Source organism: Ruegeria sp. BJ6 (assembly GCF_056537885.1).
On the sequence record NZ_JBQFSG010000011.1, the window covers coordinates 1 to 55,735 of the forward strand.

Genomic DNA, 55,735 nt, shown 5'->3' on the forward strand with positions numbered 1-55,735 from the left:
AGGTAGAGATCTTTATTCTCGGCAAACCTCACAAGGCCAAAATCCTCGAAAAACCGCCGTTCGACCCAAAAGGCCAAAGATTGCGGGATGTTAAGCAAGAGATGGAGAGTTTCAGCTAAGCTGAAACTCATTTGTGCAGATACGCAGAAGCCAATTTCGGAACTGTGTAACCGCGCGAGTTCCGTCGGCACGGTGGGATGTCAAAAGGTAATATGCGTTGCCCGTCGGCAAGCTAAACTCAAGCGGCGCAACAAGATGACCTTTGCGCCGACCTTCCTCGCCAAATGGGCGCCGATCCATCGCCCAGCCCAAACCTATCTGGGCCGCTTGTAAGGCGTTGGAACGATTATCCATCTCGGCGACAGGTTTCCACGAGGATTCACTCAGACCGATGGCTGAAAACCAGAGATCCCACTCATTGACGTGATGGCGGCTTCGGATCAGGGGTTCCGACGGCATTTCCTCGGGTTGCGGAACCGAACCGCGCGCTTCCAGATATTCTGATGCACAGACCGGTTGAATCACTTCATCGAACAGTTTGATGCAACGCGGCTCTTGTGGCGGTTTATCTGAAAAAACAATGGCCATGTCGATATCACTGCCGCTGAGCGAGATTTCTTCGGGCATGGTGACGATTTTGACTGTGAGGTTGGGGGCAACTTCTCGCAGTTGCGGCAGTTTTGGGATAAGCCACATGTTAGCCAGCGACTGGTACATATGCACCGATACCACTTGCTTGGTCTTGTCATCGGTATGACGGGCAAAAGCAGCGTCAAGAGTATCAAGCGCCTGACGAACGGGTTCGTAGATCGCTTTGCCTTCTTCGGTCAATTCCGCTGTATGATTGGCACCCCGATGCAAAAGCGTTGCACCAACAAATGCTTCAAGCGATCGTATCTGGTGACTCACGGCAGAAGCCGTGATGTTCAGCTCCTGCGCGGCCTCAACGTTGCGGCCCAAGCGAACGACGGCCTCGAAGGCGCGGACAGCTGCAAATGGCGGAATTTTGCGTGACATCTGTCTCTCCGGAGCCGGTTATTGCGCAGAGATTAATGCAATCTTGCCGCCTGTCCCAGACCTTTCCTTTCAAGGGCTTGCCGTACACAAATCGAAAAGGTGCCGTAACTCGGACGCGCTCAACTGGTCGAAGCCAGACGACAGGTCACCGATTTCCTTGGCCCGCGCGGAACCCAAAACGGGGTCGGCCAGCATATGGAACTTTTCGGTGATCTGGCTGTCGGTCAGTGCCATATCCGCGTCTCCGCGGGGAGTGCGGGGCTTATCTTCGATCCGCTGACCGTCCTTCAGGATGATCGTCACCTGCGCCCAGCGTTTGTCGGTGCTGATGCGGGTCATTTCCGGATCATCAATCAGCCTGATGGAACGGCTTACCCGCAGGATGTCGGGATCTCGCAACGCCTCGGTGCTCAGTTCGTTGACCCCAACTTGGCCGCGCACGATCATCGCCGCCACGGGGAATGCGATGGCATAGGCGAACTCGTCCTGATTTTGCGGCTCGTGCCCGGCAAGCCGGGTTGCATAGTGGAAGGTGCGGATTTCGATGCTGTCCACCTGCTCGTGGGTGAACCCATGTTTCTGCATCATGTCATGCACGGAATCGAGTGACGGGTGCGCCCAACGGCAACAGGGGTACGCCTTGTAATGCGTGTGATCGACCAGCCGCCACCCAGTGCCCAGATCGGACCAGAATTCTGTGCCTTCTTCCCCTTCACATGTCAGGGCCGGGGCACCGGTGAACCCTTCGATTGCCAGATAGGCGGCCGTCACCCCGGACGGAGCGCCCCAGCCGACACCGTCACGCACCATGGTGGGGTGGTCGATGCAGCGCATCATCTGGCTGCGGGGGCCATGATACTCACCGATCCCGGCAGCCTGCCGGATTTTTTCCGCATCACCGCCCAGCAATTTTGCCCCTGCGGCGGCAACACCCACGGCAGTCCAGGCTCCGGATGTGTGATAGTCGGCGCAGGTTGCGTGTTGGACCAGCCCGGCGCGATACGAGATTTCGTAGGCGGCGGCGAGGATTTCTGCAAAACGCCTGCCGTCCAACCCATCTGCGCTGGCCTGCGCCATTGCGATCATGGCGGGGAAAATGGCCGAACCAGCATGACCCTTGCAGGGCGTTGTGCCGTCATGGGCGTCGATGCTGTCTACGGTGAATGCTCCGGCCATGGCCGCGCCGACAGGGCTGACTGCACGGCCATCCATTAGCATCTTCGCCGATCCGGTTGTTCCGGCTCCGAACACCATCGGCGCGACCCGGCGGGCGATACCTGACAATTCTGTGGTGGCCCCGACAGCGGCAACGCCCATCGTGTCAACGAAGGATCGGCGAAGGGTCCACAGGGCGGCCTCGGGCAGATCGTCATAGGTCAGGTCTGCTGCGAAGCGATCAAATCTCTGTACCATCAGTTCAACATCTCCACGGCGGATTTCATGCGGTTCAGGCCTTCTGTTATGTTCTGCTCGGACGTCGCGACGGACATGCGAAAGAACGGATCGCATGAAAAGCCGGGTCCGGGCACCACAACGGCCCCGTGTTCCAGGAAATAGGCCGCCAGGTCGGTCGAGCTTGTCAATACCTTGCCCTCAGGCGTCTTGCGGCCAAGCAAGGCACCGCAATCCGGCATCAGATAGAACGCGCCACCCGGGGATTGCGTTCGTAACCCATTGATCTTGGCCAGCCCCTCCAGCGCAAGATCGCGGCGGCGCTGATAGGTGGCGCACCAATCCTTCAGAAAGTCCTGCGGGCCGGTAAGTGCCGCCACAGTGGCCGCTTGACTGATCGAGCATGGCCCGCCATTGGTCTGGCTGAACAGGCTGCGGATACCGCTGGTCCACCAATCTGGCCCGCCTGTAAAACCTATGCGCCAGCCGGTCATCGCATAGGATTTCGACACCCCGTTCACGGTAAGTATCCGTGGTTGCAAATCGGGGGCAACGGCGGCCAGCGTCGCAAATTCGGCACCATCGAAAATGATATGCTCGTACAGATCGTCCGAAATGACGTTGACCCCGGGATGCTGCCGCAGCACATCTGCCAGCGCCCGCAGTTCAGCTGCTGAATAAACCGCCCCGGTTGGATTGGACGGTGAACAGATCATCAGCAACCGCGTCCGCGGCGTGATGGCGGCCTCCAGCTTATCCGGTGTCAGTTTGAAGCCATCATTTGATGTATCGACCAGCACAGGTGCCCCGCCAACCGCCTGCACCATACCCAGATGCGACGCCCAGAGCGGCACCGGCAGGATCATTTCGTCCCCAGGATTCAGCACCGCTTGAATTGCGGTCGCCAGCAATGGTTTGGCACCAGAACAGACGATGATTTCCGACGACGAGAAGGTCAGCCCGTTATCGCGGCGGAACTTTTCGATCACGGCCGCCTTGACGGTTCCGTTCCCGTCAGTCGGGGTATAGCGTGTATCGCCCGCGCGGATGGCCGTGATCCCGGCTTCGCAGATATGGGCAGGCGTGTCGAAATCCGGCTCGCCCACGGAAAAGTCGATCAGGTCAGCCCCGGCTTGCCGCATCTCGAAGGCCTTATTGAAGACACCAATGATCGGCGACGCGGGCAGGGCATCAATCAGACGGGACAGCATCAGGACGCCTCCGCCAGATCACTCAGTGTCAGATTGGGACCAAGACTGTCCGGCCCGACCAGCACATGGATGACCGCGGCTTTGCCAGACGCCATTGCGCGTTCCAGCGCTGGGGCGAATTCGGCGGTGGTTTCAACCCGTTCGCCGTGCGCGCCATAGCCTTGCGCCACCACAGCAAAATCCGGATTTGTCAGCGACGTCCCAGAGATGCGCCCGGGATGCTTGCGTTCCTGATTGGTGCGGATGGTGCCGTACATACCGTTGTCGATAACAATGAAAATCGGGTCGAGCCCGTATTGAACCGCTGTCGCCAACTCCTGCCCGTTCATCAGAAAATCGCCATCCCCGGCAACATAAACGGCAGGTGCATAGGGCCGCGCCACTTTGGCAGCCACCGCCGCCGGAACCCCCATGCCCATCGCGCCCGAAATAGGGGCCAGTGCGCCCAGAAACTGGCGATAGTCGAAGTGGATATTGGGCCAGTCGGCGGCGTTGCCTGCACCGGTGGTCATCGTGGTCTCACGCGGCAGGGTGGTGTTCAGCACACGCATCACCTCAGCCATATCGACCGGTCCGCGTTGGACGGGCAGTGCTTGCATTGTCTCGTAATCCGCACGCGCGCTGGCGGGTGAATGGCGCCTGGCGACCGGCAGCAACGCCAGCGATTTTGCAGCTTCGTTCGGGTCAGCCAGAATGGGAAGATCGGCCTGATATAGCCGCCCCAGATCCTCGGCCCCCGGCAGGATGTGGACAAGCCTGCAATCCGGCTGCGGAGATCGGATGAGGCTGAATTTCAATGTGGTTCCATCATTCAGGCGAGCGCCCAACGCGATCACCAGATCGGCGGATTTGGCGTATTCATTGGGCATCGGATTGCCGCCAAAACCCAGATTCCCGATGAAATTGGGATGGTCATGCGGGAACAACCCTTGCCGACGGAACCCTACGGCAACCGGCAGGCCATGATCCTCGGCAAAACGTATGGCCGCGGCTTGCCCATCTTCGGTCCAACAGGTTCCACCCAGCAGCAACAGCGGGCGCTCGGCATTTGCCAAAAGCCCGGCCACCTGTTCCAGATCGGCAGGTGTAGGCGCGGGAGGGGTCAGCTTGACCTGTGGCAGATCGGCGGCGTCGGTCAGTTCGGCCAGCATATCCTCGGGCAGGGCCAGCGCCACCGGGCCAGGCCGTCCCGAAAGGGCAGTGCGGAAGGCGCGGTTGACATATTCCGGTATGCGGGCGGGATCGTCGATCTCGGCCACCCATTTCACCATGTGACCGAGGAAACGGCGGTAATCGACCTCCTGAAAGGCTTCCTTGTCGCGATGGGCGCGCGGAATCTGTCCAATCAGCAGAATCAGCGGGGTCGAGCCCTGCTGAGCCGTATGCACCCCGATTGAGGCGTTTGTCACACCGGGTCCGCGTGTCACGAAACACACGCCCGGTTTGCCGGTGGCATCCGAATAGGCTGCCGCCATGAATGCGGCGCCACCCTCCTGCCGGGTGGTGTAGTATTTCATTGTGTTCGAGCAATCATGCAGCGCATCAAGCGCCGCCAGATAGCTTTCACCGGGGACGCCAAAAATCGCATCGACGCCGTTCACCCGCAACATGTCGATCAGAACCTGTCCGCCTGTCCGCATCGCGATTACTCCTCTGTCAGAGTTCTTATTTTCCAGTCGGATCGAAAGACTAAAACTGAATTTTTCACACCGGGGTTGAGGGGAATTCACCCTGAAATCGATACCGTCCATTGAAACAGTGCGCCACAGGTCCGGTCATCTCGGCCACGTTGTCTGAACGGATCCGGATCGCCACGGTCCCGGCTGGCATGTGAACCTGCATCTCATTCCGGTGGGTACGTCCCGACAGACGTGCCGCCTGCACTGCGGCGCAGGCCCCCGATCCGCAGGCGGTGGTCAAAACGCCGGGTCGCTCATAGACCGATAATCGCATGTCTGAGGGCGACAACATCTCGGCAACGCCAACATTCACGCCCTGGGCAAAAAGAGGGTTCGCCATGATTGCTGGGGCCAGCTTGGGCAGATCGACGGAGTCCAGATCGTTTGTGAAGAACACCGCGTGCGGATTGCCAACGGCCAGACCCACGGGAGATTGCAGCGACCCGTTCCCAACAGGCAGGGCCATCATATCCTGCGGGCCCGACAGGGACATCGCCCGCCAGTTCTGCGTCAACTCTCCCATTTCCACCTGCACCAGTTGATCCCCGCATCGCCGCGCACGCAATGGCCCGACGCGCGTTTCCAGAACAATCGCGTCCGCATCAGCCTGTTCGAGCAAAAGCCAGGCCACACAGCGGGTCGCGTTCCCACAGGCCTGCACCTCGGTTCCATCAATGTTGTAAATCCGCATGAACGCTGCTGCGTGCGGGTGGCCCGAGGGCTCCAGAACAACCAGTTCATCCGCGCCAACTCCCACCTTGGGATCGCAAACCCAGATCACCTCATCCGGTGTCGGAAAGTATGGGGCAGTGCGGGCATCCACGATCACGAAGTGATTGCGAAGCCCCTGCATCTTGATGAAGTCAGGCATTGGCTTAGTGTTGCAGAATCTGGCTAAGGAACAGTTTGGTCCGCTCGCTTTGGGGAGTTTCGAAGAAGCTGACGGGATCATTTTCCTCGATAATCTGGCCTTCATCCATGAAGATCACCCGGTCCGCCACGGCCTTGGCAAACCCCATCTCGTGGGTCACACACACCATGGTCATCCCATCGCGCGCCAGACTGACCATGGTGTCCAGAACCTCAGACACCATTTCGGGATCCAGCGCCGAGGTTGGTTCGTCAAACAGCATCACCTTCGGGTTCATGCAAAGTGAGCGCGCAATTGCCACGCGCTGTTGCTGCCCCCCCGATAGCTGCCCGGGGTACTTTTCAGCCTGTTCCGGAATGCGGACCCGTTCGAGGTACTTCATCGCAGTCTTGCGCGCCTCGGCCTCGGGCACACCGCGCACCCACATGGGAGCAGCCATCAGGTTTTGCAGAACAGTCAGGTGAGGGAACAGATTAAAGTGCTGGAACACCATACCCACTTCCATCCGAACCTTGTCGATATCTTTCATTTTCTGATGAAGATGCATCCCGTCGACGATGATCTCGCCTTCCTGATGTGCCTCAAGCCAGTTGAGTGTGCGGATCATCGTGGATTTACCGGAACCGGACGGACCGCACACAACGATCTTGTCGCCCTTGTTGACGACAAAGTTGATGTCACGGAGCGCATGATATTGGCCATACCACTTGTTGACGCCGCGCATTTCGATAATCGGTTCTGCCATGACGCGACCTCCTCAGTGGCTCTTGGTGCGGAAGTGACGCTCGATCCGGCCCTGGATCAGTTCAAGGCACATGGACAGCATCCAGTAGATGATGGCGGCGGTGATCAGCATCTCCATATGCTGGAACGACTTAGTCCCGAGCGTACGGGCCAGAAACATCAATTCCCACACGCCGATCACGGATACCAGAGAGCTATCCTTGAGCATGGCGATGAACTGGTTGCCCGTCGGCGGTATGATCAGTGGCAGCGATTGCGGCAGGATGATCCGACGCATGGTCAGGCCGAACTTGAAGCCTAACGAGCGTGACGCTTCCCACTGGCCTTTCGCGATCGACTGGATACCAGCACGGAAAATCTCGGTCATGTAGGCGCCGTAGCACAGGGTCAGCGCCAGAATGCCGGCCGGAACCGCGTCGATCACGTAACCAAGCTGAGGCAGGCCGAGATAGATCAGGTAGACCTGCATCAGCAGCGGCAGGCCCCGGAAGAACGAGGTATAAAAGCTGGCAATCGCAAAAGCGAACCCATTGGAAGACAGCTTGGCCACAGCCCCGATGATCGCCAGTATTGAGGCAAGCGTTATCGATATGGCCGAGACGTAAAGCGTCGTAAACACGCCTTGGCTGACCATGAACCAGATTTTCGAGCGTATAAACGCAAAGTCCAGATCGAAGCCATAGAAGAAGGCCAGAAACAGCGCCAGCAACTGCAACCAGACGATGACAACCTGAAGCCTGAATTTAAGAAATCCAATCAGGACAATATTGAACGCGAACAGAATGCCCAACACCAGACCGGTGGCAAATCGCCCGTAAAACCCGGATTCTGCGGGTTCTCCGATCACCGGTCTCATGAGTTCTCCGAAAATTGAGCCGGTTGTGTCGATCAGAATGAAGAATGCCGTCGCGACGACCAACATCAATCCAACGATCTTGGGTTTGTGGACCAGTGGATCGTTCACCACCGTGTCGGCATAAAGCATGACCTGCCTCCTGAATGGAGCGGCTCGCCAGAGGCGAGCCGGCCTGTTTTGTTGTTATTTTGTGGTGGTGTAGTCGACGCCGTACCACTTTTCGCTGAGCTTCGTCAGCGTTCCATCGGCACGCATGTCGGCGACGATTCCGGCAAGCTTGTCATTGAATTCCTGATCACCGCGGTCGATGGCGATGGCCAGAGGTTCATAGAAGACCGGATCGCCGACAACTTTGAGCGGGTAATTGTTCTTGATGCCTTCCAGAATCGCCGGAAGTGATCCGATCATTCCATCCAGTCGCGTCCCGTCACCCAATCGCAGATCGTCCATTACTGCCGTGGAATCCTTGTAGGAACGCAATTCCCCGGGCGAGATCTGATATTCAAAGCCCGGCACACCCTCGGCATCAATTGTCAGATCATGCTGCAGATACAGCTCAAAGACACTGGAGGTTGTTGCCCCCATCGTTTTGTCATTCAGATCAGCAACAGACGAGGCTGAGCTGTCGTTATGAACAGCGGCAGCGGCAGGTGTATAGTAATAGACGGCGGGAAAGCTCAGTACTTTGGCTCGCGCTTTTGTCGGGGTCATCGACCCGACCGAGACATCCCAGCGCCCGTTCCAATTTCCGGCTGTGATGATGTCCCACGCAGGCGTCACGAACTCCACTTCGACGCCCATGCGCTGCGCGATTTCACGGGCAACGTCGACGTCAAAGCCATCCATTTCGTTGTTGTCGTTCAGAAAGCTCTGCGGTGCCCAGTTTGCATCGGTCGCAACTTTAAGCAGCTTATCCGACGTGACACGGTCCAATGCATCACCAGCAAAACTGACCCCAGTGCTGGCGCAAAAGGCGGCAATGGCGGCGGCGATTGTGAATACTCGTCTAGATTGTCCCATTCATTCCTCCAAGCTGGAAACGCATTGAAGAAACTGCACGAAAGAGGTCGGAGGCTTTAGGGAATTATTTTGAGCGGTATTGAAATTTTTTCAGCCCAAATTCGTCAGCCGATCTAGGCTCTGACCAACAGTACACCGATTGCGAGCCACTTGTGCTTCGCACCCAATGTTACTGTTCTTAAACTTCGTCAGGATATCAGTGGCGGAGAGACAGGTAGCCATATGGAGATCCGATGTGGTCCGCAGAAATCTCATAATACCCAATTATTAAAGAGTTATTTTCCGTTGTGCACCCAATGAGGTTTTGTGAGTTCCGGTGAAATCCAGCATCAATTGGGGGATAAAATGATGGACTAAAATGCGGAATGAGCAGAACAATGGCAGCAGGCAAACCCCTGACGGCAACCTTTGTAAAGAACATCACCAAGCCAGGGAAATACTTCGACAACAGCCGCTACGGTTTGTTTCTAAGAATTGACAAAGATGGCCGCAAGTATTGGGTGCAGCGGATCGTGATTTCCGGTAAGCGGCGCGAGATCGGCTTGGGAAACTTCCCCTTGGTCACGTTGTTGATGGCAAGGGAGCAGGCGGTCGAGAACAAGCGCAAAGCGTACCTGGGTGGCGATCCCCTGGCAGAGAAACGCAAAGCCAAAATGGACACGGATTTTGCCAGCGTTGTCGAAAAGTACCTGGAAGCCAAGCTTGCGGAGTTCCGCAACGAAAAGCACAAGAAGCAATGGCGCGCGATGCTGGACACCTACGCCATTCCAGTGATCGGTCACATGCCTGTGGAAACCATCGATGTTACGGATATCGTTTCGGTTCTCAAACCGATCTAGGAAGAGAAGACCGAAACCGCTAGCCGCTTGCGTGGGCGCATTGAAAAGGTCTTGTCTTGGGCGACGGTGAATGAATTGCGCATTGGCGATAATCCGGCGCGGTGGAAAGGTAACTTATCCGAAGTTCTACCCAAACCCAGCAAAGTTACGACCGTCAAACACCACCCCGCCTTGGCGCAGAAGGACACAGGACGCTGGTGGGCTGATCTTTCAAACCGGGACGGCATCTCGATCAAGGCGCTTCAATTTGCGGCTCTCACCGCGTCGCGCTCCGGGGAAATACGGGGCATGACTTGGGATGAAGTGGATTTTGACGAGCGCCATTGGACGATCCCCGCAGCACGCATGAAGGCACGGCGACAGCATCGCGTTCCGCTGACCCCATCCATGGTTACACTATTGCAAGAACTTCCAAGGCTCGAAGGCTCGCCCTATGTGTTCTTTGGAGCCAAGGGCGGCATGCTCTCAGACATGGCTTTGTCCTCCGTCATGCGAAAGATGCACAAAGCTGACCTTGCGAAAGATGGTCCCGGCTATTTTGACGTCAAAAGCGGATCACCTGCCGTCCCGCATGGGCTGCGTTCTACCTTCCGCGATTGGGCCGCAGAAGAGGGTTATGATCACCACATGGCGGAACTGGCACTTGCGCATAATGTGGACAGCATGGTCGTGCGCGCCTACCGCCGAACCGATGCCTTGGAACGCCGCCGCAAAATGATGGCTGCCTGGGAAAAATTCCTGAAAAAAGAATAAAACAAAATCAGAGGCTTAGGCTTTCCGTCCAAAAAACCTGCATTTTCTATGAATTTCCTACGCAGTCCCCCAGATCGCAATACAAGCTACTGTAATATATAGGTTTTACAACCTCTCCGGGGGCGTGTTGGCAGGTGTATTTTGCTGTGCTTATTCGGACTTACGCGGCGCTTACTGGCAGTTAGCGCTTCGTGTCGGCTCCGATGCGCCAACACCGGAACCGACGGGAAGTTAGGAATTAGAGCAATCCCTGCCTTTCTCGATACTGCCGACAACGGTTCGCGTCAAAAGAAATGGCGCGGCGCACGAAGAGGCACATTGAAATGCAAGACAAAATCTATCGTAGGCCAGACGTAGAAACTCTGGTGGGTCTTTCCCGGTCTACCATCTACGCCATGATTGCGGACGGAACGTTCCCAAAGCCGATCAAGCTAGGGAAGCGTGCTGTGGGCTGGCGACAGTCTGATGTTTTGACCTGGCTGGAAAGCCGCTCAAGCGAGGCAGTGTGATCCATGACAAAGCATCATGAAACGTCGGCAAACTACGAACGCGTATTGTTTACCTTTGGGCGCTATCGCGTGGCGGTTTGCAAAGATGATCTGCAATGGCTCTTTCAACAGCGGGTAACGGTTAAAACCTGTGCTGGGGCGCGCTGGCGAAACTTGGGATACTGTACCACCCGAAACGCCCTTTCGCGTTTCCAGCACAGGTTTCTGGGCGTCTCGTCGCCAGAAATCGGCGCGCTCCCGGGAACCTTCAAAGCGGGGGGCTGGAATTGATGGATGCTGAAACCATTACACGCACCTTGGGTGGACGCTGGACCGGGCGTTCAGGCACGGCTTGTTGCCCTGCGCATGAAGACCGCTCGCCGAGCTTGAGTATCGCAAACGGGTATTCAGGTCAGCTTTTGCTGACCTGTCATGCTGGGTGCAGCTTTGTGAGCGTTCTGGATGCGCTCAAAGGCATGGGGTTGGCAGGCAGCAGCGTCGATAACTCGCTAATCGGCTGTGATGTTGTGAACAAGCAACGTGAAATCGAACGCCGCCACAATAAACGCCGTGCACACATTGCACGTGATCTCTGGCAGGACTCTGACCCTGTTCATGGCACCCTGGCTGAAACCTACCTACGCAATCGGGGTATCACGTGCCCTCTACCTGACAGCCTTCGCTTTCACCGCGAATGCTGGCATCCGGTAGCCAAAAGGCTCCCCGCGCTTGTTGGCAAAGTGACGGGTAGCGACTCGGATGCTGTTCACCGGACCTACATAAACCACGATGGCTTAGGCAAATCCGAGTATACCCCGGGTAAGGCCATGCTCGGCGCAACAAAGGGCGGCGCGGTTCGGCTTACCCATACCCCGGGTAGGCTTGTGGTAACAGAAGGTATCGAAACCGGGCTGTCGCTGCTCTCCGGTCTGATTGACGGACCCATGGAGGTCTGGGCGGCGCTCAGCGCGAGCGGCATGAAATCCCTGCACCTGCCTGACCATCCTGACGGACTGGTTATTGCGCCCGATGGTGATGCCGTTGGTCGAGAAGCAGCACAAGTACTGGCACATCGCGCCTATGCCTTAGGATGGCGTGTCTCATTGCTGCCCGCCCCCGATGGCTACGACTGGAACGACGTGCTGACGGGAAAGGTAAAAGCACAATGATAATCCATCCAAAGGAAGAGAGTTTTGCGCCTGACTGGCCGGAACCGGAATCGCGGTTCTTGCGAGATGAACGCGCGGCTGCGCCCAAGTTGCCCGTGGAAGAGGTCTTCGGATCCAAATGGGCTCGACGGATCACGGTTGCCGCTGAGGCAAAGTCAGCGCCACCGGATTACATCGTGTCGGCTTTATTGGCAGTCGCTGGATCACTGATAGGAAACACCCGTTGGGTGTCTCCCTGGGCAGGCTGGTCAGAACCGCCAATCCTGTGGACGATGGCAATTGGTTTGCCGTCCAGCGGCAAATCACCTGGTTTGGATGCTGTGCTGACGCCGTTGCGCAAGGCTGAACGGGAACTTCGCAAGACATCCGAAAGCGAACTCGCTCAATGGCGAGAGGCGGCAGAGATCGCCAAGATTGCGGAAAGCACGTGGAAAGAAGCAACCAAGGCCGCGATCAAAGACGGGTCCACGCCACCGGAGCGACCTGACGCGGCCAATCCTGGTCAGCAACCTTTCTTGCCGCGTCTGTGCGTTGCAGACGGCACCTTAGAGCGTTTAGCTGTGATCCTGGAAAAGCAGGCGCGTGGAACATTGGCGGCGCGGGATGAATTGGCCGGGTGGCTGCAAGGCATGACGCGGTATTCCGGCGGCGGGTCGGATCGGCCTTTCTGGCTCGAAGCCTATGGCGGTCGCGCCTATACGGTCGAGCGTATGGGGCGTGACCCCGTATACATAGACCGGCTATCTATTGGCGTGGTTGGTGGTATCCAGCCAGACAAATTGAACGGGTTGCTGATCAACTCTGATGATGATGGCTTGCTGGCCCGGTTCATGCCGATCTGGCCTGACCCCGTGCCGATACCGCGTCCGCAATCCATTCCCGAAGATGCGTTCATCGAACGCGCACTAGGCAGGCTCCTGTCCCTACGTATAGTAACGGACGAATACGACGTGACGCGGCCTTGGCTCATCCCATTTACGGAAGAGGCTTGCGACCGGTTCGATGCTATACGTAGCTACGTAAGGGATTTGGAGGCAAAAGCAGACGGGTTGTTGCTCTCGTATATAGGTAAGCTCCCTGGCATGACCATTCGGCTTGCCCTGGTGTTGTCTTACCTGGACTGGGCAAAAGGCATTGAAGACGAGGTGCACCAGGTCAGCGCGGAGGAGTTCGACCGGGCGGCGTACTTCATAACATCCTATGCGCTTCCAATGGCACAGCGTGCGTATGCAGGCGCGTCACTGTCCAAAACCGAACGGTCAGCGCGTCGGCTGGTGGCCGTGATCCGAGAGCAAGGTTGGGAACGCTTTACCTCGCGCGAGGTTTTGCGTCTGGATCGGTCGGGTTTGGCGACTGCAAGTGAGTTAAACCCCGCCCTCAAGGCATTGGAAGAAGGCGATATTGTTCGACTGGTAGAACAACCATCAGGAGCAGCAGGCGGGCGGCGCTCTCGCCTATACATCGTCAACCCGACAATACTCTCGGAAGGCGCTTGATTACCTCATGACAAAACCGACACAACCTCCAGGCACTAAGATTTTGTCGGCTATGTCGGTTTTGTCAGGCCTGTTCTTATAGGGGGGCGGAAAACAGACAATCGCTGCGCTTGGTGCCAATGACCGCATTGCGGACAAACCTGCCGTTGGCGCACGGGGCCTCAATGTCTGGTTCGGCCTCAATTACCGACTTGGGCGCTATGTCGGCCTCGTGCCAAGAGTTGCCCGTACAACTGATGCGACCTGACGGCAGCTTTTGCCCGATTCCGGACTCTCCAGCGGGCATCAGACGGCAGCGGGTTTAGCCCCAAAACTCACCGTAAGCCAAGAGGCGGCTCCTGTGCTGAAGCGACTACCCCCCGGACTCTTGCCCGAAAGCTTCACCGAAGCGATGCGTGCCAGTTGCAGCTGTGCTAGCTTTCTAACTCAGGGAGGAACGTCAAATGGCAAATCTGACTCTTTATGGACCAAGTTACAGCACATACACTCGCTCGGTACGCCTCGTGATGGAAGAAAAAGGGGTCGACTATGACCACGTCGAGGTTGATTTCATGGAAGGTATGCCAGCTGAACAGATTGCCAGGCAACCGTTCGGCAAAGTACCGGCATTTGAGCACAATGGATTTCACCTTTATGAGACCGGCGCGATTGAGCGTTACATCGACGAAGGGTTCGATGGCACAGCATTGCAACCCGGTAGCTTGAAACAGCGCGCCCGCATGGCGCAGATGATAAGCATTGTCGACAACTATACATATGGCCCGGTCATTGGTTTGTGCGAGCAAAGAATTTTTGCACCGATGATGGGTGGCGAAACCGACGAAGCTGCTTGCCAAGCCCTTATGCCCGAGATCCAAAAAGCCCTCGGCACTCTTGAGGACTTGCAAGATGGAAATCCCTATTTGGCTGGGGACGATCTGAGCCTTGCCGATCTCCACTTGGCCCCCGTGTTCTGGTACTTTGTGCAAACGCCAGATGCAGAACCCACTCTTTCGGACAAACCTGGATTGCACACATGGTGGGAAAGCATGGAGTCGAGGGAAAGCATGTCTAAGACAGAGCCGAAGTTCGAATAGTTCGCGGCATGTGCAAACTTGTGTGAGCAGACAAACGCGCTGTCACTTTAAACGCGAAACTGACACCACCTCTGTCATTCCAAACCCTCTAACTATTTTCCGACGCGTTTGCCTGGCATGTGTTCGTTGTCGTGTCGCAAGTCCAAACCGGCACGTTTGCGAATCCCGAGTTGTTCCGCGGATTCCCCTTTGCCCTCGTCTCCGGACCCTCAGTGCAGTCGCGGACAATGACCGGTCATAGCGCTAAACGGACCTACCGGAGGTTCTGTCGAATCTCCGAGTAGGGTCAGAAGTTCACTTAGCGTGCACCCACGGAGCGTCCGGACGTCGCCCTAAAGCTGACATTCGAATGCGGCGCAGCATTTGGTTGATTGGGCTCTCTGCCGACCTCGGAGGCAGCGCAGCATCCTGTGATATTGGACCGCGTCAACGTCGGGTTGTCGTTGTGGGTGGGCATGGCGGATCGGAGGATCAGTCATGGAAACCCCAAACTTACCTGCCATTCGCGCGCCTCGCCCAGCCTGGAACAAAGGCCGTATCGTGGGTCAAAAACGCCCGCTGAAACCAAAACATGTTTGGGCGATCCGAGTTCGCCTCGAGCTTGCCGACAACCATCGCGATCTTGCGCTTTTCAACATGGCAATCGACAGCAAGCTTCGCGGCTGTGATCTGGTGAAGATGAAGGTTGTCGATATCATGTCATCGGGTCAGATCAAGGAACGCGCTTCAGTACTGCAGAGCAAGACGCAGAAACCTGTGCGCTTCGAGATATCCGAGGGCACTCGTGCCTCTGTTGAGAAATGGATGGAAGATGAACTCATGGTCGGTTCAGAATACCTTTGGCCTGGCAGATTCCACGAAAGGTTGCACATCTCGACGCGTCAATATGCGCGAATTGTTCGAGACTGGGTTACATCTATCGGCCTTGAAGCAAGCGCATATGGAACCCATTCAATGAGGCGCACGAAAGTCACCCAAATCTACAAGAAAACTGGCAACCTCAGAGCGGTCCAGCTTTTGCTAGGCCATACCAAGATGGACAGTACAGTCCGGTATCTCGGCGTCGAACTCGAAGATGCCTTGGCTATCGCCGAAGCCATTGAGATATAGTGCCAATGGGTCGCCTTCACGGGCGGCCCAAAGCGGCCATTTGCGTCAGCCGCATCGAAGGTCTGGTTCGAGCCCCTTTGACCGATGCTGCGCTGGGTCCAAATGACAATCTTGGTGCATAAGCGGACCTTCGTTAGCAGGTGTTACCCACGAGTTCTTGTAAGGATCGGGAGGCAAGGGTTGGTGCCTCCCGTGAATTGATTTCTACTGTGACATCCCGCCTTCGGTCGAGATTTGTTCTTCAACATGACCTTGGTTGGTGACGTCCGAACCCCGTGGAGGATAGTCCTTGAACGTAGACAGGTGGTTTTGAACGATTTTGGCCGCCGGCCCAAATGCCCACATCTTGTTGCCCATCCAGCGGGTGTACATCCCGGATTCCTCGGCCGCTTTTTCGTAAGGATCGCGACGCAGGTTGAACAGCAGGGGCGCGTTCAGTTCCTCTTTGGGGCCAGCCCACCCTTCGGTTTGGATCGTGAAATGCGCTTTCCAGTCTCCGTGGCGTACTGCCTGTAAGTCCGGGCCTTCGTAGTAGATGATCTCGTCCCGGTTGCTCTCGCCCTTACCAGTCAGGAACGACAGTTGATTGTATCCATCCAGATGCACCTGATAGCCTTCGTAGCCCTCCAGCAATGATCCGGTCAGATCGTCAGGCCCGCCAGCAGCGGCAACAAGGGTGGGCATCCAGTCAAGACCCGCAAAAATACCGTTGCTCACGGTTCCGGCGGGGACTTTGCCGGGCCAGCGAATAATGGCAGGGACGCGGAAGCCGCCTTCCCATGTCGTGCCCTTTTCGCCATGGAACGGGGTTGTTCCACCATCGGGCCAGGTCATGGTTTCGGGGCCGTTATCGGACGTAAAGACAACAATCGTGTTGTCCGAGATGCCCAGTTCGTCCAGCCGCGCCATGACTTTACCCACATTGTCGTCCAGCTCTTTCATCACGACATCCTGCAAACCGCGCCCGTCACCCAGCATGGCCTCGTATTCGGGGCTTAGATGGGTCCAGACATGCGCGCGCGCCGGTGCCATCCAGACAAAGAACGGCGTATCGCTGTCGACTGCGCGGTTGATGAAGTCCAGCGTGTGGGCTGTCACCTCGTCGTCCAGCGTCTTTTGCCGTTCGGGCGGGGCCGGGCCATCGTCGATGATGCGTTGTTTGCCAACCAGACCCCAGCGTGGGTCCACAGTTTCATCGACTGTATCCGTGGCATACGCGTGAATGATGTTCCGAGGGCCAAATGTGTCGTTGAATTTCTGATCTTTCGGCCAGTCCGGGTCGGATGTGTATTCCATCGCGTTCAGATGATAGAGCCAACCCCAATATTCATCAAACCCCTTCACCGTCGGCAGGAATTTGTTCATATCCCCCAGATGGTTCTTGCCGAATTGACCGGTCGTGTAGCCCAGAGATTTCAGCATATTGGCCAAAGTGGGATCATCCTCGCTCAGACCTTTTTCAGGGTCTCCGGGCAGGCCGACTGTGTGCATTCCGGTACGAACTGGCAATTGTCCGGTGATAAAGGCTGACCGTCCAGCAGTGCAGCTTGGCTGAGCATAATAATCCGTCAAACGCATACCGTCGGCGGCCAGCTGATCAAGGTTGGGTGTTTTGATGCTTTTCACACCCTGATGATAGCTGCCAAGGCTGGCCCAGCCGACATCGTCGGCCATGATGACAAGGATATTGGGCTGGTCGGTTTCGGCCAAAACCGGCAAGGCAGAGACCGTCGCCGTGGCCAGCGTGGCGGAAACCGCAATAGATCGAAGAATGAACATGGTTACCTCTGTGGACGTGTAAGACGATATCGATGGTGGAAATACCGAAGGGTCCATCAGGGATAGCGATTGAGAGTTTCTTGTCGCAACAGAGCTTTACCATGATTTCATATTATGAAAACTAAAACACAAAACCTGAAACAATTAGACCGTATGATGAACGAAAACGCTTTGACCGCCTTTCTCGCATTGGCTGAAACCGGCAGTTTCCAAAACGCCGCTCGTGCGATGGGTGTCTCCAACGCGTCGTTGTCCCGCTATGTAGGGCAGGCTGAAGACCACACGGGACTTGTTTTGTTCCATCGCAGCCGAAATAGCAGCACGTTGACACGTGCGGGGCAGGAGTTTTTGCCAATCGCCCAAGCGCTGCGTGAAGACCTGGACCGCTATGCGACCCGTGTTTCTGGATTGCGCGAAACCGGGCCGGGCACTTTGCTGATCGGTTGCGGGCCGCTCACCACGAGGACCCTGATCCTGCCCGTCTTACGGGCCGTCCGAAGAACAATGCCTGACCTGCGCTTCCGAATTCTGGTGAGCGCCTACGCTCGTCCACTCGACTTATTGCAGGCGGGTGAATTCGACGTGTTCCTCGGTGATCTGACCTATACGCCCGAAGCCGACGATGTCGAGATCATGGTGATGGAGAAACAACCCATCCAGTTCGTTGCTCATCGAGATCATGAGATTCACCAGCGCGGCCCGCAAACTATGGCAGGCATTTTCGATTTTCCCTTTGCATCACCCCATCTCCACAAGCATTGGAAAGCCGCTTTGACAAAAGCACTTGGTGGCGGTGCCGAGGCCGTCGAAAAGGTCAATGCGCAGCCGCATATCGAATGCGACGACTACAACGTCCTGACTGGACTGCTGGCAGAGCCTGAATTTATCGTTGGAGGGATGCCGGACACATTCGCAGAGCTGATCCGTGCAAAGACCGCAAAACCCGTGTCGATGGAACAGAACCTTAGATGGAACATTTGCGCAGCGCGCAAGTCGCAGAACACGTCTGCCGCGGTTGAATTGGTTTGGAATGAACTTGCCAAGTATCGGGCGTGATCGGTGGCGGGAGGCACAGGGAGGCCTGTAACTGAAACATTTTCTGACCAATATGTAGGTCGTTTTCATAGGCCCGTTAGATTTACCGAAGTTCCGCTTACTTGCGCAAAGCAGTCATTGGAAGTTCATCAAGTCAATGACTGCTGTGCGGACTTAGTTGCCGTTGGTCGAAGACGTTAGATGTGCAATTGAAGTTATTCACCAGACTGTTTGTTCAATAATAATGCGTCACGCATCCTCCGCATCGATATCGCAACTCGTAGCGCTGCAACAAAGCTCACAACAAACCACGCAGCCGCGACTGGAACCGGTGCTAGGCCCGTTTCAAGTTGATATTGAAGAACAATTACAAGCGCAGGAAGCATGAACGCAACGAGCAAGAAAACAATGACTCTGTGACGAATGCTTCGGCAAAGTAAGCTAATATCGACTTTGCTAACCATAGGCAGTGACCAATATCCTGTTTTCCATGCTTGCGCTCAAATCGTCGCTGCGAAGCAGAATGATGTCAGTCTGGGCTCGAACCAGACCTTCGATGCGGCTGACGCAAATGGCTGCTTTGGGCCGAAACTCAAAAGTCACGCGCTCTGACGCGAGAGCGGGACAAAAACTGTCACCAACCAAAACTGCTCAAGTGAAGCTTGCCACCTTCGGGGGGTGGGGGATAACTCAACCACATTTCGAATTAAATTATTAAAAACAGCAATCTAAATTATTATAGTGGCGGAGAGACAGGTATTCGAACCTCGGTGGGCTTGCACCCACAACGGTTTTCGAGACCGTTTTTGACACCAAATCGGAAGTCGTCACATCAATAAAACAACGGCTTTATGGCAGCAAGATAAGCAGTTTCGGCACAGAAAGCGGGTAGGGGTGTTATAGGAAGGCGTCATGGTGATTTGTGACGAGTGATCTTCCTCAATGGTTACTGAAAGCGCATTGAAGTTCCGATGGACGGGAAACGGCCATTCGCGGCCAATGCGAAAGAAGCCAACAAACGGCGAAAAGCAGACATTCCATTCTTAAGCTTCGTCCTTCCTAAAACAAAAGCTCTTTTTTCCGGCTACAGAAGCTGGCGGAGCTGACGGAAGGGCACGGTAAGGTTTGGTATGTCCTTTGCGGCGAGATCGAGGGCGAAGTCAGAAAGAGAACACTTTGGCCTGCTATTGTGATGGCAGGGCCGCCAGCGCCATAGCAAACTAACCGGGTTTCTTTCAGTTTCGGCGCAGCCCGTAAGCAGCGCCGGTGCGAATCCGGATCCATACTGATTTGAACTGTGAACTCAACGCTCAGTTATAAAGGACAGTCCAGAAACGAGTTGTCTCAACCCAAGCGCCGCACCGGCGAAGATGGCAACAAATGTAACGGGCGCGCTGTAGGCCAAAAGTGAGAAGGCAGATATGCCTTGTCCGACGCTGCAACCAACCGCGATGATCGCTCCCGGACCCATAATTGCCGCGCCCAGCATTTGCCGCTTAAGTTCACGTGGATCTTCGCATGCTTCCCATCGGAAATGGCCTTTAGACCAAGATCCCAAAAAGGCGCCAATGAGAACGCCGGAGACTGATCCGACGGCAAAGGACAAAGTGTTTCCAGAGGCCGTCATAAGGTAGAATATTGTGTCGCCAAGGGGTGCAGCGAAGGTATGGGTTTGAACTGGCTCACCATCGAAACCGTGCGTCGCAACCCAATTCGTGCCGAGCCATCCTGATACGATCGCCAGTCCAACTACAGATCCCCAAAACACCTGTGCGGGAGTGCGGCGGAAGCGCTGGTTTGCCAAGGCGAAAATCACCAACGCAACGCCAATAACGGAGCCAATGAGCCAAGCTGGTATAGAGGTCAGTTGTTCGGCAAGGAAGCTAATGCTCTGGGGGCCACTAAGATCAAATTCCTCGGGAAAGACCCAAACACGGAAATACGCCAGGGGCCCGGACATGACAACGTAAGCAGATAGACCCATAATCAAAACGATGACGAATGATCGAAGGTCGCCGCCCCCAAGCCTTGCCAGCGCGCCATAGCCGCAGTTTCCGCTGATGGCCATTCCGTAACCGAACATGAGGCCACCCACGATCGACCCAAGTGGGTTCCAGGTCTGTGCAAGATACCTTGTTCCAACAGGGTCCAACCACCCTAAAGCCATGGCTGAGTGGCTACCGACAATTGCAACGCCGATCGCAATTGCCCACATCCGCAGACGCCGGTCATCATCTGCGTAAAGGTAATCTTCGATTGCACCCAACGTGCAAAAACGGCCAATGCGTGCGGCCAAGCCCAACACAATGCCACCGATCAAACCAATCAGTGCAACGGTGTTGGCGTCTCCCAATGCTTCGAACATTGCCAGTCTCCTCCCAAAGCTGGCGGTTATTTTTGGCGGCTTCTACTTCTCCCTGCAGAATAGATCGTAGACGACTTCCAGGATCTGTGTCGATCGATCATCCGCCAATCTGTAGTAGATCGTTTTCCCCTCGCGTCGCGTCTTGACCAAGCCCTCAAAGCGCAAGCGGGATAGTTGCTGAGACACGGCAGCCTGACGTGCCGAGAGCATTTCTTCCATCTGCGTGACAGATTTTTCACCCGAGGACAGATAGCACAAGATCATCAAGCGCCCTTCATGGCTAATTGCCTTGAGGAAACTTGACGCCGTCTGAGCATTTTCCATCATTCTGTCCATGTCTTCGGCGCACATGTCCTTAGAGAACACAGGCAGTTTCGAAGATTTGTCCAATAAGATCGCCTCGCTTTCATAGCTTCACGCATTCATAACAGTTTATGTAATGCGCCACAGTTTATCCAGAGGTCTCAATCGGTACCCCCGCGTCACGCAGCAAAACGCCCAGCAACCCCCAGAAAAAATCTTCGCCGGGATAACCTTCGATCCGGCCGACCTCTTGGCCATTGTCCAGCAGAACAAAGGTGGGCGTGTAATAGAGAGGCCGCTCTAAGGCGATGCCATCAGGCATAGCTGCGTGGATATCGATGCGCTGAAGTGGAGCGGCATGTCCTTCTGGTGTTTTGGGGTAGGTCTCCGAGATTTCGGCATCCCAACGTGCGCACCACATACACCCATCTTCTTCGGCCATCAGAAGCGTCATTTCTGCTCGTGAAACCACGGGAGAAACAAGCAACGTGATCGCAAGCAAAAGCAGAAGTAGGTGGCGCATCTCAAGCTCCGATTGACCGCAGTGATATATCTTTATTATTTTGAATGTGTGAATGATAGCGCGCCAGGACGGGTTTGACCATGCTCGACATTACATTTGCGGGAGCTTTAGTCGCAGGGCTGTTGTCGTTCCTGTCGCCCTGCATCCTACCTATTGTTCCGTTTTACCTCAGTTATCTCGCGGGCGTCGGGATTGATCAGATCTCTTCGGGGTCAACACTTTCCGCTGGCGTTCGTCGCAAGGCAACGCTTTCTGCAATGGCATTTGCGGCTGGGATCATTACGATCTTCATGGCACTTGGAGCGACTGCGTCGATTTTCGGGCAACTGGTACGGGAGTATTTCGACATCCTGCGTTGGATCGCCGCGGCAATCATCATTGCGATGGGCCTGCATTTCTTGGGGTTTATTCGCATCGGGTTCCTGTATCGACAATTTCGTGCGGACGTCGGCGAGACTTCAAGCGTTAGCCTGATTGGGGCCTATGTTCTGGGCTTGGCATTTGCTTTTGGTTGGACGCCCTGCGTCGGGCCGGTCCTCGCTGCGATTTTGTTTACAGCGGCCGGGACCGAAACGGCTTGGCGTGGAGCGGTGCTGCTGTTCGTCTATGGGGTTGGAATGACCGCACCATTTGTTCTGGCGGCCATTCTGGTTCGCCCCTTCATGCAATGGATGGCGCAATTCAGAAAGCACTTGGCCCTCATCGAAAAAGCCATGGGTGGTTTTCTGGTGCTCTTTGGTGCCCTCATCGCAACAAACTCCATTAACCACATCGCACAATGGATGCTCGACCATATGCCTTGGCTCGCAGCCATTGGTTAATTCGGGAGGAAGACATGAAACGAGTTTTGTCGGTATTGATCGCATGCCTTGTAGGCGGGACACTTATCGCCGCTGAACTTGGCGACGACGGTTTGCATAAAACGCCGTGGATGCGCGACACATTCAAAGACCTCCGAGAGGATCTTGAAGAGGCCTCAAGCGAGGGCAAACGGCTGGTGTTATTTATTGAACAACAGGGCTGCATCTACTGCAAAAAGATGCATGAGGAGGTGTTCCCCCAGCCTGACCTCGCGGCATTTATCGAAGAGAATTTCTTTGTCGTCCAATTGGATTTGCATGGCAGCACCGCGGCCACCGACTTTGACGGGGAAGAGAATGAGCAACGAGCGCTGATGCGCAAATGGGGGATTCTGTTTACCCCGACACTTGTTTTTCTGCCGGAAGAGGTGCCCGAGAATGCCTCAGCCATTGACGCTGCGGTCGCTGTGATGCCGGGAGCTTTCTCCAAGGGAACAACCTTAGATCTATTCACCTGGATCGACGAGAAACGATACGAACTTGATAATGGTGAAGATTTCCAACGGTATCATGCCCGGCGAATTCAGGAGCGAAACAATGTTTCTCAAGATTGAGCGCCATCGTTACAAATAAAAAAATTCATTATGATGAATTTAATGTTGCGACAGGCGGTACTCGTCGACTACGGTACACAAATGCTTTGGGTCGCACGGCGCCGCCGGCGTGTTAGCAAATGGGAGGGATCATGAAGCTGAGACTCTTAACATTGGTCTGCGCAATGACGGGTGTTGCTGCATTTGCGGCAGATACAGACCCGAAAGACGTAACCTATGACGACTATGGTGCTATCGAAGTCTCTTTGACTGGCGCTAATGGTGATGCGGAAAATGGCGCGCTGATCGTTGGCGACAAGTCAAAAGGCAATTGCGTGGCATGCCACGCGGTTTCGGCTTTGGCCGACATCCCGTTCCATGGCGAAGTTGGCCCGATGCTGGATGGCGCCGGTGATCGTTGGACCGAAGCAGAACTTCGCGGATTGGTCGCAAATGCAAAGATGACATTTGAAGGCACGGTGATGCCTGCGTTCTACAAGGATGATGGCTATATCCGCCCGGGCGACGCCTATACCGGAAAAGCCCCAACCGCGCCTTTGACGTCGATCCTGACAGCACAAGAAATCGAGGACGTGGTCGCGTTTCTTGCGACCCTGAAAGAAGAATAACTGCGCTTTCTGGCGCGGGTATTTCGAAGAATCAAAGGAGATTGAAAATGGAACTCTCTCGCCGCGAGACACTGGCCCTTGGGCTGGGCGCCGCGTTCCTGACAATTATGCCGCTTCAGGCAAATGCAGCTGCTGAAGATGCCATCGCGGCATTTACAGGCGGGGCAGATATTGCTGATGGCGGTGTTACGTTGACTGCTCCGGAAATCGCAGAAAACGGAAATACTGTACCTATCGAAGTGAGTGCCCCGGGCGCCGCTGCAATTCTGATCGTGGCTGCAGGCAATCCCGAACCGGGTGTCGCGACATTCAATTTCGGCCCTCTGGCAGCTGAACAAGCCGCTTCAACCCGCATCCGTCTTGCCGGAACGCAGGATGTCATTGCTGTGGCGAAGATGGCAGATGGCAGCTTTGCCAAAGCGTCCGCGACCGTGAAAGTGACAATCGGCGGCTGCGGCGGCTGATCGCCGCGCGCCCTGAAGAACAGGAGATTAACCAATGGCATCCGGTGTAAAACCCCGCGTCAAGGTTCCAAAAACAGCCGCTGCTGGTGAAACCATAACGATCAAGACACTGATCAGCCACAAGATGGAAAGCGGCCAGCGTAAGGATAAAGAAGGCAACGTCATCCCGCGTTCGATCATCAATCGGTTCACCTGCGAGTTCAATGGAGAAACGGTGGTTGATGTAACTATGGAGCCTGCCATTTCGACCAATCCGTACTTCCAGTTTGAAGCAACCGTGCCAGAAGCCGGTGAGTTTGTTTTCACCTGGTACGATGACGATGGCTCTGTCTACGACGAGAAGAAAACGATCGAGATTGCCTAACGGCTCGACCACAAAGGAAGGTCAGCGCTGGTTGCAAATTCTGGCGCTGGTCCACTAAGGGAGGAACGCAATGAATACCAAGGCACTAACGGCGATCGCGGCAGTTCTGGTTTTCCCAGTGGCGGTAATGGCCGGTCCTGACGAAGAGAATCTTGTGATCAATGATGAGCTGGACATGACCTCGGTCACTGAAGCTCCGGCACATCTGGAAAATTTGGACACGATCTATTCGGGTTGGCATTTTCGCACGGATGAAACGCAAGCGCTTCAAATTGATGACTTCGACAATCCTGCAATGATCTTCGTCGATCAGGCCGCCGATCTCTTCGAGACCGTTGATGGTGCCGCTGGCGAGAGCTGTGCCTCATGCCACGATGGGGTGGAAAGCTTCAAGGGATTGCAGGCGTCCATGCCGAAGGTGGATGCCGAAACTGGTAAGCTGGTCGTCATGGAAGATCTGATCAACAAGTGCCGTACGGACCACATGGAAGCCGATGCCTGGAAATGGTCCGGGGGCGATATGCAGGGCATGGTCGCCTTAATCGGTCTGCAGTCACGCGGTTTGGCAATGAACGTCGCTATTGATGGCGATGCCGCCCCGTTCTGGGAACAGGGTAAAGAAATGTACTACACTCGATATGGCCAGCTGGAGCTGAGCTGTGCCAATTGTCATGAAGAAAACTGGGGCAATATGATCCGAGCGGACCACCTTAGCCAAGGTATGATCAACGGGTTCCCGACATATCGTCTGAAACAGGCCAAGCTGATCTCGCGCCACAATCGTTTCCGCGGTTGTATTCGCGATACGCGGGCGGAAACTTTTGCCGAAGGATCGGATGAGTTTCGCGCGCTTGAGCTCTACGTTGCGTCTCGCGGCAACGGGCTTTCAGTCGAAACTCCTGCAGTACGTCAATAACGGACGACCCGCGTGGGCAATGTCCTGCGCGGGTTTTTCATGCACTTAACATTCACACATTTATATGTGAAACAGGAAAGCTGATAGATGATTTCTCGACGTGACTTCTTGCAGGTTTCAATGGCTGCCTCGGCTATTTACGGGGCGTCCGGGTTCGGCAACTGGGCCAGGCTTGCTGCGCAGCAAAGCCTAACGCAGGATCAATTGCTGGAGTTCGAGACCTTCGGCAATATCAGCTTGATCCATGTCACCGATATTCACGCGCAACTCAAACCGATCTATTTCCGTGAACCAGAAATAAATCTGGGCATTGGCGATGCGCGAGGACAGATGCCGCATGTCACAGGGGCGGTGTTCCGCAAGGCCTACGGGATCGAAGATGGAAGCCCGTCGGCCTATGCTCTGACCTACAGTGATTTCTCTTCGCTGGCCAAGACCTACGGTCGGGTCGGTGGATTGGACCGAGTCTCAACCGTCATCAACGCCATACGTGCTGACCGCCCCGATGCCCTTCTGTTGGACGGTGGCGATACCTGGCACGGTTCCTACACCTGCTATCAGACGGCCGGTCAGGACATGGTCAATGTCATGAATGCGCTGAAACCCGATGCTATGACCTTTCATTGGGAGTTCACGTTGGGCAGCGACAGAGTTAACGAAATCGTCGAAGGATTGCCCTTTGCGGCCTTGGGTCAAAACATCTTTGATGCCGAGTGGGACGAACCTGCAGAATTGTTCCAACCCTATAAGTTCTTTGAACGGGGCGGTGCAAAGGTCGCTGTTATCGGGCAAGCGTTTCCTTACATGCCTATCGCGAACCCTGGCTGGATGTTCCCAGAATATTCATTCGGTATTCGGGATGAAAACATGCAGGCAATGGTTGATGAGGTTCGTGATGCCGGCGCCGATGTCGTTGTCGTCCTAAGCCATAACGGCTTTGACGTGGATAAGAAGATGGCAGGTCGGGTTCAGGGGATTGACGTGATCCTTAGCGGGCACACTCATGACGCGCTGCCCGAGCCCGTTCTGGTGGGTAAAACGCATATCATCGCGTCTGGCTCGAACGGCAAATTCGTCAGCCGCGTGGATCTGGACGTGCGGGATGGTCAGATGTTGGGGCTGAAGCACAAGCTGATCCCAATCTTCTCTGACGTTATCGCTCCAGATCCAGCGATCACTGGCCTGATAAACGATCAGCGCGCACCTTATGAGGCGGCGCTAAGTGAAGTGATCGGAAAAACGGACTCGTTGCTCTACCGCCGCGGCAACTTTAACGGCACTTGGGATGACCTGATCTGCGATGCCCTGATCAATGAGCGTGAGGCAGACATCGCGATGTCGCCTGGCGTCCGTTGGGGACCCTCAATCCTGCCGGGACAAGAAATTACGCGTGAGGACATTTGGAACGTCACATCGATGTCGTATCCCAATGCTTATCGCACAGAAATGACCGGCGAATTCATCCATGTGATCCTCGAGGATGTCGGTGACAACCTGTTCAATCCCGATCCCTACTACCAGCAAGGCGGCGACATGGTCCGCGTCGGTGGGATTGGCTACCGCATCGATGTGACCAAACCACAAGGGCAACGGATCAGCGAAATGACTTTGCTTAAAACGGGTGAAGCGATTGAGCCATCGAAAACCTACGTCGTGGCTGGTTGGGCCAGCGTCAACGAAGGTACTGAGGGTCCGCCGATCTGGGATGTCGTCGAAAACCATATTCGCAACCTCGGCACCGTCACGGTGCAAGAGAACACCAGTGTCGATGTTGTCGGCGCTTAAGAAACTAAAGGAGACCTAAGAGATATGGATGACGCGTTCAAACCGTCCCGTCGGGCCTTCCTGAAAGGCAGCGCTGCGGTCGCTGCGGGGTCAGTTGCCGGTGCAGCAGCGGCAAGCACGCCCGACCCACTTATAACGGAGCTTCAGGATTGGGCATCTTACACTGGTGCCGGTGTCGATGAGACACCTTATGGCATGCCAATCAGCTTCGAATCCCATGTCGTTCGCCGCAACGTGGAATGGCTGACCGCCTCTCCGATTTCGTCGATCAACTTCACACCGATACACGCGCTTGATGGCACGATCACTCCGCAAGGATGCGCCTTCGAACGCCATCACTCGGGCGCGATTGAACTGCGTAAGGAAGACTATCGCCTGATGATCAATGGCCTGGTCGATCGCCCGCTGGTCTTTACCTACGAGGATATCGAACGGTTCCCGCGCGAAAATCATGTGTATTTCTGCGAATGTGCAGCGAACACCGGTATGGAGTGGGCTGGTGCGCAACTCAACGGTGTCCAATTTACGCACGGCATGATTCACAACATGGAATACACCGGCGTTCCGCTGCGGTTGCTGTTGCAGGAAGCAGGCGCCGATATCTCACCTGACAAATGGGTCTATGTTGAAGGCGCAGACGCGTCATCCAATGGCCGCTCCATCCCTATGGAAAAAGCACTGGATGACGTGTTGGTGGCTTTCAAGGCAAATGGTGAAGCGCTGCGCATGGAGCATGGATATCCCGTGCGACTGGTTGTTCCGGGCTGGGAAGGAAACATGTGGGTCAAGTGGCTACGCCGCATCGAGGTCGTCGATATGGCGGTCGAAAGCCGCGAAGAAACATCAAAATACACCGATGTCTACGCCGATGGCACAGCCCAGAAATGGACGTGGGTGATGGATGCAAAATCCGTCATTACCTCACCCAGCCCGCAAATGCCAATCAAACACGGACCGGGGCCCTTGGTCATTTCCGGGCTTGCCTGGTCAGGCCACGGACAAATTACGCGGGTCGATGTGTCCAAGGACGGTGGGATCACCTGGGAGACAGCGCGTCTGGGCAAGCAGGGCGACAGCAAGGCTTTGACGCGTTTCTATCTCGATACGAACTGGGACGGAGCACCAATGTTGTTACAGGCCCGGGCGATAGACGAGATCGGCTATGTGCAGCCAACCAAAGACCAGCTACGCGAAAAGCGCGGAGAAAATGCGGTCTACCACAACAACTGTATCCAGACTTGGTACGTGAGCGCAGAAGGGATCGCTGAGAATGTCGAAGTCTCTTAGTCATGTTTTACTGCCCGTGTTTGGTGGCACAGCCTTGGTGCTTGCGGCAGCGTTGGCATTTGCCAATCGGAATTATGGCCAGTCGAAGATAGACACTTTGGAAACCCGGATAGGGCAGGTTGAAGCACATGCAGCATCAGCCCTGGAAAATGCGCAAGCGGAGGCCAGCCGAGCAGCTGAACTCGAGATCAAAGTCGAAGAAATTCAAGCGGCGGCTGCGGAACGGGTTGCAAATGGTACGAACCTAACTGCACCGGCGCCCAGTCGCGACGGTACTTTTGGGCTTGGACGTCCTGCAATGGAAGAAGAGATCGCGGCCTGGGACGTTGACGTCTTGCCTGACGGGCGTGGCTTGCCGGTTGGATCAGGCGATGTCTGGACTGGAGAAGAAGTGTTTGTCGAACGGTGTGCGTCCTGCCACGGCGAGTTTGCCGAAGGCGCCGACAATTGGCCTGTTCTGGCCGGCGGTTTCGACACGCTTGCCGACGAAGATCCTGTGAAAACTGTTGGGTCATATTGGCCTCATTTGTCGACCGCTTGGGATTACATTTCCCGCTCAATGCCATTTGGTGAAGCGGGTACGCTTGCTGCGGATGAGACCTACGCAATTGTCGCCTATATCCTTTATTCAAATGATCTGGTGGATGACGATTTCGTTCTTAACAACGAAAACTTCGCCGATTTCGAGATGTACAATATGGACGGCTTTGTCGTCGATGTTCGACCCGAGACTGAGTACGCGGAATGGCGAGAAGAGCCTTGCATGGAGAATTGCAAATCAGAGGTCGCAGTTACTATGCGTTCTGTCTTTCTGGTTGAGACGCCACCAGAGGGCGGTTCGAATTCGGTCATGAATGAAGCCAGCCCGGACGAGTTGCCGACGTTTTCGTCGGAAGGGCCCTCGTTCATTCCAACCGTAGCGCCAAAGCCCGAGGAAGAGGCCGCTGCAACACCGGCTGTTCAAGAAATCGAAGAGACTGATCAATCAGCGGACCTTGCCGCCGCCGGAGCAAAGGTCTTCAAGAAGTGTAAGTCCTGCCATCAGGTCGGTGAAGGTGCAAAGCATAGCACAGGACCAGCTTTGAACGGTATTATTGGGTCCAACGCAGGGTCGGTCGAAGGGTTCAAATACTCCAAGGCTATGAAAGCCGCTGCCGAGGCAGGTCTTGTCTGGACTGATGAAGAAATGGCGGCCTTCCTGACAAAACCCAAAGACTACATGAAAGGCACGCGCATGTCTTTCGCGGGGCTTAAGAAACCAGACGATATTAAATCTGTGATCGTCTACCTAAAGTCGTTCGGAAGCTGATCATGCGGCGGTCGATCATTCTAACCTGCGCAACGGTTTTGATTTCGATTGCACCGTCAACCCAAGCAACAGAAGACCTCGGCGACGCTGACGCAGGGAAAGTGGTGTTTGCCAAATGCAAAGGTTGTCATCAGGTTGGAGAAGGAGCCGAAAATAAAATCGGGCCGCATCTGAACGGTGTTTTTGGTCGGAAAGCAGCAGGCCTCGACGGATTCAAATACTCCAAGAGCCTTGTGCGCGCGGGTAACTCGGGTCTGGAATGGCACGCTGACACTCTGTCCGCCTACATCGAAAACCCCCGTGCATTTGCGTCAGGCACCAGGATGAGTTTTCGCGGTTTGGAAGACCCTCAAGACCGCGCCAACGTGATCGCCTATTTGCGGGAGTTTTCCGACAATCCTCGGGATATCCCGGAAGCGGATCCAACGGCGAAAGGCACGGATCACTCGATTGATCCCGCGATCCTGGCGATTCAAGGAGATCCTGAGTACGGCGCATACCTTAGCAGCGAATGTACAACATGCCACCAGATTGAAGGAGGCGATGAGGGCATTCCTTCGATTGTGTATTGGCCTGACGAAGACTTCGTGGTCGCCATGCACGCTTACAAAGACAAACAGCGGCAACATCCGGTCATGCAAATGATCGCCGGACGGCTGAGCGATGACGAGATCGCGGCATTGGCCGCTTACTTCAAGAATCCGGAGTGACAAAGCTTAACGGGAGGAAACGCGATGACACTTAATAGACGAGTATTTCTTGGAGCCGCCGGGGTGGCGGCAGCCGGGCTATCTGCTCCGATGGTGCTGGCTCAAGGCAAGCCACGGGTCGTTGTCGTCGGCGGCGGGGCAGGCGGTGCAACTGCCGCGCGGTACATCGCCAAGGACAGCAAAGGGGAGATCGACGTGACGCTGATTGAACCGTCGCGGACCTACTACACCTGTTTCTTCTCAAACCTGTATCTGGGAGGTTTTCAGGAGCTTTCGGACATCGCCCACAGCTATGGCACGCTTGCTGCGAACTACGGCATCAACGTCGTGCATGATTGGGCCACAGGGGTTGATCGCGATGCCAAGACTGTTTCTTTGGCCGGCGGCGGGTCAGTTCCGTATGACAAGCTGATCCTTAGCCCGGGTATCGACTTTGTTGATGGCGCGGTTGAGGGCTGGGACGTCTTGGCGCAAAACAAGATGCCGCATGCGTACAAGGCTGGTTCCCAGACCGAGCTGCTAAAAGCCCAGATCATGGCGATGCCCGAAGGTGGTACCTTCGCGATGGTCGCGCCTCCTAACCCGTACCGTTGCCCGCCCGGGCCGTATGAACGGGTTTCGATGGTCGCTCATGTGCTGAAGGCAAACAACCCAACAGCAAAGATCATTGTGGCCGATCCGAAGCCGAAATTCTCGAAAATGGCTTTGTTCCAAGAAGGCTGGGGAAACAACTATGAAGGAATGGTTGACTGGATCGGCGAAGATTTCGGCGGTGGCAATGTATCCGTAAACCCGGATGCAATGACGGTGACCATCGACGGCGAAGAGACAAAGGTCGATGTCTGCAATGTAATCCCAGCGATGAAAGCAGGTCGCATTGCGGAAATGGCGGGAGTAACCGATGGCAATTGGGCACCGGTGAACGCAGCGGACATGTCCTCCAAAGCCGATCCGGACATATATGTTCTTGGTGATGCCAGCCAGCAGGGTGACATGCCGAAATCCGGTTTTTCGGCAAACAGTCAGGCAAAAGTTTGTGCGAACGCAGTAAGAGGTGCGTTGACTGGGTCTAAAGTATTCCCGGCCAAGTTCTCGAACACATGCTGGTCGCTGATCGATACCGATGATGGCGTTAAGGTTGGAGCAACTTATGAGGCGACGCCAGAAAAGATCGCGAAAGTTGATGGCTTTATCAGCCAAACCGGTGAAGATGCCGATTTGAGAAAAGCGACTTACGAAGAGTCTCTGGGTTGGTACGCCGGTATCACGTCGGACATGTTTGGTTGAGGCATTTGGGGGCTTTGACCGGTGTCAAAGACCCCGATGATCAATCTGAGAAAATGCGGTTCAGGAGGAGGACTAAAAAACATGAAACACGTTATCGCCGTAGCCGCGTTTTCGACTGTTCTGGCGAGCCAAGGGCTTGCACAAGAGATCATCACGACCCCCTTCGACGGCAGTTTTGATGATGCAACGTTCGCCGTCGAGTCCGCGATTGTGGGACAGGGACTGGTCATCGACTATGTAAGCCACGTCGGCGACATGTTGAGTCGAACAGGCGCTGATGTCGGCAGCGACAAGCAGATATTTGCAGCCGCAGACATCTTCATCTTCTGCTCGGCAAAAATCTCGCGTGAAGTGATGGAAGCCGACCCGATGAATATTGGCTTCTGCCCCTATGGGATTTTTGTAGCCGAAGACGACAATGGCGTGATGGTTGGATACCGAAGCTATCCTGATGGACCAATGCAAAAGGTTCAGACCCTGTTGTCCGGGATCGTAGAAGAAGCCGTTGGGAACTGAAATGAACTATCAGCAGTTTTTTCGTGGTCAACTCGACCGGCTTCAAGAAGAAGGGAACTACCGGGTCTTTGCGGATCTCGAAAGGCAGTGTGGGGCGTTCCCGACAGCGCGTAGCTACGCGAAAAATGGCCCCGAGAAAGTCACTGTGTGGTGCTCAAATGATTATCTGGGGATGGGTCAGCACCCCAGTGTTATTGCAGCAATGCACAAGGTGATCGATGAGTGTGGTGCCGGGGCGGGCGGAACGCGGAACATTTCTGGAACCACCCACCAGCATGTTTTACTGGAGCAGGAGCTTGCTGACTTGCACGGCAAGGACGCTGCGCTGCTGTTTACGTCCGGTTACGTGTCGAACTGGGCTGCCTTGGGAACTTTGGCGGCCCGAATACCTGGCATCACAGTCCTGTCTGACGAGTTGAACCACGCCTCGATGATCGAGGGAATTCGTCACAGTCGTTGTCAAAAGCGTATCTGGAAACACAATGATTTAGCCGACCTTGAGCGGCACCTTGCTGAACTGCCTGCCAATGCCCCAAAGCTCATTGCGTTCGAAAGCGTCTATTCCATGGATGGCGATATCGCACCAATTGCTGAGATCTGTGATCTGGCCGATCGCTATGGAGCGATGACCTATTTGGATGAGGTTCACGCGGTAGGGCTATATGGACCGCGCGGCGGTGGCATAGCTGAGCGCGAAGGCCTGATGGATCGGCTAACCGTCATCGAGGGAACATTGGGTAAAGCATTCGGCGTAGTCGGTGGATACATCGCGGCGTCGAAAGAGCTTGTTGACTTTGTCCGATCCTTCGCCAGCGGCTTTATCTTTACCACTGCATTGCCTCCCACCGTGGCCGCAGGAGCTGCCGCTTCAGTTCGGCACCTGAAGCAAAGCAATTCGGAACGTCAACTACACCAGCAGCGTGTGCGCGAGGTGAGAAACAGGCTGGACGATCTGGGCATTCCACATAAACCGAACCCAAGTCACATCATTCCGGTCATGGTCGGCGATCCGGTCAAGTGTCGCTTCATCTCTGATGTGCTGATGCGTGACTATGGAATTTACATCCAGCCAATCAACTATCCGACCGTCCCCAAGGGAGCGGAACGACTGCGGATTACACCTTCCCCAGTGCATTCCACAGAAGACGTGGATCGACTGGTATCTGCCTTGGGTGAGTTATGGACGCAATGCCAATTGGCGCGCAGGCCAATGGCCGCGCAATGAATATGACAACTTGACCGAAGACAAGGACGCGCAAGCAACGAAGTGAGAGTTTCTGTTGATGGAAAGGCTCATCGATTTGTTGGGAGACCCTGGCGCTTTGGCATTTGCAGGTGCGCTCGTCGGTATCTTGTTCGGCGTGACGGCGCAAAAGTCTCACTTTTGTTTGCGAGCTTCGACTATCGAAGTCGCCGAAGGCGAGCTTGGTCCCCGTCTGGCGGTTTGGCTGATCGCCTTCACGGCAGCGCTCACCTTAGTACAGTCGTTTGTCTCGTTTGAGTGGTTAAACCTTTCCGAGACACGCGCGATCGCGTCGACGGGAAGCATTAGCGGCGCAATAATTGGCGGAGCGATGTTCGGCGTCGGCATGGTTCTGGCGCGTGGGTGTGCATCTCGCCTGTTGGTATTGGCCTCCTGCGGTAATCTGCGCGCCTTGATTGCAGGATTGGTTTTAACCTTAGTGGCTCAGGCGGCTTACACGGGCGTTCTTAGTCCCGCCCGCGAGTTGCTTTCCGGGATATGGACTGTTCCAGGAGGCGCCTCGAGAGATCTTTCGGAAATACTTGGATTTTCGCCAACGGCTTATACAGCCGTTGCAGCGTTGGGTTTGTTGTCGGCAATTGTGTTTGCATTCCACCGGAGAGTCACTCCTATCAGGATCATAACAGCCGCAGGAGTTGGCCTGGCGGTGGCGCTCGGCTGGTTGATGACATTTGCCATCGCACAAGCATCTTTTGAAGTCGTGCCTGTGTCGTCAGTCACATTTACCGGACCGGCTACGGATACACTAATGGCGTTGGTTGCGAAGCGAAACGTCGTGTTGTCTTTTGGTATCGGCCTTGTTCCAGGCGTAGCAATTGGTGCCGCAGTCTCAGCCTTAACTGCAGGGCAGTGGAAGATAGAACGGTTTGGCCCTGATACTCCGATGGAACGCTACCTCGTTGGAGCTGTTCTCATGGGGTTTGGAGCCATGCTGGCCGGAGGCTGCGCCGTCGGCGCAGGGCTTTCGGGAGGGTCCGCCCTTTCATTGACGGCATGGCTTGCCGTTTTCTTCATGTGGGTTGGAGCGATCAGCACGCACAGGTTATTGAGGCGAATACCTGTTCCTCAAACTTTCTGAGTTACTCGAATTCCATCTGCTCAAAAACGCGCCCGGCGTTTTTTGTCGCCAGTTCCTCAAATGTGTCCAAATGGGCATACGCTGACTGATCGACATAGTAAGCCTCTGCGAGATCGCCGCCGGCATCCATATGCTCTTGAATCTTGCGGCGCAGATAGACCAGGTAGTCGCGTGTATAACGTCGCACCTGATCCATGTTCGTCGGATGACCGTGTCCGGGGATGACATACGTGGCTCCCAAAGCTTCGAACTCGTTGTCCCAAGTATCAAGCCAATCCGCAGTATAAGTCTCCTGAAAGATTGGCAGCATGCGCTCGTGAAACGCCATGTCACCCGCGATGACAAGGCTTTGATTCGGCAACCAGATCGAGATATCTCCGGGGCTATGGGCGGGCCCAAGGTATTTTGCCTCAATCCGGAATTCACCCATCTCAACAATGTATTCATCATCGAATGTCTCGGTTGGGCCAGCCAGGAAGGTTTTTTCTGCCTTGTCCTGGTTGTATCGCTGCATTCCCTCCAGAATTTGAGGGCCATATTCCTCGAATTCAGCAGCTGCGTCCGAATGTGCGATGATTGGAACGCCGAGGTCAGACCAGTAAGCGTTGCCAAGCATCGCGTGCCCCTGACCATTCTCGTTGAAGACAAGCTTAACCGGTTGATCCGTGATTGCCTGAATTTCCTGGTGAAGCGCTTCGGCAAGCACATAAGCCGCGCCGCCGTTTATGACGATCACGCCCTCTCCGGTTACGATGAAGCTGAGATTATTGTTGTGACCAGAGTTTTCGTAGGTCGGTGGAGCGGTTGCGCCAATCGCGGAATAGACGCCAGGGATGTACTCGACCGGTTTAGAATACAGCACGTTTTGCGGGTATTGGTCAGCAATATCCTCGCTTGCCCAAGCTGGTGTGGCCAGGGCCAAGAAAATCGCCAGCGATCGCATCATTATGGTTCTCCAATGAACTTATAAGCAGACCCAGTCTTCTCGACCCGGCCGATTCCACCATTCGGCAGGTGGAAGCCAATTATTTTCATTTGCTCGTGGGAAATCTGATCCAGCAGCGAATTCCGAGCTGCTGCAGCCGCCTGTGGATCCTGATCCATGCCGCTATGCCAGTCTGGGCGTTCAAAAGCTACGTGTGGATTTCCCAACGCGTCGCCGACAACCATTACGGATTCACTGCCGCCGCGAATTTCGAACGCCATGTGGCCGGGTGTGTGCCCAAAGCTTGCGCGTGCGGCAATACCGGGAAGGATCTCTTGCCCATCGTCAAAGAACGCGACCTGATCCTCAATTGCTGCCATACGCCGCTTAGCGCCTACAGCGAACGCAGCGCGGTCTTCCCCTATCGAATCCACAGTTGAAGGGTTCCACCAATAGTCCCACTCATTTCGGCCAAAGTGATGCGTTGCGTTGGGGAACAGAAGGTCGCCGAAATCATCCAAAACGCCCCAGATGTGATCCGGATGCGCATGGGTGAAGATCACGTGCGAGATGTCTTCGGGCGACAGGTGGATAGTTTCAAGAGTTTCCAGAAGCTTGCCGGATGTTGGCATGAAATCGGATCCAGCTCCAACATCGAACAGCACCGTGTTTTGATCATCTCGATAAAGCGCGACGTTGCACTCTGGCTCGTACTTTGTCGCGTCCACCTTGTAACTGTCCAGAAGCTGCCTGAGTTCTTCCTTTGGCATAGCGCCGAAGACCATTTTCGGAGGCAAAGACAGGTACCCGTCTGACATGGTTCCAATCCGAGCCGAAGAACCGAGTTGTAACTCGGCCCAAGCGGTTTTGGATTGCGCTCCAAGCGCTGTGATACACGCGGCACCGTACAAGAAACTACGCCGCGAAAATGTATTTTCATTCATACGTAATCAATAAAATGAATGTTTTAATTTGTAAATGACGAAAGATGGAGATGGGGACAATGCCGCTTTCGTCAGTATCACAGCGTGTCTCAGTTAAACGCTGCCATCAGCATTTGAACAATTCTATGTCAACGGTCATTTGATCTCTGAAAACAAATGACGAATTTGTCGCTCAGTTTCCACATTTGATGAGCCGGGGAAAGTGTGGTTGCAACGAATGGCAGGATTGAAGGGATTCGATGCGACAGCGAACCGATCAGTTGAAAGGCAGGAATGGGCCAAATGGATGCTGTTGGAAGAGGTGCGCGGACCTATGCAGACATTTTAGCTAAATCTAAAAAACTATTCTGGAATATCTGGATACGGACTCATCTGTTGTCTAACGGAAAGTGCACCGATAGTGAGTGATGCTTCGCGCCGATGAACAAGGCATTTGGTTGTCTCAGTAAAGTGGCGGAGAGACAGGGATTCGAACCCTGGGTGGGCTTGCACCCACAACGGTTTTCGAGACCGCCCCGTTCGACCACTCCGGCACCTCTCCGCGGGGGTCTGTGAGGGGGGGATTTAGTGAGGATCGCCCGGCGGTGCAAGTGGAAATTTTCAGAAACGCTGCCCGTGGGAGATTTCAATTGCCTGCGGGCGGAAATCTCCTAGGCTGTTAGCTATGAAACAGATAGCAATACGTGCCGCTTCGCTGGCTTTGATACCTATTTTTGCCCTTGTTTTGGGCGCGGCGACCGCCGTGGCCGCAGACCGGGACAGAATTGAGGCGTTTTTGACCACTACCGGGTTTGACGTCGCGTTGGACAGTATCGCTTTTGCCTCGGCCTCGGCACCTGACATGCTGGGTATTGACCCGGATGGATTCGGGTCGGATTGGAAACGCTTGACCGAAGATGTTTTCGACACCGAAGTTATGCACGAAATCGCCGTCTCGATTCTTGAGCAGACACTGAGTGACGAGGCGCTGAATCACGCTGTCGAATTTTATGCCTCGGATCTTGGCCAGCGCCTGGTCGAGGCGGAAAATGCATCTCATATGATCCAGGATGATGACGCCAAGCAATTGGAGGGAAGGTCCATTGTTGCCGACCTGGTTAAAGACGGCTCCACCCGGGTTGAAAGCTTGAAAAGGATGAACCGGGCGATCGACTCATCCGGTACAGCGGTCAGGGCTCTGCAGGAGATACAGATCCGGTTCCTCATGGCAGCCAGCGCGTCTGGCGTGATTGACCTTCAGCTTGATGGTGAACAATTGCGCCAGATGATCCGAGCGAATGAGGCAGATATGCGCCGCGCGTTGCAGTTGTCGGCGCTGGCCGGAGCGGCATACACATACCGAGATTTTTCCGACGATGATGTGGATGCCTATGCGGACGCATTGGAAGAGCCGCTGATGCAGGAAGTCTATGAGTTGTTGAATGCGATCCAGTACGAAATAATGGCAGGGCGGTTCGAGATACTGGCCACCCGTATGGCCGATCTGCATCCGGCTCAGGATATTTGATGCGACTGACTGCACTATTCCTTTCCACTCTACTGATCTTGGCAGTACCTGCCACTGCCGCTGAGTCGGTAAAGCGTTTGGCCAACGCAATGCAAATGGACGAGGTGGTCACCATTCTACGGGATGAGGGTCTGGCAAATAGCGCTGACCTTGCCGCTGAGATGCTGGATGGAGGCGGCACCACGTATTTCAGATCGCAAGTCGACCAGATATATGCCGCTGACAGAATGTACGAGGCGCTGAGCACGTCACTTGAGCAAACCTTATCTGAAAGCCAGTTGGAACAGGCCGCGTTGTTTTTCGAAAGCGATGTAGGTCAGAGAATTATATCATTAGAAAACTCGGCGCGACGGGCCTATTCGGATGAAGCCGTCGAAGAACTTGCAAGGTCCAACTATGAGGCAATCGACCGTTCTTCGTCGTTTTTTCTGCTGGTTGACGAATACATACGTGCCAACGATCTGGTCGAACAGAATGTCAGCGGCTCGCTGAGCGCTGATTTCAGCTTTTTCCGGGGTCTGGCAGACGGGCAAAATGTGTCTACGGATGATCGGGCACTGCTATCGGAACTTCTTTCACAGAAGGAACTGACAGAAGAAGAAACCACTATCTGGCTGTATTCCTTTCTGTTGTTGGCATACCAACCGTTGAATGATGCGGAGATGCGCGAAAATATCGCCTTTTCCCGAACCGAGACGGGGAGGGCATTAAATGCAGCTCTTTTCGAGGGGTTCGATCAATTGTATGACGGTATCTCCTACGATTTAGGACTTGCGATCGCTCAGGCGCTGTCTGCATCGGACCTCTAGTCTGAAACCCTGTTGACTTTTCCGGCCAATACTTGGATAAGCCCGCATCCCGGCCGGATTATCTGTGCCGGGTATAGTTTTTATTTGACCCGCAAGTAAACGCTTGGGGGTCGCCAACCCGCCCACACCACGGGCGCGCTGTTCGAGGTGGCGAAAGCCGTCAACACCCGATAGGGGACCACAGAACGCGGTAATGAAAAGGAAAGACGCATGTTTGCGGTCCTCAAGACTGGCGGCAAGCAGTACAAGGTTCAGGCGGGCGATGTGCTCCGCGTTGAAAAGCTGGCTGCCGACGCAGGTGAAACTGTTCAATTCAACGACGTTCTGATGCTGGGCGGTGACGCTCCGGTTGTTGGTGCACCTTTCGTCGAAGGCGCAGGCGTACAGGCCGAAGTGATCGAACAGATCAAAGGTGACAAGGTCATCAAGTTCGTCAAACGCCGTCGTAAGCACAGCTCGAAGCGTACCGTTGGCCACCGTCAGAAACTGACTCTGGTCAAAATCACCGACATTCTGTCGTCGGGCGCTGACAAGTCGGGCATCAAAGCTGCAACCGGTTCGGCACCGGCTGGCGCGGCTGCTCCTGCAGCAAAGCCTGCCAAGAAAGCAGAAGCCAAGGCAGAAGCACCTGCCGCTGCTGCTGATGATCTGACCAAGCTGAACGGTGTCGGCCCCGCCGCTGCCAAAAAGCTGGTCGAGGCCGGTATCGAGAGCTTTGCCGCTCTGGCCGCCTTGTCGGATGAGCAGATTGCTGCTATCGAAACGGTCAAAGTGAAACCCGAATGGGTTGAGCAGGCCAAAGAGCTGGCCAAAGGCTAAGGAGAGAGAGAATGGCACATAAAAAAGCTGGCGGTTCCTCCCGTAACGGTCGCGACTCAGCTGGTCGTCGCCTTGGCGTGAAACTGTACGGTGGCCAGGCGGCTATCGCAGGTAACATCATCGTGCGTCAGCGCGGCACCAAGTTCTGGCCGGGCGAAGGCGTAGGCATTGGCAAAGATCACACTATCTTTGCAACTGTTGATGGCGCTGTGAAGTTCCACAAGGGACTCAAAAACCGCACCTTTATTTCGGTCCTGCCAGTGGCGGAGGCCGCAGAGTAAGCCGAAACCCAGAAGGTTTAAGAAAAATTCATGGGGGACCGGCAGAAAGTGCCGGTCCCCTTTCTCGTTTTTAACGCAACCTTGATCCAACGCTCAGATGACAGTCGCAACCACCAGTTTCCTGATCTTTGCCGCCAGTCAGGTCGGCACGCCGGGACCGGCCAACATGGTCCTGTTGGGAACAGGTGCGCGCTTTGGCTTTCGTGCAGCGTTACCGTTTGTGGCGGGCGTGATCTTGGGCAAACAGTTGATCATCTGGCCTGTGGGTTTTGGCCTGTTGCAGTTGGCTGAACAGGCGCCGGCGATCTTTGCCATCCTTAAATACGCGTCAGCCGCATACATTATCTGGCTTGCATGGAAAATTGCCAACCTTCGTTTGTCTTCCGACAAACTTGAAGGCGACGCTCCGGGGTTTTGGGCAGGCTTGATCGTACATCCTTTGAATCCAAAGGCATGGGCAATGATCATTGCGGGGTTCACAGGCTTTGTCGCATCAGGAACTTCCAGCTTTGATGCGACACTCACGATCGCTCTCTGTTTGTTGATTTGCCAGTTGATTCTGCATCCAATCTGGACTTTTGCCGGAGATAGAATTGCCCATGTGGTTGAAGGGCGGGGTGCCGAAAAATATCTGATGTGGACGTTAGCGAGTCTGACTGTTGCGTCCGTACTTTTCGTGTTGTTCGGAGGAGGAACGCACTAATGAAACTTGAAACAATAATAAATCAGCCGGTAATTGAAGCCGTGCGGTTCGATCTGCGCCCCTTGCGTCGGTCGGATATGGGACTGATCGAGCATTACGCAGGGGATGAGAGAGTTGCCCGTATGACGACGGCGATCCCTCACCCGTTGCCGCCCGGTTCCATCGAAGCCTTCGTTGGTCGCGCTATGGCCGACGAGCGCGACGAGGATGTTTGGGCAATGGACGCTACGAAGGATGGCGGCCCCGAGCTGATCGGGCTGATTTCGTTGAAGAAACTGGATCGGAATCAATCCGAAGTCGGATACTGGGTTGCTCCGCTTTACTGGAACACGGGGATCGCTTCGATGGCGGTCGAGGCTATGGTCAATGCGAACCCGCTGAAAAACTCGACAATGTTCGCGAGTGTCTTTCAGGACAATCCGGCGTCGGCCCGCGTGTTGACCCATTGCGGGTTCCAATATCTTGGTGATGCCGAAAGTTACTCGGTTGCGCGCGACTCGAACGTACCCACCTGGACGTATAGTCGAAAACTCTGACTTGTGGCTGATGTGGCCTTTGCAGTAGGGGATGCCTCATGAAATTTCTTGATCTTGCAAAGGTCTACATCCGGTCCGGTGCCGGAGGTGGAGGGTGCGTCAGCTTTCGGCGCGAAAAGTACATCGAGTATGGCGGTCCGGATGGTGGTGACGGCGGCAAAGGCGGTTCCGTCTGGGCCGAAGTTGTTGACAGTCTGAACACTCTGATCGATTTCCGCTATCAGCAACATTTCTTTGCCAAAAACGGTCAGCCGGGCAGGGGACAGCAACGCACTGGAAAAGACGGTGACGACATCGTTCTGCGTGTACCGGTGGGTACTGAAATACTGGACGAGGATGAAGAAACCGTAATCGCCGATCTGACCGAGGTCGGTCAGCGTGTCCTACTTGCACGGGGCGGCAATGGCGGTTTCGGAAACCTGCACTTCAAATCCGCAACCAATCAGGCGCCGCGCCGGGCCAATCCGGGTCAGGCGGGTGTCGACCGGACAATTTGGTTGCGGCTCAAACTGATCGCCGATGTGGGCCTGTTGGGGATGCCCAATGCGGGAAAATCCACTTTTCTGGCGGCGACCTCCAATGCCCGGCCCAAGATCGCCGATTACCCGTTTACCACCCTTCACCCGAACCTTGGTGTTGTTGGTGTGGATAATGTTGAATTCGTCGTGGCGGATATTCCGGGCCTGATAGAAGGCGCACACGAAGGGCGTGGAATCGGTGACCGTTTTCTTGGCCACGTGGAACGGTGTGCAGTTCTTTTACATCTGGTCGACGGAACGTCGGAGACGGTGGCCGAAGACTACCGAACGATCATCCATGAGCTTGAAGCCTACGGTGGGGAACTGGCGGAAAAGCCCAGGATCACTGTTCTGAATAAAGTCGATGCCCTGGATGAAGATGAGGTTGAGCTGACCAAAGCTGAACTGGAAGATTCTGTCGGCGGCCCGGTTATGACGATGTCAGGCGTTGCGCATCTGGGCGTGACCGACGTTCTTCGCGCACTTCGTGCCCGGATCGACGAAGACAGATTGCGCCAGAAACCCGTTGAGGAGACACAGCCTTGGCAACCCTGACCGCATCCCAACGCTTGGTGGTCAAAATCGGTTCGGCTTTGCTGGTTGACCGGAATACCGGCCAGTTACGGTCGGACTGGTTGATTTCGCTAGCTCAGGATGTTGCCTGGCTGAAAGGTCAGGGAACGGATGTGATCCTTGTGTCCTCTGGGTCCATCGCATTGGGTCGGGGTGTTCTCGGGCTGCCTGCGGCCGCGCTGCCGTTGGAAAAATCTCAGGCCGCAGCAGCGGTTGGTCAGATACGGTTGGCCCGTGCTTACGAAGAGGCGTTGGCGCCCCATGATATCACCACTGCCCAGGTTCTGGTCACTCTGGAAGACAGCGAAGATCGGCGTCGGTACCTAAACTCGCGGGCGACGCTAGAAACACTTCTTGGTCTGGGTGTCGTGCCGATCGTCAACGAAAACGATACAGTTGCGACAGATGAAATCCGTTATGGTGACAATGATCGGCTGGCCGCGCAGGTCGCAGTGACTGTTGGTGCTGATCAGTTGATACTGTTGTCGGATGTAGACGGATTTTATTCGGGCAACCCGCACGATGATGCGTCTGCGGAACGCTTTGAAGTCATTGAGCGAATTACCCCAGAGATTGAGGCGATGGCAGGCGATGCCGGGTCGGGTCTTTCAAAGGGGGGGATGAAAACTAAACTACTGGCGGCAAAAATGGCAACTGCAGCCGGATGCGATATGGCGATTACTGAAGGATCGCCCTTGAACCCTTTGAAAACGCTTGAAAACGGCGCGAATTGCACGTGGTTCACCGCGAAACTGGACCCGCACGCGGCCCGTAAACGCTGGATTTCGGCTATGAAACCGCGTGGAGAGATCATTGTGGATGCAGGCGCTGCCAACGCGTTGTCCAATGGAAAAAGTCTGCTACCTGCTGGCATCGTCGAAGTGACCGGCGACTTTGGCCGCGGTGACCCAGTTTCGATTCTCGATCACGAGGCGCGCAAACTAGGGCAGGGGCTAAGTCGTTACACGGCGCACGAGGCCGACGCCATCAAGGGACGCAAGTCATCCGAGATCGAAAACACGCTTGGATATCCGGGACGGGCCGCACTGGTGCACCGAGACGACCTGGCCTTGTAAGAAATTTAGAACTAACCGACGACACCTACGACCCGAAAGGCGCATGCGATGAAGGACCTCGACAATATTCCCGCTTTGATGGCCGATCTGGGGAAAAGGGCCAAGGAGGCCTCGCGCGATCTGGCCTATGCCAGTGCCGAGCGCAAACACGCCGCTTTGATCGCCGCAGCCGACGCTGTCTGGAAGAATAGAGGCAAGATAATCGAGGCCAATCAAAAGGATCTCGAGTTTGGTCGCGACAAGGGGCTGAGCCCTGCGATGATGGATCGTCTGATGCTGGATGAAGCCAGAATTCAGGGCATGGTCGACGGGTTGCGTACCGTGGCCGAACAGGCTGATCCCGTAGGCGAAGTTCTGACCGAATGGGACATGCCTTCGGGGTTGAACATCCAACGTGTTCGCACACCGCTTGGCGTAATCGGCGTGATATACGAAAGCCGCCCGAACGTAACGGCTGACGCTGGTGCTCTGTGTCTGAAGTCCGGCAATGCCGTGATCCTGCGCGGTGGCTCGGAAAGCTTTCATTCATCTGGGGCGATTCAAGCCTGTTTGGTCAAAGGGTTGAAGGCAGCAAATTTGCCTGAAAACGCCATTCAACTGGTACCGACTCGTGACCGCGCCGCAGTCCAGGAATTGCTGACAATGACCGATTTCGTAGATGTCATTGTTCCGCGTGGTGGCAAAGGGTTGGTTGGGCTGGTGCAGCGTGAAGCCCGGGTTCCCGTTTTCGCACATCTTGAAGGCATAGTGCACATTTACGTGGATAAATCCGCCGATCTCCAAAAGACACTTGATGTTGTTCTGAACGCCAAAACTCGCCGGACGGGCATTTGTGGCGCGGCTGAATGTTTGCTGGTGCATCAGGACGTTGTTGAGACTCTGGGGAGGGAGGTTATCGCTGCATTGGTTGCCGCCGGTGTCGAAGTGCATGCAGACCCTGAACTGTCTGCCGATGGAACGGTTCCGGCGACCGACGAAGATTGGGGCAAAGAATTTTTGGATAGCATCATCGCGGCCAAATCAGTGGCCAGCATCGATGATGCCATTGGTCATATCCGCCACTACGGATCGAGCCATACTGATTGCATTATTTCCGAAGACAAAACCGCCGCCGCACACTTCTTTGAGAGATTGGACAGTGCAATCCTGATGCACAACGCCTCGACTCAATTTGCGGACGGCGGAGAATTTGGGATGGGTGCCGAAATCGGAATCGCCACCGGAAAGATGCATGCCCGAGGGCCTGTTGGTGCGGCACAGTTGACCAGCTTTAAATATCTGGTGCGTGGAAACGGTTCCGTACGGAGCTGATTCAACCGGAACAATTCAAAAACGGATTGTAACGCGGGTCGAAGTGGTGTCGGCCCGCACCCGTCGCCCCATGGTTTTGGCTGTCTCGGGCAGAAGGGCGAATTGAACAAGGGCCGGGGTTATCCGTTTCGAAATGGGCATGGCATTCAGGCTCTGCCAAACATCACTTTCGATATTGAGCTTGTCTGCGACACCAGTGACCTCCCACTGATCTTCGTTACAGATTACCTCGATTTCTCCGCCCATTGGCATTGCGCTTTCACAGCATTGAATGGCCAGAAACGCCAGTTTGATCTGATTGCGCGGTTTGGATTCGGTCGGTCCCCATTGAACGCGAACCCGGCTTGCAAGTTCGATATCTTTCAACAGTCCGGCGATTTCAGTCCGGCCCAATGGCTGCTCGCCAGACGCGCCGAAGGCAATGCGGAAGAACCGAATCCGCGCGCCTGCATTACCGACGCTGCCCGAAATCAGTTCCATTTCGGGACCCTGCACACCACCCACCATGTCCAGCAGTTCAAGCCCATTGGTGATCGCGCCGATCGGGCTGATCAGGTCATGGCAAATCCTGGAGCTGATCAGGCTTGCCAGGTTGACGTCGCTTTCGCTCATGCATACCTCCTGTTGCATCCGCCATTTGCCCGACCGAGAGCACCGCATGACAGACCTCAATGCTATTCTTGCACCGGGCATGTTCGTCCGCCACCCCGATTTCCCCGACTGGGGCATTGGTCAGGTCCAGTCCAACATTGCCGGCAAGATCACCGTTAATTTCCGGGATCAGGGAAAAGTGGTGATCGATGGGACGCGGATTGCACTGACGCCGGTCTTTGATCCATGAAACTGGTTGAGGAAATGTTAACGCGTCTGCGTTTGGCGATCTTGTTGCCATCGTCGACGCAACTGCTGTAATCAGCCCTCAAAGTTCCCGCTTTGAACACTGGACTACAAATGCCTGATCAGGGACCGTCAATTACTGTCAAACTCGCCGAAAACGAGGATGAGCTGAAGGCAGCGCAGCGTCTGCGCTATGATGTCTTTGTGCGCGAGCTTGGTGGCGGCGGTGAAATGGTTGACCACGAAGCCGGGTTGGAAAAAGACCGCTTTGATCCATATTTTGATCATTTGCTGGCCTTTGACGAGGGCAGCAATGAGGTGATCGGCGTCTATCGGTTATTACCGGGGGACAGGGCCAAATCCGTCGGACAATTCTATTCTGAAGATGAATACGACCTTTCGGTACTGAAACAGAGCGGCCGCAATTTACTTGAACTGGGGCGATCCTGCGTACATCCCGATTACCGTGGCGGGACCGCCATGTACCATCTGTGGAACGGTCTTGCGGGATATGTGGCCGAGCGCGAGATCGAAGTGCTTTTTGGTGTCGCCAGTTTTCATGGAACAGATATTCAAGCGCTTGCCCAACCTCTTTCAATGCTGCATCACAACCACCTTGCGCCGTCTGATCTGCGGGTGCGTGCGCAACCCCAGGTGTTCCAATCCATGGATCTGGTCAGACCCGACCAATTGGACCGCCGCAAGGCCATGCTGGAAGTGCCGGCATTGATCAAAGCCTATCTGCGGCTGGGAGGGTTCGTGGGAGAGGGCGCGTTCATAGATCATGCCTTTAACACAACCGACGTGTGTCTGGTTCTGGACACAGCCCGCATGAACGACCGCCAGCGGCGCATTTACGGTGGAGCCTGAACAGGTGAGCGATCCCTCATGGCACAGCGATGACGAACCCGACCCGATCGAATTGGGTTTTCTCGGTTGGGTCCTAGTCCTGTTGCGTGGTCTTCCATTGGCCATTCTGGTCTTTGGCGGGCTGATCATCCTGCTGATCGTGCGATTGATCGAACGGCCAATTTTCGGCGTGCGGCGTCCGATCACTCCGTTCATCAGCCAGTTTGTTTGCCGCAATGCCTTTCGCGTTCTGGGAATTGGGTTTCGCTCTTCCGGGGAATTGATGGTTCAGCATGGGGCCGTGGTGGCAAACCACTCGTCCTGGCTGGATATTTTTGCGCTGAACGCCCGCAAGAGGGTCTATTTCGTCTCGAAAGCCGAAGTAGCCAAATGGCCCGGTATTGGCTGGCTGGCCCGTGCAACCGGCACGGTTTTCATTGAGCGGGACCGAAAGAAAGCGCGTGAACAGACGAAGCTGTTTGAAGAGCGCCTGTCAGTAGGGCATAAACTGCTGTTCTTTCCCGAGGGAACATCGACGGACAACTTGCGCGTTTTACCTTTTAAAACAACTCTCTTTGCCGCGTTCTTCGCTGATGAACTTCGCGAGTTCATGTATGTCCAGCCGGTCTCGGTGATCTTCTACGCGCCGAAAGGGCAGCCCGACAGATTCTATGGCTGGTGGGGCGATATGGAGTTTGGGCCGCATTTGTTGAAGACACTTGGCGTGCGCCGGCAAGGGACGGTCGAGTTGATCTATCACTCTCCGGCAAAGGTCAGCGATTTTGAGAACCGCAAGGCACTCGCAGCCCATTGCGAAGAAGCCGTTCGTCACGCGCATGCGCTGGCGCGGGCATCATAAAATAATGCGCCCGATCATAATATTTGATGATTTTTCACTTGTAGGGTGATCCCGTGTGTAGTATTCGCGCGCCATTCAAACCCGCAGGCGGGGTTTTGGCCTTTTTGGGGGAGACATCCCCATCAAGACCGCCGGTTGGAGCAATCGCTTCTCTCACCCCCGCTCAGGCGTAAACCGGAAAAGGAAAACATAGCATGGCTCTTCCCGAGTTCACCATGCGTCAGCTGCTGGAAGCTGGCGTTCACTTTGGTCACCAGACACAGCGTTGGAATCCCCGCATGGGCCCGTTCATCTACGGCTCGCGCAATGGCATCCACATCATGGATCTGACTCAGACCGTTCCGATGCTGGATCAGGCTCTGCAGGCCGTTCGTGACACCGTCGCTAAAGGTGGCCGCGTTCTGTTCGTTGGTACCAAGCGTCAGGCTGCTCAGCCAATCGCTGAAGCGGCTGAAAAGTCGGCTCAATACTACATGAACCACCGCTGGCTGGGCGGCACGCTGACCAACTGGAAAACCGTTTCCCAGTCGATCAACCGACTGAACCAGATCGACGAAGCCATGGAATCGGGCGCAGAAGGCCTGACCAAGAAAGAGCGTCTGGGCATGGAACGTGACCAGTCCAAGCTGCAGGCTTCGCTGGGCGGTATCCGCGAGATGGGCGGCGTTCCGGACCTGCTGTTCGTCATCGACGTCAAAAAAGAAGCACTGGCCATCGCAGAAGCCAACAAACTGGGCATCCCGGTTGTGGCTGTTGTCGACACCAACTGCTCGCCCGATGGCGTTGACTACATCATCCCCGGCAACGATGACGCAGCTCGTGCAATTGCTCTGTACTGTGACCTGGCCGCGCGTGCCGCTCTGGACGGCATGACCGCTCAGATGGGTGCCGCAGGTGTTGATCTGGGTGCATTCGAAGAAGCTCCGGTTGAAGAAGCCGTTGCAGAAGAAGCCCCCGCAGAAGCAGAAACACCTGCCGAAGCGTAAGCTGCCCGTCACGTAAATGACATATGGGGCAGGGTAGACCTGCCCCAATTCCGTTTGAATTGAGGAGAGCCAAAAGATGGCAATCACAGCAGCAATGGTAAAAGAACTGCGCGACTCGACCGGCGCAGGCATGATGGACGCAAAAAAAGCGCTGACCGAGACCGGCGGCAACATGGATGAAGCCGTTGACTGGCTGCGCACCAAAGGTCTGGCCAAGGCGGCCAAGAAATCGGGCCGTACCGCAGCAGAAGGTCTGGTTGCAGTCCACGTTGACGGTGGCAACGGTGTTGCTGTCGAAGTGAACTCGGAAACCGACTTCGTTGCTAAAAATGCCGAGTTCCAGGAAATGGTCGGCAAGATCGCATACGCTGCAGAAGGCGTAGACAACGTCGAAGCTCTGCTGGCGGCTGATCTGGGCGGCAAGTCCGTTGCAGACACCCTGACCGACAAGATCGCAACCATCGGTGAAAACATGTCGGTGCGCCGCATGTCCAAGCTGTCAGGCGACACAGTTGTGTCCTACGTACACAACGCTGCCACCAACGGCATGGGCAAAATCGGTGTTCTGGTTGCCCTGTCCGGCGGCGACGAAACCATCGGCAAGCAGGTTGCAATGCACATCGCAGCGGTAAACCCGGCGGCCCTGTCCGAAGCGGACATGGATCCGGCGGTTGTCGAGAAAGAAAAGCAGGTTCAGATGGACATCGCCCGTGAATCCGGCAAGCCGGAACAGGTGATCGAAAAAATGATCGAAGGCCGCATGAAGAAATTCGTGGCTGAATCGACGCTGCTGAACCAGTCGTTCGTTGTGAACCCCGACCTGACCGTCGAAGCGGCGGCCAAAGAGGCGGGTGCAACCATCACAGGCTTCATCCGTCTGGAAGTAGGCGAAGGCATCGTTGTCGAAAAAGAAGATTTCGCAGCCGAAGTTGCCAAAGCCGCTCAGGGCTGATCTATAAAATTTCCGGCCTGTTCAGGGCCGGGACACTCTTAGAAACCGGTTGCGTGTTCGCAGCCGGTTTTCTTTTGGGACAGAAAAAACTCCCTTTCAAGGGATTGTCTGCAGTCATCTTTAAAATGAAATGAGGGGCCCCGCATGATGGGGATGGAGGGGCCCCTCAAGATTTCCAACTTGGGAACGCGGACAAATAAGACGTCCCTTGCCAGAGTGACCGGAGAGCCCTGAAATTGCAAAGGTCCGATCCGAATGTTCCTTGGCTAAAGCCACCACTCACGGAACGAGTCAACTTTGCACTTTTATGGGCAGATTCGAAAAGTCATGTTTTCCTTACCCTAGGTAAGCTGGCCGCAATTCAGTGCAGATATCGGCCTTAGAATCCTGCCCTTGGGCTAAAATTCCATGACAAACATCTGGTTGTGAAGAGCGGCCTTGAGAACAGCCTGCGCTGTAGTCTCAACCGAAAGGGCTTCGCGCGCCAGACGCAGGTGTTTTTCGACAGTGGCCGACGTCAGGCCCATCAACAAAGCAATGTCCTGAGTTGTCTTTCCGTCGCCCACCCACTGCAGAGCCTCGCGCTGGCGCTTGGTCAACGCCCGATTGGGTGCAGTGTAGGGCAGCGTCAGGATTTTAAGATGAGCGACATTGTTCATCAGCAGGATATCGTCACCGTGTTCAGCCCATGTCTCGTCGGCTTCTTCCTGACTCCGATCCTTGTTGTACCCCAACGAGATGGCACCCTTGGAGCGCATGGAGACTGAATTGAAACTGATTGTGTAGCCTGCAGTCACACCCATCGAGCGGTTGAACTCATAGACCTGACGTTCCTGTGAGGTCATGGTGCCGGTAGACATCATCTCCTGCACCATACGCCAGCTTGCTGCGCCTTCATTCTCCAAGGCCCACTTGAGCATGGGCGCATGAAAATACAGCCCGGAATGCAGGAAGCCGTTGATGTATTTTTCGCAGTGGTTGGTCAGTATGACAAAGTCTTCTGGATCGCCAAGCGAAGTGGCCGTTCTGAACTGTGTGTATCCGTACAGCAATCTTTCAAAGCCATACTCTGCCATCTGACGGCAATGCGCATCCCACAACTCTTCCAGAGTTTTTGTGTAACTCAGAAAATGAAGATAGTCGCAGAGTTTCACGCAGCGCCCCCGTTCGTCACATGCTGTTTCAACGCATCCAGCGCCATCACATAGCCTTGGGCGCCGAAGCCGCAAATCTGTCCGATCGCCACCGGAGCAATAAAGGACTTGTGTCTGAACGCTTCGCGCGCATGGATATTTGACAGATGAACCTCAACAACAGGCACCTCAGCGGACGAGATCGCGTCCATCAGAGCTACCGACGTATGCGTGAAGGCACCTGCATTCAGCACAATTCCGTCCTGAACACCACGAGATGAGTGAATCGCATCAATCAGGACACCTTCGTGATTTGATTGCAGGCAGGTAACGTCCTGACCAAGCGCAGAGCCGTGCGACACGCACAGTTCTTCGATCATTTTCAATGTCGTATGGCCATAAACCTCAGGTTGCCTCATGCCGAGCAAATTGAGGTTCGGGCCGTTAAGAACCAACACTTTTGTCATGTCAGAATTTGTCCCATCTAAAGATTCATTGTCATGAAGTAGGGCAACTGTCCATAGGGCAGCGCTTCATGCCACTGCAAAAGCGACCCAAATGCCGCGAGTGCATCCTGAGAGGGGCCTATTCCATCACAAGTTAGGGTGATCTGACATTTTCGTGATCAGAAAGTCTGACATTGAAACATCGCCTCATCCGCTGCCGCACCGATTGGTCGGCGCATCCTCAAGAGGCCGCAAATATGTCTGAATCCCCTTATCCCATAAGGGATAATTCGTGCTAATCCTGATCCATCGTAACCACGATCTTTCCCATTGCCTGGCGATTCTGCATGAGTTCCAATGCTTCGGGCGCATGTTCCAGGGAAAACCGCTGACTGATACGTGGTTTGATTTTTCCATCCAGATAAAGCTGAAACAGGTCTGCCATATTTTCGGAATGCCCTTTCGGATCCCGAAACACCGATGCACCCCAGAATACTCCAACAACCTGACATCCTTTGAGCAATGTCAGGTTCAATGGAATTTTGGGAATCCCCGCAGGAAAACCGACAACAAGATAGCGGCCTTGCCATGCGGTCGCTCGCAAGGCGGGTTCCGCATAACCCCCGCCAACCGCATCGTAAACTACGTCGACACCATCTCCGCCCGCCAAGGCCTTGATTTCCTTGGATAGTGCCTTCTGGGAATCCTTATCCAACTTCTTGGGATAGATCAGGGTTTCATCTGCACCCACCTGCCTGCAGAAATCCGCCTTTTCTTTAGATGAAACAGCTGCAATGACCTTCGCACCCGCGGCTTTTGCCAATTCGATTGCCGCGACACCGACGCCTCCGGCAGCTCCGAGTATCAAAAGGGATTCACCGGGCTTTAAGCTGGCTCGGTCCTTTAGGGCGTGATGGGACGTTCCGTATGTGAAAATGAAACAGGCGGCAGCGTCGTATGGCATTTCATCAGGTATTTTGACTGCACTTGCCGCCTTGAGTGTCAGGTGCGTCGCAAACCCACCATATCCTGTCAACGCCAGCACACGATCCCCGGTTGCAAAACCTGACACACCTTCACCGACGGCCACGACCTCCCCAGCGATTTCCCCACCGGGCGCGAATGGGCGAGGGGGTTTCATCTGATATAGGTCGCGAATGATCAGGGTATCTGGAAAGTTCACTCCGGCGGCATGAACGCGCACCAACAGTTCCCCCGGTTTGGGGGTTGGGTCAGGCAACTGAGTTAGCTGAAGTGTTTCTGGTCCGCCCGGAGCGGTGCTGAGCATTGCTTTCATTTCTTTCCTTCCCAATTCAGCGGTCAAGTGGCCGGATATGACGTAAAGTCTTCTGCCCGTTCTACTGGTTGTCAATGAGATTTCGAAATGCAATTCTGCTGTGCGAAACGCAAGGCGGAACCAGTGATAGAACGCTAAAAGCAGGCTAGCATTCACCGGAGTGGAAATATTGGAAAATTGCACCATCGGCACAAGTCTCCGGCCGGAATTGCCCGGGCCAAACAGGTTTTGTCCGAAAAGGAAGCGAGTTGAAGCCGAACAGGTGTGTGACTGGTTGCCAGTCGCTGCATTCCTCAATCGAATGCACAGAGTCAGAAGGATTATAGCATGACCATCGACGAACTTTTCTCTCTAAAAGGGAAAACTGCACTGGTGACAGGCGGAGCAACCGGAATTGGCCGAATGGCGGCCGAAGCGCTGGTTCGGGCAGGTGCTCGCGTTTTGATCGCTTCCCGTAAGGGTGAAGCATGTGAAGCTGTGGCTGCCGAGCTCAATGCGCTTGATGCCTCGGGAACTGCAGAGGGATTTGCGGGCGACGTTGGCAGCAAAGAGGGCGTAGACGCCTTGGTTGAGAACGTTAAGATCAGAACGGATAGCATTGATATATTGATGAATAACGCCGGAGTTACCTGGGGTGCGCCTATGGGCCAGTTTCCCTATGAGGCGTGGGAAAAAGTAATGTCTGTCAATGTCGCAGGTGTATTCGATCTGACCCAGAAACTTTTGCCGTTGCTCATGAAATCCGCGACAGTGGATGATCCGGCGCGCGTCGTGAATGTAGGTTCGGTAATGGGTGAAATTCCAATGGGGGACGGCGCATACAGCTATTCTGCCTCGAAGGCTGCTGTAATCCACCTGAGCCGGGTCATGGCAAAGGAACTGTCACCCTACTTCGTAACCGTAAACGCTTTGGCTCCGGGACCTTTCGTTTCCAGAATGACGGCCTTTGCGACGCATGACGAAGAAAAGCGGGAAAAGGTCGGTGAAGATGTACCACTGAAACGGGTTGGCCGGGATGAGGACATTGCCGGATGCATGCTGTTTCTGTGCGGACGCGGCGGGTCATATGTTACCGGGGCGGTGATACCGGTCTCGGGGGGCATTAATGTAATGTCCGGCCACAACATATTTGAAAAAGCACTGCAATAGCAAAATCTTAACTGGATGGCCAATGCGGGAGATCCCGTTGCATGCTAATTGGGGAACGAAGAATGAAAGATTTGATCTGGAACCGTAACGAAGCCCGCCTGCCGGAACAACTTCGCGGATTGCGATTGCCAATGATCGGGTCGCCTCTGTTTATCATCTCGGTTCCCGACCTGGTTATCGCGCAGTGCAAGGCTGGTATCATTGGGTCGTTCCCAGCTCTGAACGCGCGGGAAGCAGCCGGAGAGCCGCCTTTGCTGGAGAGTTGGCTAAGGCAAATCACCGAAGAACTTGATCGTCATAATCAGGACAACCCCGACCAACCCGCCGCGCCCTTTGCGGTGAACCAGATCGTGCATCGTTCGAATGAAAGGTTGGAAAGAGATCTTGAGATTTGTACGCGATGGAAAGTCCCGGTCTGGATCACGTCACTGGGTGCACGGGTTGAGGTCAACGAGGCCGCTCACAGCTGTGGTGGCGTTGTTCTGCATGATGTGATCAATAATACGTTCGCCAGAAAAGCCATTGATAAAGGCGCCGACGGATTGATCGCCGTCGCAGCCGGGGCTGGGGGGCATGCAGGACAGCAATCCCCTTTGGCTCTGATCCGGGAAATCCGGCAATGGTTCGACGGCCCTCTGGCCTTGTCTGGAGCAATTGCAAGCGGAGAAGCGCTGTTGGCGGCACGGGCCATGGGGGCTGATTTCGGGTATGTCGGCTCGCCGTTCATCGCAACGCATGAGGCAAGCGCGCACGACGATTACAAGCGCCTGATTGTCGAAAGTGGCGCAGAAGACATCGTGTATTCGTCTTTGTTCACTGGGGTTCACGGGAATTATCTGAAGAAATCCGTAGAACGTGCGGGTATGGATCCGGAAAACCTGCCCTCAGCCGATGCGAGTTCAATGAGCTTCAGTCAGGGATCTGCCAAACCCAAGGCATGGAAAGAGATTTGGGGGTCGGGGCAGGGGATCGGTGATGTAACCGAAGTTGTCAGCACTGCAGACCTGATCAATCGTATCGATCGCGAGTACAGAAATGCCGGGACGAAACTGGCATCCGAGTTTACAAGCTAACCATGGCGGAACTTCTGGTAATCCGGCATGCACAGGCATCATTCGGCGCAGATGACTATGATCGTCTGAGCGAATTGGGCCACAAACAATCTGCACTTGCAGGGGATGCCTTGAGGGCTTCGGGCTGGGTACCTGACAGAGTCGTCACTGGGACATTGTTTCGTCAAAAGGAAACTGTGGCCTCCATGGGGTTTGATGTCGAAACCCACGAGCATTTCGGTTGGAATGAATACGATTTTCACGACCTCCTTCGTGTGAAGTTTGGCGGGGAAATACCGGACTCGGTTCAGTATGACCGAAAGACCCATTTTCGTACCCTGCGCGAAACCCTGGCCGAGTGGCAGGCAGGGGGGCTTGAGAATGCCAAGGAAAGCTGGGTTTCCTTCAAGCGCCGGATTGAAGAAGCGCGATCTTTTTCAACGGATACCAACGTAAACCGCGTGCTCGTCGTAAGCTCTGGCGGGGCTATTGGCCAACTGGTTGCGGCAACTCTCGGGGCACCGCCGGATCAGATGATTGCCTTGAACCTGCAGGTCAAAAACACCTCGATGACAAGGTTCATATTCACGCCCAAGGCATTCTTTTTACATGAATTCAATGTAACTCCGCATTTCGCGCCGCAGGAAGTGGCCGGAATGTTGACCTATAGTTAAGGGCTGCCAATGAACGATGTTTCAAACCACCTCGATCTGAAAGCAGTGGACACGTATCTTCGAGAGAATCTTGAGGATTATGAAGGTCCAGTTAGCGCGACCAAGTTTGCGGTCGGCCAGTCGAACCCGACTTTCCTGCTGGAAACCCCCTCAAAAAAGTACGTTCTGCGGCGTAAACCGCCGGGAGTTCTCCTTAAATCCGCGCATGCTGTGGATCGTGAGTTCCGTGTTCAAAAGGCGCTGGCCAATAGCCGGGTGCCTGTACCGCGCATGTACACATTATGTGAAGACGACGAAGTTATCGGGTCAGCCTTCTACGTTATGGAGCATCTGGACGGCCGCAACTTTGACGAACCGTCGATGAAGGGGGAAACGAACGAAACCCGCGCCGCGGTAATCGACGAAATGAACCGGGTTCTGGCCGAATTGCACAGTGTCAATATCGATGCGGTGGGGTTGTCGGAATATGGGCCACCGGGAAACTACTTTGTAAGACAGATAGGCCGCTGGACCAAGCAGTATCGCGCGTCTGAGACTGCAAAAATCCAACAGATGGATGAACTGATCCACGCGTTGGAGGTCAACATGCCCGCCGACGACGGGCAGAGAACGCTGGTTCACGGTGACTATCGAATAGATAACATGATGTTCGAAAAAAACGGCACACGCTGCTTGGGAATTCTGGACTGGGAGTTGTCGACAATTGGCCACCCTTATGCAGATCTGGCGGCGGTTATCATGCAGTGGCAGATGCCCCCCGGAAAAGACGGG

At 55.0% G+C, this 55,735-nt stretch carries 57 protein-coding genes, 1 tRNA gene and 1 pseudogene (1 of these 59 cut by a window edge); 40 read left to right on the top strand and 19 right to left on the bottom strand.

Features of this window, described 5'->3' with window-relative positions; all coding sequences use genetic code 11:
- Positions 1 to 111: 111 nt before the first annotated feature.
- The 8 genes from ACR0D6_RS18730 to ACR0D6_RS18765 form a co-directional block, all read right to left on the bottom strand.
- A complete protein-coding gene (locus ACR0D6_RS18730) occupies positions 112 to 1,017 on the bottom strand; it encodes a LysR substrate-binding domain-containing protein (RefSeq protein ID WP_480766638.1) in 906 nt (301 codons plus the stop codon).
- Positions 1,018 to 1,086: 69 nt separating this feature from the next.
- Entirely contained in the window at positions 1,087 to 2,430 is a 1,344-nt protein-coding gene (locus ACR0D6_RS18735; RefSeq protein WP_480766639.1) for an MmgE/PrpD family protein, read from the bottom strand.
- On the bottom strand, positions 2,430 to 3,620 hold the full coding sequence (locus tag ACR0D6_RS18740) for a pyridoxal phosphate-dependent aminotransferase (protein ID WP_480766640.1): 1,191 nt from the start codon (positions 3,618 to 3,620) through the stop codon (positions 2,430 to 2,432). The genes ACR0D6_RS18735 and ACR0D6_RS18740 overlap by 1 nt, the downstream gene beginning before the upstream one ends.
- Positions 3,620 to 5,260 carry a thiamine pyrophosphate-dependent enzyme gene (locus ACR0D6_RS18745; protein ID WP_480766641.1) on the bottom strand — a complete coding sequence of 547 codons (1,641 nt, stop codon included), beginning with the start codon at positions 5,258 to 5,260 and terminating at the stop codon, positions 3,620 to 3,622. Before ACR0D6_RS18745 ends, ACR0D6_RS18740 begins: the two co-directional genes overlap by 1 nt.
- A gap of 64 nt (positions 5,261 to 5,324) precedes the next feature.
- Complete coding sequence (gene dapF / locus ACR0D6_RS18750; protein ID WP_480766642.1) at positions 5,325 to 6,170, bottom strand: diaminopimelate epimerase; 846 nt, start codon at positions 6,168 to 6,170, stop codon at positions 5,325 to 5,327.
- A 4-nt stretch (positions 6,171 to 6,174) separates the two neighbouring features.
- Positions 6,175 to 6,915 carry an amino acid ABC transporter ATP-binding protein gene (locus tag ACR0D6_RS18755; protein WP_480766643.1) on the bottom strand — a complete coding sequence of 247 codons (741 nt, stop codon included), beginning with the start codon at positions 6,913 to 6,915 and terminating at the stop codon, positions 6,175 to 6,177.
- A gap of 12 nt (positions 6,916 to 6,927) precedes the next feature.
- The gene (locus ACR0D6_RS18760; RefSeq protein WP_480766644.1) at positions 6,928 to 7,899 is read right to left on the bottom strand and encodes an amino acid ABC transporter permease; all 972 of its coding nucleotides are present in this window, start codon (positions 7,897 to 7,899) and stop codon (positions 6,928 to 6,930) included.
- A 54-nt stretch (positions 7,900 to 7,953) separates the two neighbouring features.
- Positions 7,954 to 8,790 carry a transporter substrate-binding domain-containing protein gene (locus ACR0D6_RS18765; RefSeq protein WP_480766645.1) on the bottom strand — a complete coding sequence of 279 codons (837 nt, stop codon included), beginning with the start codon at positions 8,788 to 8,790 and terminating at the stop codon, positions 7,954 to 7,956.
- Between the two features lie 377 nt (positions 8,791 to 9,167).
- Between ACR0D6_RS18765 and ACR0D6_RS18770 the strand changes: the two are divergent.
- The 6 genes and pseudogenes from ACR0D6_RS18770 (at position 9,168) to ACR0D6_RS18795 (ending at position 15,721) form a co-directional block, all read left to right on the top strand.
- Positions 9,168 to 10,382, top strand: a pseudogene (locus ACR0D6_RS18770) (tyrosine-type recombinase/integrase).
- 323 nt (positions 10,383 to 10,705) lie between these two features.
- A complete protein-coding gene (locus tag ACR0D6_RS18775; RefSeq protein WP_480766646.1) occupies positions 10,706 to 10,891 on the top strand; it encodes a helix-turn-helix transcriptional regulator in 186 nt (61 codons plus the stop codon).
- A gap of 269 nt (positions 10,892 to 11,160) precedes the next feature.
- Positions 11,161 to 12,039: a DUF7146 domain-containing protein gene (locus ACR0D6_RS18780; RefSeq protein ID WP_480766647.1), complete on the top strand. Its 879-nt coding sequence runs from the start codon at positions 11,161 to 11,163 to the stop codon at positions 12,037 to 12,039.
- Complete coding sequence (locus ACR0D6_RS18785; RefSeq protein ID WP_480766648.1) at positions 12,036 to 13,535, top strand: DUF3987 domain-containing protein; 1,500 nt, start codon at positions 12,036 to 12,038, stop codon at positions 13,533 to 13,535. Before ACR0D6_RS18780 ends, ACR0D6_RS18785 begins: the two co-directional genes overlap by 4 nt.
- Positions 13,536 to 13,978: 443 nt before the next feature.
- Positions 13,979 to 14,611 (top strand): glutathione S-transferase family protein, encoded by a 633-nt coding sequence (locus ACR0D6_RS18790; protein WP_480766649.1) that lies wholly within the window; start codon positions 13,979 to 13,981, stop codon positions 14,609 to 14,611.
- Between the two features lie 477 nt (positions 14,612 to 15,088).
- Complete coding sequence (locus tag ACR0D6_RS18795; RefSeq protein WP_480766650.1) at positions 15,089 to 15,721, top strand: tyrosine-type recombinase/integrase; 633 nt, start codon at positions 15,089 to 15,091, stop codon at positions 15,719 to 15,721.
- A gap of 204 nt (positions 15,722 to 15,925) precedes the next feature.
- Here ACR0D6_RS18795 and ACR0D6_RS18800 read toward each other — a convergent pair whose 3' ends face one another.
- On the bottom strand, positions 15,926 to 17,500 hold the full coding sequence (locus ACR0D6_RS18800; RefSeq protein WP_480766651.1) for an arylsulfatase: 1,575 nt from the start codon (positions 17,498 to 17,500) through the stop codon (positions 15,926 to 15,928).
- Between the two features lie 114 nt (positions 17,501 to 17,614).
- Here ACR0D6_RS18800 and ACR0D6_RS18805 point away from each other — a divergent pair, with 114 nt between their 5' ends.
- On the top strand, positions 17,615 to 18,556 hold the full coding sequence (locus ACR0D6_RS18805; protein ID WP_480766652.1) for a LysR family transcriptional regulator: 942 nt from the start codon (positions 17,615 to 17,617) through the stop codon (positions 18,554 to 18,556).
- A 223-nt stretch (positions 18,557 to 18,779) separates the two neighbouring features.
- On the top strand, positions 18,780 to 18,923 hold the full coding sequence (locus ACR0D6_RS18810; RefSeq protein WP_480766653.1) for a hypothetical protein: 144 nt from the start codon (positions 18,780 to 18,782) through the stop codon (positions 18,921 to 18,923).
- Between the two features lie 915 nt (positions 18,924 to 19,838).
- On the opposite strand, the gene ACR0D6_RS18815 is transcribed toward ACR0D6_RS18810, so the two are convergent.
- From ACR0D6_RS18815 to ACR0D6_RS18825, 3 genes are all read right to left on the bottom strand, one after another.
- Complete coding sequence (locus tag ACR0D6_RS18815) at positions 19,839 to 20,900, bottom strand: YeeE/YedE family protein (protein WP_480766654.1); 1,062 nt, start codon at positions 20,898 to 20,900, stop codon at positions 19,839 to 19,841.
- A 42-nt stretch (positions 20,901 to 20,942) separates the two neighbouring features.
- Positions 20,943 to 21,251, bottom strand: a complete 309-nt coding sequence (locus tag ACR0D6_RS18820) for an ArsR/SmtB family transcription factor (RefSeq protein ID WP_170543314.1) — start codon at positions 21,249 to 21,251, stop codon at positions 20,943 to 20,945.
- A 100-nt stretch (positions 21,252 to 21,351) separates the two neighbouring features.
- Positions 21,352 to 21,726 carry a hypothetical protein gene (locus ACR0D6_RS18825; RefSeq protein ID WP_480766655.1) on the bottom strand — a complete coding sequence of 125 codons (375 nt, stop codon included), beginning with the start codon at positions 21,724 to 21,726 and terminating at the stop codon, positions 21,352 to 21,354.
- An 80-nt stretch (positions 21,727 to 21,806) separates the two neighbouring features.
- On the opposite strand from ACR0D6_RS18825, the gene ACR0D6_RS18830 reads away from it, so the two are divergent.
- From ACR0D6_RS18830 to ACR0D6_RS18895, 14 genes are all read left to right on the top strand, one after another.
- On the top strand, positions 21,807 to 22,547 hold the full coding sequence (locus ACR0D6_RS18830; RefSeq protein WP_480766768.1) for a cytochrome c biogenesis CcdA family protein: 741 nt from the start codon (positions 21,807 to 21,809) through the stop codon (positions 22,545 to 22,547).
- Positions 22,548 to 22,561: 14 nt separating this feature from the next.
- Positions 22,562 to 23,140, top strand: a complete 579-nt coding sequence (locus ACR0D6_RS18835; protein ID WP_480766656.1) for a thioredoxin family protein — start codon at positions 22,562 to 22,564, stop codon at positions 23,138 to 23,140.
- Positions 23,141 to 23,271: 131 nt separating this feature from the next.
- Positions 23,272 to 23,748 carry a sulfur oxidation c-type cytochrome SoxX gene (gene soxX, locus ACR0D6_RS18840; protein ID WP_170655478.1) on the top strand — a complete coding sequence of 159 codons (477 nt, stop codon included), beginning with the start codon at positions 23,272 to 23,274 and terminating at the stop codon, positions 23,746 to 23,748.
- A gap of 47 nt (positions 23,749 to 23,795) precedes the next feature.
- Entirely contained in the window at positions 23,796 to 24,212 is a 417-nt protein-coding gene (soxY, locus tag ACR0D6_RS18845) for a thiosulfate oxidation carrier protein SoxY (RefSeq protein ID WP_480766657.1), read from the top strand.
- A gap of 34 nt (positions 24,213 to 24,246) precedes the next feature.
- Positions 24,247 to 24,576 carry a thiosulfate oxidation carrier complex protein SoxZ gene (soxZ, locus tag ACR0D6_RS18850; RefSeq protein WP_480766658.1) on the top strand — a complete coding sequence of 110 codons (330 nt, stop codon included), beginning with the start codon at positions 24,247 to 24,249 and terminating at the stop codon, positions 24,574 to 24,576.
- A gap of 70 nt (positions 24,577 to 24,646) precedes the next feature.
- A complete protein-coding gene (gene soxA / locus ACR0D6_RS18855; RefSeq protein ID WP_480766659.1) occupies positions 24,647 to 25,492 on the top strand; it encodes a sulfur oxidation c-type cytochrome SoxA in 846 nt (281 codons plus the stop codon).
- An 87-nt stretch (positions 25,493 to 25,579) separates the two neighbouring features.
- Positions 25,580 to 27,277 carry a thiosulfohydrolase SoxB gene (gene soxB, locus ACR0D6_RS18860; RefSeq protein WP_480766660.1) on the top strand — a complete coding sequence of 566 codons (1,698 nt, stop codon included), beginning with the start codon at positions 25,580 to 25,582 and terminating at the stop codon, positions 27,275 to 27,277.
- Positions 27,278 to 27,301: 24 nt separating this feature from the next.
- Positions 27,302 to 28,564, top strand: a complete 1,263-nt coding sequence (gene soxC, locus ACR0D6_RS18865) for a sulfite dehydrogenase (RefSeq protein ID WP_170655488.1) — start codon at positions 27,302 to 27,304, stop codon at positions 28,562 to 28,564.
- Positions 28,548 to 29,873: a c-type cytochrome gene (locus ACR0D6_RS18870; RefSeq protein WP_480766661.1), complete on the top strand. Its 1,326-nt coding sequence runs from the start codon at positions 28,548 to 28,550 to the stop codon at positions 29,871 to 29,873. Before soxC ends, ACR0D6_RS18870 begins: the two co-directional genes overlap by 17 nt.
- Before the next feature lie 38 nt (positions 29,874 to 29,911).
- The gene (locus ACR0D6_RS18875; protein ID WP_480766662.1) at positions 29,912 to 30,583 is read left to right on the top strand and encodes a c-type cytochrome; all 672 of its coding nucleotides are present in this window, start codon (positions 29,912 to 29,914) and stop codon (positions 30,581 to 30,583) included.
- Positions 30,584 to 30,607: 24 nt separating this feature from the next.
- Positions 30,608 to 31,870, top strand: a complete 1,263-nt coding sequence (locus ACR0D6_RS18880; protein ID WP_480766663.1) for an FCSD flavin-binding domain-containing protein — start codon at positions 30,608 to 30,610, stop codon at positions 31,868 to 31,870.
- Positions 31,871 to 31,951: 81 nt separating this feature from the next.
- Complete coding sequence (locus ACR0D6_RS18885; RefSeq protein ID WP_480766664.1) at positions 31,952 to 32,386, top strand: DUF302 domain-containing protein; 435 nt, start codon at positions 31,952 to 31,954, stop codon at positions 32,384 to 32,386.
- Between the two features lies 1 nt (position 32,387).
- Positions 32,388 to 33,611 (top strand): 5-aminolevulinate synthase, encoded by a 1,224-nt coding sequence (hemA, locus tag ACR0D6_RS18890; RefSeq protein ID WP_480766665.1) that lies wholly within the window; start codon positions 32,388 to 32,390, stop codon positions 33,609 to 33,611.
- A 58-nt stretch (positions 33,612 to 33,669) separates the two neighbouring features.
- Positions 33,670 to 34,728, top strand: a complete 1,059-nt coding sequence (locus ACR0D6_RS18895; RefSeq protein WP_480766666.1) for a YeeE/YedE family protein — start codon at positions 33,670 to 33,672, stop codon at positions 34,726 to 34,728.
- A gap of 1 nt (position 34,729) precedes the next feature.
- Here the strand turns inward: ACR0D6_RS18895 and ACR0D6_RS18900 are convergent, their stop codons facing one another.
- The 3 genes from ACR0D6_RS18900 to ACR0D6_RS18910 all read right to left on the bottom strand — a co-directional run bounded on the left by ACR0D6_RS18900 (position 34,730) and on the right by ACR0D6_RS18910 (position 37,138).
- On the bottom strand, positions 34,730 to 35,674 hold the full coding sequence (locus ACR0D6_RS18900; RefSeq protein WP_480766667.1) for an MBL fold metallo-hydrolase: 945 nt from the start codon (positions 35,672 to 35,674) through the stop codon (positions 34,730 to 34,732).
- Positions 35,674 to 36,471: an MBL fold metallo-hydrolase gene (locus tag ACR0D6_RS18905; RefSeq protein WP_480766668.1), complete on the bottom strand. Its 798-nt coding sequence runs from the start codon at positions 36,469 to 36,471 to the stop codon at positions 35,674 to 35,676. Before ACR0D6_RS18905 ends, ACR0D6_RS18900 begins: the two co-directional genes overlap by 1 nt.
- Positions 36,472 to 37,048: 577 nt before the next feature.
- Positions 37,049 to 37,138, bottom strand: a tRNA-Ser gene (locus ACR0D6_RS18910).
- A 123-nt stretch (positions 37,139 to 37,261) separates the two neighbouring features.
- On the opposite strand from ACR0D6_RS18910, the gene ACR0D6_RS18915 reads away from it, so the two are divergent.
- From ACR0D6_RS18915 to ACR0D6_RS18955, 9 genes are all read left to right on the top strand, one after another.
- Entirely contained in the window at positions 37,262 to 38,104 is an 843-nt protein-coding gene (locus ACR0D6_RS18915) for a DUF2059 domain-containing protein (RefSeq protein WP_170655504.1), read from the top strand.
- Entirely contained in the window at positions 38,104 to 38,913 is an 810-nt protein-coding gene (locus tag ACR0D6_RS18920) for a DUF2059 domain-containing protein (RefSeq protein ID WP_480766669.1), read from the top strand. The genes ACR0D6_RS18915 and ACR0D6_RS18920 overlap by 1 nt, the downstream gene beginning before the upstream one ends.
- Positions 38,914 to 39,123: 210 nt before the next feature.
- Entirely contained in the window at positions 39,124 to 39,732 is a 609-nt protein-coding gene (locus ACR0D6_RS18925) for a 50S ribosomal protein L21 (RefSeq protein WP_170655508.1), read from the top strand.
- Positions 39,733 to 39,743: 11 nt separating this feature from the next.
- Positions 39,744 to 40,013, top strand: coding sequence for a 50S ribosomal protein L27 (rpmA, locus tag ACR0D6_RS18930; RefSeq protein WP_050602452.1), 270 nt, complete (start codon positions 39,744 to 39,746; stop codon positions 40,011 to 40,013).
- Positions 40,014 to 40,110: 97 nt separating this feature from the next.
- Positions 40,111 to 40,716, top strand: a complete 606-nt coding sequence (locus ACR0D6_RS18935) for a LysE family translocator (RefSeq protein ID WP_480766670.1) — start codon at positions 40,111 to 40,113, stop codon at positions 40,714 to 40,716.
- Positions 40,716 to 41,252: a GNAT family N-acetyltransferase gene (locus ACR0D6_RS18940; RefSeq protein ID WP_170655512.1), complete on the top strand. Its 537-nt coding sequence runs from the start codon at positions 40,716 to 40,718 to the stop codon at positions 41,250 to 41,252. The genes ACR0D6_RS18935 and ACR0D6_RS18940 overlap by 1 nt, the downstream gene beginning before the upstream one ends.
- A 38-nt stretch (positions 41,253 to 41,290) precedes the next feature.
- Positions 41,291 to 42,325 (top strand): GTPase ObgE, encoded by a 1,035-nt coding sequence (gene obgE, locus ACR0D6_RS18945; protein WP_480766671.1) that lies wholly within the window; start codon positions 41,291 to 41,293, stop codon positions 42,323 to 42,325.
- Positions 42,313 to 43,419, top strand: coding sequence for a glutamate 5-kinase (proB, locus tag ACR0D6_RS18950; protein WP_480766672.1), 1,107 nt, complete (start codon positions 42,313 to 42,315; stop codon positions 43,417 to 43,419). The genes obgE and proB overlap by 13 nt, the downstream gene beginning before the upstream one ends.
- Before the next feature lie 48 nt (positions 43,420 to 43,467).
- Complete coding sequence (locus tag ACR0D6_RS18955) at positions 43,468 to 44,730, top strand: glutamate-5-semialdehyde dehydrogenase (RefSeq protein ID WP_480766673.1); 1,263 nt, start codon at positions 43,468 to 43,470, stop codon at positions 44,728 to 44,730.
- A 15-nt stretch (positions 44,731 to 44,745) separates the two neighbouring features.
- On the opposite strand, the gene ACR0D6_RS18960 is transcribed toward ACR0D6_RS18955, so the two are convergent.
- On the bottom strand, positions 44,746 to 45,342 hold the full coding sequence (locus ACR0D6_RS18960; RefSeq protein ID WP_480766674.1) for a histidine phosphotransferase family protein: 597 nt from the start codon (positions 45,340 to 45,342) through the stop codon (positions 44,746 to 44,748).
- A 46-nt stretch (positions 45,343 to 45,388) separates the two neighbouring features.
- On the opposite strand from ACR0D6_RS18960, the gene ACR0D6_RS18965 reads away from it, so the two are divergent.
- The 5 genes from ACR0D6_RS18965 to tsf all read left to right on the top strand — a co-directional run bounded on the left by ACR0D6_RS18965 (position 45,389) and on the right by tsf (position 49,213).
- On the top strand, positions 45,389 to 45,571 hold the full coding sequence (locus ACR0D6_RS18965) for a DUF3553 domain-containing protein (RefSeq protein WP_170655519.1): 183 nt from the start codon (positions 45,389 to 45,391) through the stop codon (positions 45,569 to 45,571).
- Positions 45,572 to 45,681: 110 nt separating this feature from the next.
- Positions 45,682 to 46,437 (top strand): L-ornithine N(alpha)-acyltransferase, encoded by a 756-nt coding sequence (olsB, locus tag ACR0D6_RS18970; protein ID WP_480766675.1) that lies wholly within the window; start codon positions 45,682 to 45,684, stop codon positions 46,435 to 46,437.
- A gap of 4 nt (positions 46,438 to 46,441) precedes the next feature.
- Positions 46,442 to 47,275, top strand: coding sequence for a lyso-ornithine lipid O-acyltransferase (gene olsA / locus ACR0D6_RS18975; RefSeq protein WP_480766676.1), 834 nt, complete (start codon positions 46,442 to 46,444; stop codon positions 47,273 to 47,275).
- 194 nt (positions 47,276 to 47,469) lie between these two features.
- Positions 47,470 to 48,261: a 30S ribosomal protein S2 gene (gene rpsB / locus ACR0D6_RS18980; protein WP_170655525.1), complete on the top strand. Its 792-nt coding sequence runs from the start codon at positions 47,470 to 47,472 to the stop codon at positions 48,259 to 48,261.
- A gap of 76 nt (positions 48,262 to 48,337) precedes the next feature.
- Positions 48,338 to 49,213 (top strand): translation elongation factor Ts, encoded by an 876-nt coding sequence (gene tsf, locus ACR0D6_RS18985; RefSeq protein ID WP_170655527.1) that lies wholly within the window; start codon positions 48,338 to 48,340, stop codon positions 49,211 to 49,213.
- 398 nt (positions 49,214 to 49,611) lie between these two features.
- Here the strand turns inward: tsf and ACR0D6_RS18990 are convergent, their stop codons facing one another.
- From ACR0D6_RS18990 to ACR0D6_RS19000, 3 genes are all read right to left on the bottom strand, one after another.
- The gene (locus tag ACR0D6_RS18990; protein ID WP_480766677.1) at positions 49,612 to 50,367 is read right to left on the bottom strand and encodes a helix-turn-helix transcriptional regulator; all 756 of its coding nucleotides are present in this window, start codon (positions 50,365 to 50,367) and stop codon (positions 49,612 to 49,614) included.
- Positions 50,364 to 50,813, bottom strand: a complete 450-nt coding sequence (gene aroQ, locus ACR0D6_RS18995; RefSeq protein WP_480766678.1) for a type II 3-dehydroquinate dehydratase — start codon at positions 50,811 to 50,813, stop codon at positions 50,364 to 50,366. The genes ACR0D6_RS18990 and aroQ overlap by 4 nt, the downstream gene beginning before the upstream one ends.
- Positions 50,814 to 51,087: 274 nt before the next feature.
- On the bottom strand, positions 51,088 to 52,089 hold the full coding sequence (locus ACR0D6_RS19000) for an NADPH:quinone oxidoreductase family protein (protein WP_480766679.1): 1,002 nt from the start codon (positions 52,087 to 52,089) through the stop codon (positions 51,088 to 51,090).
- A gap of 327 nt (positions 52,090 to 52,416) precedes the next feature.
- Here ACR0D6_RS19000 and ACR0D6_RS19005 point away from each other — a divergent pair, with 327 nt between their 5' ends.
- The 4 genes from ACR0D6_RS19005 to ACR0D6_RS19020 all read left to right on the top strand — a co-directional run.
- Positions 52,417 to 53,238: an SDR family oxidoreductase gene (locus ACR0D6_RS19005; protein ID WP_480766680.1), complete on the top strand. Its 822-nt coding sequence runs from the start codon at positions 52,417 to 52,419 to the stop codon at positions 53,236 to 53,238.
- A gap of 62 nt (positions 53,239 to 53,300) precedes the next feature.
- Positions 53,301 to 54,311 carry an NAD(P)H-dependent flavin oxidoreductase gene (locus ACR0D6_RS19010; protein WP_480766681.1) on the top strand — a complete coding sequence of 337 codons (1,011 nt, stop codon included), beginning with the start codon at positions 53,301 to 53,303 and terminating at the stop codon, positions 54,309 to 54,311.
- A gap of 2 nt (positions 54,312 to 54,313) precedes the next feature.
- Positions 54,314 to 54,964 carry a histidine phosphatase family protein gene (locus tag ACR0D6_RS19015; protein WP_480766682.1) on the top strand — a complete coding sequence of 217 codons (651 nt, stop codon included), beginning with the start codon at positions 54,314 to 54,316 and terminating at the stop codon, positions 54,962 to 54,964.
- Positions 54,965 to 54,973: 9 nt separating this feature from the next.
- Positions 54,974 to 55,735 carry the 5' portion of a phosphotransferase gene (locus ACR0D6_RS19020; protein ID WP_480766683.1) on the top strand. The gene runs 267 nt beyond the window's last position, so only the first 762 of its 1,029 coding nucleotides appear in the window; the start codon lies at positions 54,974 to 54,976; its stop codon lies off the right edge, out of view.

What these genes read in the sequence shown, in the direction of transcription:
- ACR0D6_RS18960 (WP_480766674.1), bottom strand. Translation starts at nt 45,342, where the DNA reads ATGAGCGAAAGCGACGTCAACCTGGCAAGCCTGATCAGCTCCAGGATT.
- ACR0D6_RS18825 (WP_480766655.1), bottom strand. Translation starts at nt 21,726, where the DNA reads ATGCGCCACCTACTTCTGCTTTTGCTTGCGATCACGTTGCTTGTTTCT.
- ACR0D6_RS18905 (WP_480766668.1), bottom strand. Translation starts at nt 36,471, where the DNA reads ATGTCAGACGGGTACCTGTCTTTGCCTCCGAAAATGGTCTTCGGCGCT.
- ACR0D6_RS18775 (WP_480766646.1), top strand. Translation starts at nt 10,706, where the DNA reads ATGCAAGACAAAATCTATCGTAGGCCAGACGTAGAAACTCTGGTGGGT.
- ACR0D6_RS18915 (WP_170655504.1), top strand. Translation starts at nt 37,262, where the DNA reads ATGAAACAGATAGCAATACGTGCCGCTTCGCTGGCTTTGATACCTATT.
- ACR0D6_RS19005 (WP_480766680.1), top strand. Translation starts at nt 52,417, where the DNA reads ATGACCATCGACGAACTTTTCTCTCTAAAAGGGAAAACTGCACTGGTG.
- ACR0D6_RS18785 (WP_480766648.1), top strand. Translation starts at nt 12,036, where the DNA reads ATGATAATCCATCCAAAGGAAGAGAGTTTTGCGCCTGACTGGCCGGAA.
- ACR0D6_RS18920 (WP_480766669.1), top strand. Translation starts at nt 38,104, where the DNA reads ATGCGACTGACTGCACTATTCCTTTCCACTCTACTGATCTTGGCAGTA.
- soxA (WP_480766659.1), top strand. Translation starts at nt 24,647, where the DNA reads ATGAATACCAAGGCACTAACGGCGATCGCGGCAGTTCTGGTTTTCCCA.
- ACR0D6_RS18795 (WP_480766650.1), top strand. Translation starts at nt 15,089, where the DNA reads ATGGAAACCCCAAACTTACCTGCCATTCGCGCGCCTCGCCCAGCCTGG.
- olsB (WP_480766675.1), top strand. Translation starts at nt 45,682, where the DNA reads ATGCCTGATCAGGGACCGTCAATTACTGTCAAACTCGCCGAAAACGAG.
- ACR0D6_RS18900 (WP_480766667.1), bottom strand. Translation starts at nt 35,674, where the DNA reads ATGATGCGATCGCTGGCGATTTTCTTGGCCCTGGCCACACCAGCTTGG.
- ACR0D6_RS18790 (WP_480766649.1), top strand. Translation starts at nt 13,979, where the DNA reads ATGGCAAATCTGACTCTTTATGGACCAAGTTACAGCACATACACTCGC.
- ACR0D6_RS18740 (WP_480766640.1), bottom strand. Translation starts at nt 3,620, where the DNA reads ATGCTGTCCCGTCTGATTGATGCCCTGCCCGCGTCGCCGATCATTGGT.
- ACR0D6_RS18830 (WP_480766768.1), top strand. Translation starts at nt 21,807, where the DNA reads ATGCTCGACATTACATTTGCGGGAGCTTTAGTCGCAGGGCTGTTGTCG.
- ACR0D6_RS18870 (WP_480766661.1), top strand. Translation starts at nt 28,548, where the DNA reads ATGTCGAAGTCTCTTAGTCATGTTTTACTGCCCGTGTTTGGTGGCACA.
- ACR0D6_RS18835 (WP_480766656.1), top strand. Translation starts at nt 22,562, where the DNA reads ATGAAACGAGTTTTGTCGGTATTGATCGCATGCCTTGTAGGCGGGACA.
- ACR0D6_RS18805 (WP_480766652.1), top strand. Translation starts at nt 17,615, where the DNA reads ATGAAAACTAAAACACAAAACCTGAAACAATTAGACCGTATGATGAAC.
- ACR0D6_RS18925 (WP_170655508.1), top strand. Translation starts at nt 39,124, where the DNA reads ATGTTTGCGGTCCTCAAGACTGGCGGCAAGCAGTACAAGGTTCAGGCG.
- ACR0D6_RS19010 (WP_480766681.1), top strand. Translation starts at nt 53,301, where the DNA reads ATGAAAGATTTGATCTGGAACCGTAACGAAGCCCGCCTGCCGGAACAA.
- ACR0D6_RS18885 (WP_480766664.1), top strand. Translation starts at nt 31,952, where the DNA reads ATGAAACACGTTATCGCCGTAGCCGCGTTTTCGACTGTTCTGGCGAGC.
- ACR0D6_RS19015 (WP_480766682.1), top strand. Translation starts at nt 54,314, where the DNA reads ATGGCGGAACTTCTGGTAATCCGGCATGCACAGGCATCATTCGGCGCA.
- soxC (WP_170655488.1), top strand. Translation starts at nt 27,302, where the DNA reads ATGGATGACGCGTTCAAACCGTCCCGTCGGGCCTTCCTGAAAGGCAGC.
- ACR0D6_RS18815 (WP_480766654.1), bottom strand. Translation starts at nt 20,900, where the DNA reads ATGTTCGAAGCATTGGGAGACGCCAACACCGTTGCACTGATTGGTTTG.
- dapF (WP_480766642.1), bottom strand. Translation starts at nt 6,170, where the DNA reads ATGCCTGACTTCATCAAGATGCAGGGGCTTCGCAATCACTTCGTGATC.
- ACR0D6_RS19000 (WP_480766679.1), bottom strand. Translation starts at nt 52,089, where the DNA reads ATGAAAGCAATGCTCAGCACCGCTCCGGGCGGACCAGAAACACTTCAG.
- ACR0D6_RS18955 (WP_480766673.1), top strand. Translation starts at nt 43,468, where the DNA reads ATGAAGGACCTCGACAATATTCCCGCTTTGATGGCCGATCTGGGGAAA.
- ACR0D6_RS18800 (WP_480766651.1), bottom strand. Translation starts at nt 17,500, where the DNA reads ATGTTCATTCTTCGATCTATTGCGGTTTCCGCCACGCTGGCCACGGCG.
- rpmA (WP_050602452.1), top strand. Translation starts at nt 39,744, where the DNA reads ATGGCACATAAAAAAGCTGGCGGTTCCTCCCGTAACGGTCGCGACTCA.
- ACR0D6_RS18935 (WP_480766670.1), top strand. Translation starts at nt 40,111, where the DNA reads ATGACAGTCGCAACCACCAGTTTCCTGATCTTTGCCGCCAGTCAGGTC.
- ACR0D6_RS18895 (WP_480766666.1), top strand. Translation starts at nt 33,670, where the DNA reads ATGGAAAGGCTCATCGATTTGTTGGGAGACCCTGGCGCTTTGGCATTT.
- ACR0D6_RS18880 (WP_480766663.1), top strand. Translation starts at nt 30,608, where the DNA reads ATGACACTTAATAGACGAGTATTTCTTGGAGCCGCCGGGGTGGCGGCA.
- ACR0D6_RS18965 (WP_170655519.1), top strand. Translation starts at nt 45,389, where the DNA reads ATGACAGACCTCAATGCTATTCTTGCACCGGGCATGTTCGTCCGCCAC.
- ACR0D6_RS18810 (WP_480766653.1), top strand. Translation starts at nt 18,780, where the DNA reads ATGCGTCACGCATCCTCCGCATCGATATCGCAACTCGTAGCGCTGCAA.
- obgE (WP_480766671.1), top strand. Translation starts at nt 41,291, where the DNA reads ATGAAATTTCTTGATCTTGCAAAGGTCTACATCCGGTCCGGTGCCGGA.
- ACR0D6_RS18760 (WP_480766644.1), bottom strand. Translation starts at nt 7,899, where the DNA reads ATGCTTTATGCCGACACGGTGGTGAACGATCCACTGGTCCACAAACCC.
- tsf (WP_170655527.1), top strand. Translation starts at nt 48,338, where the DNA reads ATGGCAATCACAGCAGCAATGGTAAAAGAACTGCGCGACTCGACCGGC.
- ACR0D6_RS18755 (WP_480766643.1), bottom strand. Translation starts at nt 6,915, where the DNA reads ATGGCAGAACCGATTATCGAAATGCGCGGCGTCAACAAGTGGTATGGC.
- ACR0D6_RS18820 (WP_170543314.1), bottom strand. Translation starts at nt 21,251, where the DNA reads ATGTGCGCCGAAGACATGGACAGAATGATGGAAAATGCTCAGACGGCG.
- soxB (WP_480766660.1), top strand. Translation starts at nt 25,580, where the DNA reads ATGATTTCTCGACGTGACTTCTTGCAGGTTTCAATGGCTGCCTCGGCT.
- ACR0D6_RS18780 (WP_480766647.1), top strand. Translation starts at nt 11,161, where the DNA reads ATGGATGCTGAAACCATTACACGCACCTTGGGTGGACGCTGGACCGGG.
- ACR0D6_RS18735 (WP_480766639.1), bottom strand. Translation starts at nt 2,430, where the DNA reads ATGGTACAGAGATTTGATCGCTTCGCAGCAGACCTGACCTATGACGAT.
- soxZ (WP_480766658.1), top strand. Translation starts at nt 24,247, where the DNA reads ATGGCATCCGGTGTAAAACCCCGCGTCAAGGTTCCAAAAACAGCCGCT.
- soxX (WP_170655478.1), top strand. Translation starts at nt 23,272, where the DNA reads ATGAAGCTGAGACTCTTAACATTGGTCTGCGCAATGACGGGTGTTGCT.
- ACR0D6_RS18765 (WP_480766645.1), bottom strand. Translation starts at nt 8,790, where the DNA reads ATGGGACAATCTAGACGAGTATTCACAATCGCCGCCGCCATTGCCGCC.
- ACR0D6_RS18745 (WP_480766641.1), bottom strand. Translation starts at nt 5,260, where the DNA reads ATGCGGACAGGCGGACAGGTTCTGATCGACATGTTGCGGGTGAACGGC.
- hemA (WP_480766665.1), top strand. Translation starts at nt 32,388, where the DNA reads ATGAACTATCAGCAGTTTTTTCGTGGTCAACTCGACCGGCTTCAAGAA.
- ACR0D6_RS18730 (WP_480766638.1), bottom strand. Translation starts at nt 1,017, where the DNA reads ATGTCACGCAAAATTCCGCCATTTGCAGCTGTCCGCGCCTTCGAGGCC.
- soxY (WP_480766657.1), top strand. Translation starts at nt 23,796, where the DNA reads ATGGAACTCTCTCGCCGCGAGACACTGGCCCTTGGGCTGGGCGCCGCG.
- aroQ (WP_480766678.1), bottom strand. Translation starts at nt 50,813, where the DNA reads ATGACAAAAGTGTTGGTTCTTAACGGCCCGAACCTCAATTTGCTCGGC.
- rpsB (WP_170655525.1), top strand. Translation starts at nt 47,470, where the DNA reads ATGGCTCTTCCCGAGTTCACCATGCGTCAGCTGCTGGAAGCTGGCGTT.
- ACR0D6_RS18940 (WP_170655512.1), top strand. Translation starts at nt 40,716, where the DNA reads ATGAAACTTGAAACAATAATAAATCAGCCGGTAATTGAAGCCGTGCGG.